The sequence below is a fragment of the Argonema antarcticum A004/B2 genome (assembly GCF_023333585.1).
Taxonomy (GTDB): Bacteria; Cyanobacteriota; Cyanobacteriia; order Cyanobacteriales; family Aerosakkonemataceae; genus Argonema; species Argonema antarcticum.
On sequence record NZ_JAIQZN010000055.1, the window covers coordinates 1 to 50,049 of the forward strand.

A 50,049-nucleotide genomic window follows, 5' to 3' on the forward strand; every position below is an offset into this window, starting at 1 on the left:
TCCCCCTTGTCCCCCTTGTCCCCCTTGTCCCCCTTGTCCCCCTTGTCCCCCTTGTCCCCCTTGTCCCCCTTGTCCCCAACTGTTTTTGACCACACCTCCCTTCTTCCCCTTCTTCCCCTAGCCCCTAGCCCATTTCGTTCGCGTGCTAAGGATAGAATAGCAACAAAACTTAAAGACTAAACCTAACAGTGCGTCACTGTCCGGTAGTACTCTGAAAAACAACTACTCAATCGGTAGAAAATCATCTCGAAAGGGAAAGCAATCATGGTTCAACGTGGTTCTACGGTCAGAATTCTCCGTAAAGAGTCCTACTGGTTCCAAGATCTAGGAACAGTTGCCTCTATCGATCAAAGCGGGATCAAATATTCAGTTATCGTTCGCTTTGATAAAGTCAACTACGCTGGCGTCAACACCAATAACTTCAGCCCGGATGAACTGGTAGAAGTTGCTGGCGCGAAAGCAGGAGCGAAAAAAGGCAAGACACCTTCCGGTGGCTACCAAACCCCCGTCGAAGCGGGTATCCGCAAGACTGGCCCTGCCAGCAAAACTACCACCAAGGCTACTGCCGAGCCCGAGTCTGGAAGTGGCGATCCGCTTGTCGAAGGTGGCCCCAACCAAGGAACCGAAAAGCGTTAACTTGTGCCAGAACTGCCAGAGGTTGAAACAGTTAGACGGGGCCTCGATCGAGTCACCCTCGATCGGCAAATAGAGGGTGGGGATGTGTTGCTACCGCGCACTGTTGCCCACCCTGTTTCTGTTGCCGATTTTCTAACTCCGCTGCAAGGTGTCAAAATTGCCCAGTGGCATCGACGCGGCAAATACCTGCTGGCAGAACTCGTAAAAGGGGAGCGGGGGAGCGGGGGAGTGGGAGAGTGGGAGAGCGGGGGAGCAGGGAAAGAACTTCCCAATCTCCAGTTCCCAGTTCCCAATCCCCAGTCCCCAGTCCCCAGTCTCCAATCCAAGGCTGGCTGGCTGGGAGTTCACCTGCGGATGACAGGTCAGCTGCTGTGGCTGCATCGGGATGAGCCATTGCAAAAACACACGCGGGTGCGACTGTTTTTTGAAGAAAGCCGCGAGTTGCGCTTTGTTGACCAACGGACTTTCGGTCAGATGTGGTGGGTCGCCCCGACAGATAAACCCGAAAATGTGATTTCGGGACTAAAAAAATTGGGGCCAGAACCGTTTTCACCTGAGTTTTCCGTCGAGTACTTGGCTGGACAATTGCAAAACAGCCGCCGCCCCATCAAAACGGCACTCCTGGATCAGAAGTTGGTAGCTGGACTGGGCAATATTTATGCAGATGAAGTTCTTTTTGTGAGCAAAGTACGACCGACGACGCTGTGTTCGGCTTTGAGCAGAGAGCAAATCGAGGGCTTGCACAGTGCCATTATTCAGGTGTTGCAAGCGGCAATTGAGGCCGGAGGAACGACTTTTAGTAATTTTCTGAATGTCCAGGGCGTTAACGGTAACTATGGCGGTGTCGCCTGGGTTTATAAACGCGCCGGGGAACCTTGTCGCGTCTGCGGGACGGCAGTTGGACGATTTAAGTTGGCGGGCCGATCGTCTCATTTTTGCCCCCAGTGTCAGAGGTAGAGAAGTCAAAAGTCAAAAGAAAAAAAGAAAAAAAGAGGCTACGGGAGGGGGTCAGGTGCGATCGCAATGTTGTAACAACTTCTACCAGTAGCTGATAATTGTGAATAAAGAAGTGAAAAAATTCTCAAAGGGCAGGCTATGGCAATAAAAAAAGGCGATCTAGTTCACGCTGTTCGGGAAAAATTGGAAAATAGTCTAGAAGCTAAAGCCAGCGATCCGCGTTGGCCACCCTATCTGTTTGATAGTAAAGGCGAAGTTGTAGACTTGCGGGGTGAGTATGCCCTGGTGAAGTTTGGTAAAGTTCCAACTCCGAATATGTGGCTGCGCGTCGATCAGTTAGAAGCAGCAAAATGACCTTCTTACAGACGCCGAATCTGCTGCCCTTCATATCTGCGCTGAATCGGTACTCCAGAAGATCGAAGTTGCGAATCAAATGTTAGCAGCCACATCTAACAACTTTAATTGTGGGCATATCTGATTTCTAGTCGATCTGGCTATATTTCTTTTGAGCGATGTTAACATCGCTCTTTTTTTAACTTATACCAGTTCTAAAAAAGAATGCTAGAATACACAGCGTTTGGTTTAGCTCATACAATCAACCTACTGTTGCGTAATTTTAGAGAAATGGTATTAGTTAATGAACCAGACGGGAATTACAACTTTTGCAGTCAAAATCCTTCTGGAGAAGGATTGCAAACGAGTCCATGTTTTTGGTTCAGTTAAAAAAGGCGATCGCATCAGGTGAGTGAGTTACAGAAAACCGAGTTTCACAGACGTTGCCAGGTTTCTTGTACTTCATGCAACTGAAAACCGCTATAAAGAATCAGGGAGCGTTATGGATGTTTTACCAGATGATCTGCAAACTGAACTACCTGTTGAGTTAAATACGCAAGCTCGCTGTATTGTTTATGACTCCCAGAAAACTATTTACACTTTGTTGTTAGATCTTGTAAAGAGAAAAGACCCAACCTTTGTTTTGTCTTTATTTAAAGACTTATTTATTAATTTTGTGGAAAATGTAAATTCTGCACCTTCACAAGCGATTCATGAAATTGTTTTTGCCAATAATGAGGATGAATTTAAAAATACACTCAAGCGTTCTTGTTATATTTTAGTTAACAATTGGGAAGCCGCCAGAGAGCATCAAGCCATTCGTGAATTAATCGCAATACTTTCAGAGCCGTTAATTAGTCAAAATCCTACTTCTAAGAAGTTGCGTATAATTAGAAAATGGCTAAAAAATTTCATAAATAGTAAAGACTACCAAGATCTTAAAATGTTTGCTTTAAAACATGAAGACCGGGAAAAAGGTCACTGGAGTTACCGTTATACTTCTTATTTGTTAGTTCCTCAATACATCGATCGCACCAACCCAATTGAACAACGCAAAGCCGCTAGAACGCTATCTAAACAACTGAAAGATAAGTTCAAATTCGATCTTGCTATGTACACATCTCGTGCCGCGTCTGCTGGAACAATAGACAATACGCTAAAGAATCCAACTGGTTTGGGAGATGAAGTAATTAATCTAATTAAAATGATTGTAGCGAGACGAGGACAGTTCAATTATGTCAGCTTAGCTAATATTTTTATTCAACAAACTCAACATCTTACCTACAAAGATTTCAAGCGTAGCCTCCAGAAATATCTAATGTTTTGTTTGGCTAATAAACAGTTGGAAACAACTCTCAATATCAAGCTTACTGAAAAATTCAACGTTCTTTATGAGAGTTATGATGCGGAACCAATAAACAAGCTACTTTTACTAAAAACTTGCGAACGAGTCATTGAGTTTTTAACAACTGAAAATTCTCAGTCACCATCGGAAATGTTTATTTTATTAATTTTTCAAAAAACTCCGCTGATTTTAGTCATTTTACTTCTCAAGATAGTTTTGATATGCCAGCCGTCTCGCCTACGTCTAGAAGGGTGTATCGCCGATTTGATTCGATACTATGAAAATTTTTCCGAGTCAGACTGTCAGTTGATAATTAATTTTGTGGAAATTTTTAATGTTACGTTTACTATTTATGCTGAAGACGTAGAATATAATTTAGTTAAGATAAATAATTATAATTCAGATGAGCATTCGATTCCTGAGTGGGAGGATTATCGGGTTTTCTCCCAATTAAAGGGGAATGCCAAACCAGGTGCTGACTCTTTAGAGGAAAAAAACTCATGATAATTTATGATCTTACTTACATTCGCTGCTGAAAAACTGTATGATTGATCTAACCATTGGATAAAGGCCAGAACTTATTATGGGAATCAAGAAAATAATTTCTTACGTCCTTTTAATCTTCATCCCCATTTCCATTGCCGCTGAATACTTACACTGGGGTTCGCTGACAGTCTTCATCACATCGGCTTTAGCCATTGTACCCCTAGCCGTGTGGTTAAGCACTGCCACTGAAGAAGTGGCGATCGTTGTTGGCCCATCTATTGGCGGTTTGTTAAATGCAGTCTTCGGCAATGCTACCGAACTGATTATTGCCTTAGTTGCGCTTAAAGCGGGATTGGTTGATATTGTGAAAGCAAGCATTACTGGAACCATTATCAGCAACTTACTCCTAGTCATGGGACTTTCCATGTTTTTGGGAGGATTGCGCTATAAAGAACAGGTATTTCAGCCGGTGGTGGCGCGGGTGAATGGTTCAAGCATGACTCTAGCAGTGATTGCAATTGTTTTGCCGACAATGGTAGTTTATACCTCAAATGGAGTTGCGGAAACTGCCATTCGCAATCTTTCGCTGACAGCAGCGGTAGTGTTAATCGTAGTTTATGCTTTAACGCTGGTTTTTTCATTGAAAACTCACAGTTATCTTTACGATGTGGGAATAGTAGATTTGGAGTCAGAAAATCCCAAAGATGCTGAAGGTGAGTCAACTCACAAACCTAATTTGTGGTTGTGGGTAGGTGTGTTGTTGGTATCTACTATAGCAGTTGCTTTTGAGTCAGAGATTTTCGTGGGAGTTGTAGAGGAAACGACAAAAGCGTTGGGGTTGACTCCACTTTTTACGGGGGTTGTACTTTTACCTTTAGTTGGCGGTGCAGCAGAATATGTAACAGCGGTTAGCGTAGCAATTAAGAATAATATGGACTTATCGGTTTCAGTTGCTATGGGGTCTAGCTTGCTAGTTGCGCTGCTAGTGGCTCCCATGTTAGTTTTGGTAGGGGTGGCGATCGGTCAACCGATGGATTTAAATTTCAATCCTTTTGAGGTGGTGGCTGTAATAATTGCTGTTTTAGTCGCTAATCTCATCAGTTTGGACGGACGTTCTAACTGGTTGGAGGGAGGATTGTTGTTGGCAACTTACATAATTTTAGGTGCGGCTTTTTATTTTCATCCGCCTGTTTAATCATCCAACTTTGCTAGAGCGCCAGTCTAGTAAAAGAGGTTGACAAAAGCAACATGGTGCGATCGCTTATACAGACCACGGCGCAGGCGTTGCATTCGAGCAGAAAAATTATTGCCGATTGCGTTCGCTCTCGCCCCTACCCACACATCGGATTGTTTTTTTGTGAATTTATTCTACTGGACTGGCCCTCTTGCCCCTTTTTCAAAACTCAAAACGTCCCCTAGCCCCTAGTCCCTAGCTATACCGCCCTCTACATCTGCCTATAGGTAGGTGTAATTTGTCAGAATAATTTGACTTTTAGCCCAGTTCATAAGAAACGGTAACATAAGCTACAGAAGTTTACAAAAATTTGCTATTTTTGTGTCGGGGATCACACCAAAATGAGCGTTCAGAGCGCTACTCTAATAAACAGTGATGCCTTCGGGATCGCTTGACTTAACTTTTAACCCTGATTTAGATAACTCCATAGGAGGCCAAATTTATGCAATTCAGTTATCGCGGTGCTACCTACGAAAACGACATACCTACCGGCGAATTTACTGAAAGCGAGATTGGCGGTAAATACCGGGGTCAAGATTGGAGATATAGCTATCCCAGACATATTCCTGTGCCGCAACCAACGCCTCACTTAAGATATCGCGGTGTTAACTACTGCGCCAATCCTCGTGCAACCGCAGAAGCTTGTTTTACAGCACCGGCAGCAGAAGAGAGTCCTGTTAGAGTTATGTCAACGTCTGGCAGCTGTCGCCAAATTTTGGATGAGGTGGAAAAAACTCACTTAGCTAATATCCGTCGCCGTCTGGAGTACCGCCTGCAAGTTGCTAGAGATAGAGGCGATCGCGATTTGCTGAGGATGTTGGAAACAGAATCAAAGCAGCTAGTTAGACAATACTGCTAGTTTTCTAGGCAGATGAAATATAGCTAGGGACTAGGGGCTAGGGGAAGAGGGGAAGAAGGCTTGTGTTTCAAGGGTTTGATGGAATTAAGAACATCCTAACTGCCTTGAATACTGCTATACCATTGCCCATAAAAGTTATAGGGTCTGAGGGATAAAAGCGATCGCCAAATGCGATCGCTTCTTTTTTTTCTTAGATCGATAACTTCTTCCTCTTAGCCCCCTCCCCGTCTACGGGGAGGGGGTTTGGGGGCAGGGGCAAGGGTTTCAGGAATACGCCTCCATCGGTAAACAAGAACAGACAAAATTGCGATCGCCAAACGCATTGTCAATTCGCCCCACCGCAGGCCAGAATTTATGTTCGCGAGTCCAAGGCGCGGGATAAGCAGCTTGTTCGCGAGAATAAGGATGATTCCATTGGGAAGTAATCAGACTTTCTGCCGTGTGGGGTGCATTTTTGAGCAAATTATCGTGAATATCTGCCTTCCCTTGTTCAATTTCCGCAATTTCCTGGCGAATAGCAATCATCGCATCGCAAAAACGGTCTAACTCTTCCTTAGATTCGCTTTCCGTCGGTTCCACCATCACCGTACCCGCCACAGGCCAAGATACAGTAGGGGCATGAAAACCGTAATCCATCAGACGCTTAGCAACATCCTCCACTTCAATAGAGGCAGATTTTTTGAGCGATCGCAAATCCAAAATACACTCATGCGCCACAAAACCAGCCTTTCCTTGATAAAGAACTGGATAATAAGACTCTAAGCGACGAGCAATATAGTTAGCATTGAGAATTGCCACCTTAGTTGCTTGAGTCAAACCCGCGCCACCCATCATCGCGATGTACATCCAAGAAATTACCAGGATACTGGCGCTACCCCAAGGCGCAGCGGAAACAGCACCAATTCGAGAGTGCTGAGTGCTGAGTGCTGAGTGCTGAGTAGAGTTGTTTAGAATTCCCACAACAGAATGACCGGGTAAAAATGGCACCAAATGCTGTGCAACCCCGATCGGCCCCATTCCTGGCCCACCGCCACCGTGAGGAATACAGAAAGTTTTGTGCAAATTCAAATGACAAACATCTGCGCCAATATCACCAGGACTGCACAATCCCACTTGGGCGTTCATATTCGCCCCATCCATATAAACTTGTCCGCCATTCTCGTGAACAATAGCGCAGATTTCCTTAATTTCTGACTCAAAAACACCATGAGTAGATGGATAAGTCACCATCAAAGCAGCAAGTTCATTGCTATGTTTTTCCGCCTTATTTTTGAGGTCATTTAAGTCAATATTCCCCTGGGTGTCACAAACAACAGGAACAACTTTGAAACCGCACATCACCGCACTTGCAGGATTAGTTCCGTGGGCAGATTCAGGAATCAAACAAATGTTGCGATGACTTTCACCCCGACTTTCGTGATACTGACGAATTACCAACAGTCCTGCGTATTCGCCTTGAGATCCGGCATTTGGTTGTAGAGAAACTCCTGCAAATCCCGTAATTTCAGCCAACCATTCTTCCAACTGCTGAAACAAAACTTGATAACCCCGCGTTTGCGATTGAGGTGCAAACGGATGAATCTTGCCAAATTCCGGCCAAGTTACAGGCACCATCTCTGCCGTTGCATTCAACTTCATCGTACATGAACCCAACGGAATCATTGATGAAGTCAACGACAAATCTTTACTTTCCAACCGATGCAGATAGCGCAAAAGTTCTGTTTCGGAATGATAGCAGTTAAAGACTGGATGGGTGAGATAGCTACTTTGGCGAACAAATGATTCCGGTAACGATGAATCGGCGACGATTTCAGCTACAGTAAATGGAACATCCCCACCTGCAAAAATCTCCCAGATATCCAACAAATCTTTAACTGTGGTGGTTTCATCTAGAGAAAGTCCTACAGTAGTTGTATCCAATTTCCGCAGATTAATCCGACGAGTTTGGGCAGTTTCGATAATTTCTTCTAGACTGCGACTTCCCAGTTCCACTCGCAAAGTATCAAAGTAATTCTCAGAACCGATACTATACCCTAAACGCTGCAATCCTGCTGCCAGAGTTACTGTCAGTTTGTGGATATTTTCAGCAATTTTCTTAAGTCCTTTTGGCCCGTGATAAACTGCATACATAGAAGCAATTACAGCCAGCAAAACTTGTGCAGTGCAGATATTGCTAGTGGCTTTTTCGCGGCGGATATGCTGTTCGCGAGTTTGAAGTGCTAGACGCAATGCTGTTTTGCCGTTTGCATCTTTGGATACACCTACAATGCGGCCTGGAACTTGTCGCTTATAGTCTTCTTTGGTGGCGAAATAAGCTGCGTGAGGCCCCCCATATCCCAAGGGAACTCCAAGGCGCTGGGTGCTTCCTACCGCAATATCCGCTCCAAATTCGCCAGGGGGTGTAAGCAGAGTCAGGCTCAAAATGTCTGCGGCTACTGTGACTAAGGCACCGGCGGTATGAGCTTTTTCGATAAAATTTCGGTAATCGTAAATTGTGCCATCGCTGGCAGGATATTGCAAGATTGCCCCGAAAATTGGTCGATCGAATGGTGAAGTTGTTTGATGATCTCCAACAATGATATCAATGTCTAGGGGTTTGGCACGGGTTTGCAATACTTCAATGGTTTGGGGATGACAGTCTTTGGAGACAAAAAAGGCTTTTGCCTTATTTTTGCACAGACCGTAACTCATGGTCATGGCTTCTGCGGCTGCTGTTGCTTCATCTAATAAGGAAGCATTGGCAATTTCTAAGCCTGTCAGATCGATTACCATTGTCTGGAAGTTAAGCAGCGCTTCGAGTCGCCCTTGGGCTATTTCTGCTTGATAGGGCGTGTAGGCGGTGTACCAACCAGGATTTTCTAGGATATTGCGACAAATAACGGGTGGGGTGATGCAGTCATGATAGCCCATGCCGATGAGCGATCGAAACACTTCATTTTTAGACGCAATCTCTTTTAATTGAGTAAGGGCTGCATATTCACTCTGGGATGAAGGCAGTTGTAGGGAATTCTTCAGCCGAATTGCTTGCGGTACTGTTGCCTCAATCAGGGCGTCAAGGGTCGAAATACCCAGTATTTCCAGCATTTGCTGGATTTTCTCCGGCGTTGGGCCTATGTGCCGCCAAAGGAAGGAATTTGAATCTAGTTCTATTTCTCCTAATTGCTGCTGACTGCTTGACTGCATATCAGTGGTGTAATTGACCACAATATCTTCTCCAGAATTGACTCCTTATTACTTTGTAACAATAATTCCGAAGTCAGTCGAATCAGCACTTACGCATTTTATCGCCTCATCCACTACAGATGTAGAGTCAATTCATGAATTGACTCTACATCTGTATTCTTAGTCGCCTTCCACCTCTGCGCGATACTCATCAGCGGACATAGCATCATCAAGTTCGCCAGGGTCGTCGATGCGAACCTTGATTAACCAGCCTTCGCCGTAGGGGTCTTCCGTCACTAGGTCTGGTGATTGTACCATAGGCTCGTTGCGTTCTACAACGGTGCCAGTGACCGCAGAGTTAAGGTCTTCGACGGCTTTAACGGACTCAACGGTTCCGAAGGCTTCTCCCTTTGTCAGCTTTTCGCCGATATCTGGCAATTCGAGAAACACAATATCGCCTAGTTGGTCTATGGCAAAGGCACTAATGCCGATCGTAGCAATCTCGCCATCGAGTCGTACATACTCGTGGCTGTCAAGGTATTTCAGGTCATCGGGATATTCTAAGGACATTTCACTTCCTCACTCTTTCAAGTAAAAGATTATAGTTTAGGTAGCTTTGCAAGCAGATGGCGCGATCGCACGCAGGCGGAAACTGGCAGATGCTGATTATTAATACAGATTATCGAGGTCTTTTCTACTGAAAGCGGACTCTAACAGCTTTTTAGTGTACAACTTTTCTTTAAGCGATCGCTCTGGCTTTCGCTCAATCTTTACTTGGACGATCGATCCGATGGACAAGAAAACCCTCAAACGGCTGCTAATCGGCGATTTTTCTCTTAAACGACTGGTGCGTTCCGTCCTCTTTGTTTACGCTTCTTTGTGCATATACGGCTACTTTTTTACGGACTGGATGATCTTTAAGCCTCAACCCTCCACTTATCAAGACACCAAGGATATTCTCAAGCTGACTGCTGCTGATGGCGTGCAGATCTCGGCTGTTTACTTGCCCAATCCTAAAGCAACTTACACTATCCTGTACAGTCACGGCAATGCTGAAGATTTGGGAGATATGTTACCGATACTGCGCGAATTGCACGACTTGGGTTTTTCTGTATTTGCCTATGATTATCGGGGTTATGGTACGAGTGGGGGAACGCCTTCCGAAAGCAATGCTTATCAGGATATCGACACCGCCTACGATTATTTGACAACTAAGCTGAATGTTCCAACTCAGAAGATTATAATCTATGGGCGATCGGTTGGTGGAGGCCCGTCGGTAGATTTAGCTTCGCGTAAATCTGTTGGGGGTTTGATTGTGGAAAGTGCTTTCACCAAAGCTTTTCTCGTGGTGACGCACATTCCTATTGTACCTTTCGATAAGTTTGCCAATATCGATAAAATTAAAAGGGTACGCTGTCCGGTTTTAGTTATTCACGGAACGGCTGATAGCGTGATTCCTTTCTCCCACGGAGAACAACTTTTTGCTGCTGCAAATGAACCGAAGCGCTTTTTGTGGGTGGAGGGTGCAGATCATAATGACGATCTTACTTCGGTGGCTAGCTATTCTAAAATGCTCCGCGACTTCGGTCAACTGGTTAGTCAATCTCGAACATCGCCAAATCGCCAATAACGCTTTCTAACCCAGCTACTACCCGCGCCAAGCGATCGAAATTAATTTTATCGATCGTACCAAGGATGATGCTGAAAATTCCTAACCTGGTCAACGCGGCTCGACTTAATAACTTCATTTTAAACATTGTTTTGTAATTAGTTTATTATGTTGTTACGCAGCCAAGTTAGTTTTTATTTATTGTGTTATAGCAACCGCCTTGGCGGTTAGGACATTCTGAATTCCTGAAACGTTGGCGGATTATAAACCCTTCTGACCCTAGTCCCTAGCCCCTAGTGCAGGATGGCGGAAATAACTCACTACTAAAAATTGCCAATGATTGCTCTGGAAATGTTGATTTTTACCACTGACAACTGACCACTGACAACTGACCACTTGCACTAGCTATACCAGGTTAAACTAAGAAGCTCGATACGAAGCGCGATAAAAAGGTTTTTTGACCACAACAGCGGGATAAGCCTTACCGCGAATTTCGACTTCTAGTTGCTGACCCAGTTTAGATAGCTGAGTGGGAAGATATGCAAGTGCGATCGCTTTTTCCATTGTCGGCGACCAACTGCCACTTGTCACCTCTCCCACCTTTTCCCCATTGTGCAACACCGGGTAGCCGTGACGCGCAATATTCCGTCCTTGCATTTCCAAACCTACTAAGCGACGCTGCACCCCAGCAGCTTTCTGTTCCTCCAACACAGAACGACCGATAAAGTCGCCTTTAGTATCGAGGTGAACAAGCCAACCTAAACCAGCTTCCAGAGGTGTGGTACGATCGTCAATATCCTGTCCGTAAAGTGCCATTGCCGCTTCCAGGCGCAACGTATCTCTGGCACCCAAACCGCAGGGAACCACACCCGCCGCAATCAGACTGCGCCACAATTGCATCCCCACCGCTGGGTCTACCATCACCTCAAACCCATCTTCGCCAGTGTAACCAGTCCGAGCAATGAAAGCCGGTTTATCTAATACCGTGGCTTCCAAATGACCGAAAGCTTTAATCGGCGTAAGATCTTCCTTGACAAATTGCTGAAGATGTGAGACAGCTTGCGGCCCTTGAACCGCAATCAAAACTTGGTCTTTGGAGACATCTTGTAAAGTAACATTAGCTGATTCCAAGTTTGCCAACAACCAAGCTTTATCTCTTGTTCTAGTGGAAGCATTTACAATCATCACTCCCCACTGCTCCCCAGACTCATCCTGTCCTTGGTAATAAAAAATTATATCATCCAAAATCCCGGCGTCGGTATTCAGCAGAACGGTATACTGAGCTTGACCTGGTTGCAAGCGACTTAAATCCGACGGCACCAAGTATTGAAGTTTGGAAATTAACTCTTGACCCCGCAAGGTAAATTTGCCCATATGGGAGATATCGAACATCCCCGCATTGGTTCGGATTGCCTGATGTTCTTGCCCAATACCAGTGTACTGCACAGCCATTTCCCATCCGGCAAAGGGAGTTAGTCGCGCTTTCAATTCTACCGCTAGTTCAAATAGGGGAGTGCGTAACAGGGGTAAAGGTGTTTCGGTTTGATTGCTCATCGTTTTTGGGGAACTCATTAAGGGTGAGATTGTATTGAGATTATCTTGATGAATTTATTAATAGACTTTTTGGAAAAATGTTTAGAACCCCACCCTAACCCTCCCCGTCCACGGGGAGAGGACAAGAAATTTCCCCCCTCCCCATCCACAGGAAGGGAACAAGAAATTTCCCCCCTCCCCGTGGACGGGGAGGGGGTTAGGGGGAGGGGTTTCCAAGACTTTTGCAACAGGTCTAATCACTTCTTTTCAGCAACCTGACTGGCAATTTCATCGGTTTTCGCCGCCATAATGAAGTCGTTCTTGTGCAGTCCGCCGATCGAATGAGTCCACCAGCTTACTGTTACTTTACCCCATTCGGTGAGCAAAGCTGGGTGATGACCTGCTTTTTCGGCTATCTCGCCCACTTTATTGGTAAAGTCTAGGGCCTTCAGAAAATCGGGAAACTTGTAGATACGTTTCAGCCGAGATTCGCCCTCTTCTTCCACAATATTCCAGTCGGGAATCTGCGGCGAAAGTTGTACAATTTCTGCGGCGGTGACGCGGGGCGAATCTGCCGTGCAGGCGGTGCATTCTTGTTGTGCTAGTTGTGCCATAGTTGTCCGTCCTCACTTAGATTAATAATTTTAGATTTGGGATTAGGGATTAGGGTTTTTGCTCGACGCTTCGACCCTGGTAGTCGGATGAAACATATCTTTTTGATAGTTTACCACAATTTGCGATCGCACGGTTCAAACCTCTGGCATTTATACTTTATTAACTCAAGTTGCTAATTCGTTCAATTTGCTCTTGTTCGGAATCGATATTAGGTACGTTGTTGCGCTTTAGCGCTAAAAGAGCGCTAAAGCGCAACAACGTACCTATTGAATTTGAGTTATTAGGGCGATCGCTTTTTCGACACATCGTGACTAAGAATCATCAATTGTTCGCCTAATTGACTTTCTTGAATGGCGATAACTGGAGGACGATCATTAGGATTTGCATTTGGAGGTAAGGCGGGAAACAGATAAATCCAACCGCCACGTTCCATCAGTAAACGCCAAACGATCGGATCTTTTGAATCAGCCGTATTTGTTCGTAGCCGTGGCGCTAGATCATTAAATAAACCTTTATCTCCAATGAAATGGTAGCCTTTTCCTGTAGGAGATTTGAACTCCTGATCGAATTTACGTCCCAAGGCTAAACGGTTTTCAGGCGCAACTAGAGTAACGACGGGTAAAGTAGAATTTGAGCCAGCATCTCGTCTTGCATCGGCAGTTCCTTGCCAACGTGCTAACCAATATAAAATGATTAATATCCAAAATACTATGACTATTTCATCTAAGAGCGATCGCAAAAATTTAATCGAGTTAAATTCGGTATAACTAAATTCCGTTAATGATTTAAGCTGTCGAGATATCCAAGATTGTTGACGCTTTTTCATAGGTACAATAATGGGCGATCGGAACCTCTCTATTTTTTCAGCAATTGCATTACCTATCGACTGAATCAACCAAAGAGTAATGTGAATGGCCACAGCACTGAAAACGAGAGCAACCACTGTTTTCAAAATCGCCCAACCATCACCCAAAAATACCTGTAACGGCACAATAAAAAACGACTGCGCTGGTAAATCTAGCGTGGTTATTTCCAACTGAAAAAAATAGAAATACGACCAGCGATAAATCCAACCAGTAAAGAAAAGTGCAGCACCCAATAAACCAACAACGCTGGCAATTTTGCCTAAAATATTCGGTTCCTGGGTAGGTTCGGGAGTTGGGGACACAAAATCACTCAAAAGCTAGATGAACTATAATAAGTGTAGCTCAGTAAAAAAGATTGCCGACGCTATGAAAGCTTTTTTCAAGATATTGGTTGTGGCACTTGTAGCGACAGCGCCCCAGTTAGGAGGATGCACCCGCGCCCCAAGTGGTAACGATGTAGGGAGGGGAAATTTACCTGCTGCACAAGCACAAGTCAAGGCGGATGAGGCATTAGTACCTGTCGCTTTACCTAAATTGGCAGTAGTTTCCCTCAAAAACGGTGACAAAATAGACGGTGAGGTAACGGAAATCGATACCAAACAGCAAAAGTTGTCCCTTCAGGGAGAGAAAACTACCTCTTTTCCCCTCAGCCAAGTTGACAAGATAGAATTCAGCAAGAATGCTTTAGTTTACAAAACTGATGGGCGTCAGGTTATTCGAGGTGAGGGTGTTGCAGCCGCAGGGGTTCAAGAAAATTGGAAATCTCTTCAGTTAGATGATTTTCGTTTGCAACAAGGTAAAGGTGAAGTGAAGCTAAAGCCACCTGTAGTTTCTGAATTGAAATTGCAAGGGATTTTGTCTGTGTCAAAAAATAGGTCTTTTGTAGTAGATGAAATTCAGTTTGATTGGCAAAATAGGACGATGACTATTATGGCAACGCCGTATTAGTTTAATTATGTAAGCTATTAGATAGTAACAGGGAGGATAATATGAAAATCAAAGGCATCAAACGTGGGAGAACGATCGAACTGTCAGAGGACGTTAATATTCCTGATGGGCAAGAAGTGTGTATCGAGATTGAGGTTATTCAGCAAATGAGTAACGAGGAAAGGGTGAAAAAAATGAAGGAATTACTTGCTAATTGGGAAGAGAAAGAAGATTTCATAAATACAATGAAAATGCTAGAGGAAGAGAAAAATGCTAAATGGGAAAAACTTTACGGAAACCAATCATAAATTAAGGCAAGAAAATTGTGTATTTGCTAGACACAAACATTTGTAGTGCAATCATCAACGAGCATCCTCAAGCAGAGGCTAGATTTTACCCAATATTCAGCCAGTGTTGCCTTTCAACAATTGTGATGGCAGAACTGTATAAGTCTGCGTACAGCTCTCAAAAAGTTGAAGCAAATCTCAGAAAGATCCACAGCTTTATTAATTTGATCTCAACTATTGTTCAATTTGATGAAAATGCTGCGATCGAATTTGCTAAAATCCAGGGTGAGTTAAAAGTAATAGGCAGACCTACAGAGGATATAGATGCGCTCATTGCGGCGGTGGCTCGTTGTCATGGATATATTCTAGTGACTCACAATACTAGGCATTTTATAAATATTCCTCGCTTGCAATTAGAAGACTGGTTAGAGTAATAGGAGGAAATAAGATGATAAAAATCAAAGGCATAAAACGAGGTAAAACAATCGAACTCTCAGAGGAAATTAATATTCCTGATGGTCAAGAAGTGGATATCCAGATTGAAGTAATCCAGCAAATGAGTATGGAGGAAAAATTGGAAAAGATGAAGGAATTTTTAGATAGCCTTACTGATGAAGATAGAGAAGAATGGAGAAAAATGAATGATTTTTTGGAAAAGGAGCGCCGCCTTCACCGGGAAATAGCGCAAAAAGTATTTGAATTGATGTGACGTTATCGCGTGTTTTTACTTAAAAGCCCGGTTTTCATTCGCGCTAAAGAAGACAAAAGGAAGAAAAACTATGAATCTCACTGTAGAAGATTTAGAAAACTTACAGCTAATTTTACAAGAAAAACAACTTGATTATAAACTCGAACTTGTAGATGGAAAAATCCAAGTTATGGGTTTATCAGATTATATATCTGAAGTTATTATCGCTCGATTGGTATTTTTGCTGCAAAGCTGGGTGCTACCGCGCCAACTCGGTTATGTTACTGGGTCAAGTGCGGGATTTAGATTGCCAAATGGCAATTTACGAGGGCCAGATGTATCTTTTGTTTCTGCTGCACGACTCAATCCATTACCGCGTTCATTTGCCGAAATTGTCCCCGATTTGATGGTAGAAGTAAAATCGGCTTCGGATAGTATTCCGCCTCTAGAAAAGAAGATTCTAATGTTTTTAGAACTGGGTACGCAGGTGGGGATATTAATTGACCCCGATAAACTAACTGTGACGGTTTATCGCTCTACGGGTGAGCCAATTGTGTTAACTGGTAATGATACGCTGATTATCCCAGAGTTATTTCCTGGCTGGGAATTGCCGATTTCGGAAATTTGGCCGCAAGTGTTTTAGTTAAAGGCTGTTGGAGTACAATTTTAAGTAAAGTTTATTGCGAGGTAAATTATGGAAGCCGTCAATATCAAACAAGAAGCCCGACGATTAATCGATAGCTTACCTGAAAACTCTACCTGGGATGACCTGATGTATGCAATTTATGTTAGGCAAACAGTAGAAGCGGGACTGGCTGATAGCAGAGATGGTAAAATAATTCCTGTTGAGGAAGTACGCAAGAAATTTGGATTACCAGAGTGAAAGTTTATTGGACAGAGCCAGCAGTAGAACATCTTCTTGCTTATTAGGGTTGCTAATTCCAGGGAAGTGGGGCGATGAAACGCATTATTAGTGGTGTTTTAGCTTTGGGTGTTTGTTTGACTCCTCTGACTGTTCCGCTGATGGTTCGACCTAGTTGGGGGCAAAGTGAAAATTTACAGGAAGACGTAGGACAACTTTTGCAGCAAGCAACGCAACAAAATAAGCAAGGCAAATCATTAGAGGCTATAGCAACTTTACAGCGGGTTCTAGCCATTGGACGAAAATTTAAAGATAGACCAGTTGAAGCAGCAGCACTGCTGGGAATTGGCTTGAACTATGACGAAATTGGGCGAGAAAAGGAAGCCTTAAATTTCTACAAACAAGCTCTCCCAATTTGGCAAAAAATCAATAATCGTAATGCGGAAGCTATTACTTTGAATAGTATCGGTGGAGCTTATCGAGACCTCGGACAACTGCAAGAGGCATTGAAATACTATAACCTAGCTTTACCGATTAGGCGGGAAATAAATGACCGTCTTGGTGAGGTTACTACTCTAAGTAATATTGGCTTAGCTTACCGAAACATCGGACAACCCCAAGAGGCATTGAAATACTATAACCTAGCTTTACCGATTAGACAGGAAGTGAATGACCGCTTTGGGGAAGCTGCTACTTTGAATGGTATTGGTTTAGTTTACCGAGACCTCGGACAGCCACAAGAAGCTTTAAAATACTATAAGCTGGCTTTACCAATTATGCGGCAAGTGAACGATCGCTCTGGGGAAGCCACTATTCTAAATAGTATCGGTATAGTTTATAAAGAGATGGAACAGCCACAAGAAGCTTTGAAATACTATAAGCTGGCTTTACCAATCATGCGGGAAGTAAATGACCGCCCTGAAGAAGCTACTACTCTGAATAATATTGGTAAAGTTTACGGAGACATTGGACAATCACAAGAAGCTTTGAAATACTATAAGCTGGCTTTACCAATTATGCGGGAAGTAAAAAACCGTTCTGGGGAAGCCACGACTTTGACTAATATTGGTACAGTTTACCATCACATCGGACAACCGCAAGAGGGATTAAAATATCATAACCTGGCTTTATCAATTATGCGGGAAGTGAATAACCGTTCTGGGGAAGCTACGACTCTCAATAATATAGGCTTAGTTTACGCCACCATCGGACAACCGCAAGAGGCATTGAAATACTATAAGCTGGCTTTACCAATTATGCGGGAAGTAAAAAACCGTTCTGGGGAAGCTACGGCTCTGAATAATATCGGTGGAGTTTACCAAGACATTGGAAAACCACGAGAGGCATTGAAATACTTTAACCAGGCTTTACCGATAAGGCGGGAAGTGAATGACCGCTCTGGAGAAGCTACAACTCTGAATAATATCGGTGGAGTTTACCAAGACATTGGACAACCGCAAGAGGCATTGAAATACTTTAACCAGGCTTTACCGATAATGCGGGAAGTAAAAAACCGTTCTGGGGAAGCTGCTACTCTAAATAATATTGGTACAGTTTCCCAAGCAATTGCAAAACCACAAGAGGCATTGAAATACTATAATCTGGCTTTACCAATAATGCGAACAGTGAATGATCGCTCTGGAGAAGCTACAACTCTGAGCAATATCGGCTTAGTTTACCAATTATTCGGAAAATTGCCAGAGGCATTGAAATATTTCGGCCTTGCTTTACGCATTCGGAGAGAGGTACATGACCGTGCTGGGGAAGCTATGAGTCTGAATGGCGTTGGATTAGTTTACCGAGACCTCGGACAACCGCAAGAGGCATTGAAATACTTTAACCAGGCTTTACCGATAATGCGGGAAGTGAATGATCGTTCTGGGGAAGCTACTACTCTGAATAATATTGTCTTAGTTTACGCCAGCATCGGACAACTTCAAGAGGCATTAAAATATTACAATCAGGCTTTACCGATAATGCGGGAAGGGAATAACCGTTTCGGTGAAGGCGCTATTCTGAATAACATTGGCTTACTTTACGCCAATATAGAGCAACCCCAACAGGCATTAAAATACTATAATCTGGCTTTACCAATAACGCGGGACATCACAAAGCGTGATTTGGAAGCTTCTATTCTGCATAATATTGGTTTCGCTTACCAAGACATGGAACAACCAACACAGGCTATTTCTAACTGGGAACAATCAATGACAATTACCTTAGAAATGCGTGGAGGTTTACAGAAGGAAAATCGGCAAATGTTTTTGGAGGCTTATAGAGAAACTCCGATCGCACTCATCTCCCTCCTCATCGACCAAAACCAACCCGATCGCGCCTTTCAATACGCCAACCTCGCCACCACAGCCGACCTCGCCGACTACACCCGCCTAATAAACGCCAAAGTTTCTAACCCACAAGCACAGCAAAAAATTGACGAATGGAATCAAAAAAATCAACAATTGCAATTCCTCCAACGACGATTGCAAGAGAAGTTTTCCGAACAACTATCCCGACAAATGCGGGAATTAGAATCACAAGTATTTGCAGACGCAGACAAAATTTCCAAAGAATTTCCCGAAGCAGCCGAACTATTTGAAACCACCCGCACAGATATTAAACAGCTAAGAGATAGCATCCCCGCCGGAACCGTTGTAGTTCAACCCATCTTGCTGGCAAATGTAAAAAACGTACCGAATACGGTAGCCATATTTGTTATCACCAAAGACCAACTAAGCGTAATAAAAAATGCGATCGACCCGAAAGAATTCGATCGACTCCTCACGGAATACCGCGAACAACTGCAAAACGACGGCGACACTCGCTACACAGAAACCGGAAGTAAAATTTACGACATTCTGATTCGCCCAGTAGAAGACAAAATCCAGGCATTCTCCCCCAAAGAATTGAGCATCATCGCCACAGGCAAACTGCGCTACATACCCTTTGAAACCCTTTACGATAAACAAACCCGCCAATACCTAATCCAAAAATATCCCATCAACTATCTTACTCGCCTTTCTCCTCGTTCATTGTTAGTAACTCGCAATTTCCCGCTTATAAAAAATATTCCCACACTCCCAGGTATTGCCGCAATAATCATCATTAGTAGCATTGCAATCTGGATGTGGCGCAAATTTGGCATCGTACCAACTGGAGTTTTGATAATTATCTTAGGTAGCGGCACATACTACTTCATAGTTCAGCCCAACGCTCATGTTTTAGCATTAGGAAATCCCATCCCCCGCGACCCGCAAAATCTACCCGGAACGGAAGAAGAAGTGAGAAATATCGCCCAATTCTTCCCCGGTAGCGAATCATTTCTCCACGACAACGCCACCCTCGACAAATTCAAAACCTTTGCACCCCGCTTTCCCTTCCTGCACCTAGCAACACACGGCTGTTTTCAACCCCAAGGCTGTCAAAAATTAGGCATGAAAGCGAATACTATCCTTTTTGCAGATCGACAATTAAATATTGCCGACGCCGCCTTATTGGGATTGCAAAACACCGAACTCCTCACCCTCAGCGCTTGTCAAACCGCCCTGCAAGCTAACTCGAACGGCGAAGAAATAGCCGGACTTGCCTATATATTTGAACGTGCGGGTGCAAAAGCGGTGATGGCGAGTCTCTGGAATGCTGAGGATAATACAACTAAGGATATTATGGTTCAGTTTTATCAGAATATCAAAAATGGGATGAGTAAAGGGGAAGCGCTGCAAAAAGCGAAGTTAAGTCAAATTGGACACCATCCTTTTTATTGGTCGCCTTTTATTTTGATTGGCGATGCGCGGTAGATTTAGGGGGGAAGTATTCGGGTGAGTCGCACACACCCGCCCGGAAATCAATTTCCGGGCTAATAGCGAAAGTCCACTGAAGTGGACTGGAAGATTAATATTCAGTCCACTTCAGTGGACTTCAGCTATTAGCCTGGGGTTTGAACCCCAGGCGGGCTGGTATCAAAACCAAAATTGCGATCGCCAAATGCTTCGCCCCTACAATTATGCGCCGCGATCTTGCTACCACAACAGAAACCCGGTTTCTCCAAGAAACCGGGTTTCTAGGCCCTGGCTGAGGCCCTACAATCATGCGCCGCGATCGATCTCTCTACCAAAACAGAAACCCGGTTTCTCCAAGAAACCGGGTTTCTAGGCCCACAGCTGCGATCGCCCCTACAATTATACGCCGCGATCGATCTCTCTACCACAACAGAAACCCGGTTTCTAGGCCCACAGGTGCGATCGCAACAGCGATGCGTAGCACGATCGCACTCACCACAAAATCACGCTAAACTCTTAGTGTGCAAGACTTTCTTCAATCTAAAATCTAAAATCTAAAGTCGATATGAGTTATTGCCTCAACCCTAATTGCCCAAACCCCGAAAACCCAGATGTCACGCTATTTTGCGTCACCTGTGGCACTAAATTAATTCTAAAAGACCGTTACCGCGCCATCAAACCGATCGGACAAGGCGGTTTTGGTATAACTTACTTAGCAGTGGATGAAGATAAACCATCCAAACCACCCTGCGTAATTAAACAATTTTTCCCTTTAGTTCAAGGTGCGAGTAACCTTCAAAAAGCATCGGAATTATTTACCCAAGAAGCGGTACAACTGGATGAATTGGGCAAACATCCCCAAATTCCAGACTTGTTAGCCTATTTTATCATAGATAATCAGCAATATCTAGTCCAGGAATTCATCGACGGACAAACTTTATCTCAAGAATTAGCACAAAAGGGTATTTTCAATGAAATTCAGATTCGACAATTGCTGAATGATTTATTGCCAGTCTTGCAATTTGTCCACAGCAAGCTGGTAATTCACCGGGATATCAAACCTGATAATATTATTAGGAGAAAGATCGATCGCAAACTCTTCCTCGTCGATTTCGGTGCTGCCAAAACCACTACTGGCAAAGCTTTGCAGCAAACTGGAACGAGTATCGGCAGTCCCGAATATGTCGCACCGGAACAATCTAGAGGTAGGGCTGTTTTTTCTAGCGATATTTATAGTTTAGCAGTTACCTGCATTCACCTATTAACTGGAATGTCGCCTTTTGATTTATTTGATATGAACCAAGATGTTTGGGTGTGGCGGCAATTTCTGAAAAATCCCGTCAGTAACCAGATGGGTAAGATTCTTGATAAGATGTTGGATAATGCGATCGATCGACGCTATCAATCAGTTGCTGATATTCTCAAAGATTTGAATATTCAAACACCACCAGCCGCGACACCAAAACCTCAAACCCCTACAAAGCAGACTGTAAAACCATCTCCCGTTACACCAGCTATTCCAGTGAAAAGTAAAATTGATGATGAATTAGCACAATTAAAATCTGAATTCATTAATCCTGCTGCACCTAAAAAAAATCAGCCATCGCCATCTCAGCAAACGCCGTCACCTAATTCTACCACAGCCAAAAGCCAGATTGATAAGGATTTGGAAGAGTTGCGATCGCAATTTGGTCAAAACCTAAATAATTAATTAAAATTGTCCGGTTATTGGCTCTTGGGAAGTATCCTAGTTTTTAAGTAATTTAACGAGGTAAAGATATGGCAAATAAATTTAGCAAAGAACGATACTCTCCTTCATTTTTTGACCTTGCACAAGATATTACTGGTGGTTTACCGATCAAGCTGGTTAACCAGTGGCTAGAAAGTGAACAAACGGAAGAAGATGCTTTGAAGCTGCTCGCTCAGTATAAAATCAAAGGCTATAGTGTCTCTTCTGATTCCGCTGGTTTAACGAAACTGACCAAGCAAAAAGGCTTGATGGAAATTCTCGCCATTATCAATCAGCCAAAAGAAATTGTGCATGGTTACGGTACTGCGATTGGCGGACAAGGGATTGGCATTTGGGCTGCTGATAATACTCAAATGTTTTATCCAGAAGCAGTTACTGCTGAAACTCTCTTGTCTGCATTGCTAACTATGCAGGATGAGATTAAGAAAACCTGCCAAATTAAAATTGGGCTGGGGGCGCACTTGGGTGAGTTTTATTACATTAATGGTGGCTTGTATGGATTAGAAGCAGATGCGATCGAAGAAGTTGCTGAAAATGAAACTGAAGGTGGCGAAATTGCTATCAGTGAAGGTATTTACAATCTCTTACCAGAAAACCACCAGTTTGTAATTGAGAAAAAAATCGCCCATCCTATAATAGGCAAGATATTTCGCCTCATAGATGGCCCGCGTTTAGCTAATGTCCAACCTGGAAATACTAAATATCCTATTCCCTACTCTGAGGATTTTTATCGAGACTTAGTTACTTATGAAAACCGACTGCATGATACTGCGTTTGGTCAGCAATTGGCAGATAAGTACATGATTAAAAAAGTGGTCGTACTGATCGAACGGGAGACAAAAGAAATTGAATTACATCAAGTTTCTATGTTAACTAATATCTCCCTTTCCACAATTTTAAAAGATGTGGGTATGCGGCTGCTTTCTCAAAACAATGGTGTTGAAATCAAGGTAGTTAGCAACTTAGGAATTTACATTTTTGACGATGGAGTAGCGGCGATTAACTTTGCGAAATTGATTCGTGAAGAATTAGTTAAACAAGACCTTAGCTGTCGAATTGGCATTGATGTAGGCCCAGTTTTAATATTCGATCTACCTGTCGGTGGTAAGGATATTGCTGGTATGCCCGTAAACATTGCTTCAAAAATGGCGCAAGATAAAGGAAAGTTAGGCAAATTGTACTTGAGTGCAGCAATGAAAGAGTTGGTAAATTTAAATGGATTTACAGAAATTAAATACACCGTTTCAGGGGTAGAAATGGCCGCATACGAAGGTTAACATAACTCAGAAACCCGGTTTCTTGAAGAAACCGGGTTTCTTTACATCAGCGATCATCAACCTGTATTCCGCATCCCAGCAGCAATACCGTTAATCGTCAACAACGCACCACGCAACAATTCACCGCGACTGTGACGAGAATCGATCACTCCAGAAGCAGCTTGAGTCTTACTTTGGCGGAGGCGTTTCAGCAGAGACACTTGCAAGAAACCTAGCGGCACAATGTTACCATTGCGTAACTGGACCGATCGCTGCAAATCCGGATCGCCATCCAACAAACGTTTGTGATCGGTGATGCTTAACACGAGATCGCGAGTCAGATGATATTCATTCGCAATCTGTTCAAACAACCGTTCAAAACGGGGCATATCTTCGGTTAAAGATAATTCCTTTACGTAATGATGAGCGAGTTGTAGGTCAACTTTTGATAAAGTCATCTCCACTTTGGAGATGACCATTTTAAAGAACGGCCACTTGTAATAAAAGTAGCGCATTAACTTCAGGTTTTCCTGGGAATCTTCATTTAAAAAATCCTGAAGTGCCGTACCAACACCATACCAAGCTGGTAGCAGGAAACGGCTTTGCGTCCAGCTAAACACCCACGGAATAGCGCGGAGAGTAGTTAAATCTTTCTTCCCGCTGCGGCGACGCGCCGGACGAGAACTAATTTGCAATTGGCTGATTTCATCAATTGGGGTAACGCTATGGAAGAAATCGATAAAATCAGGTTGTTCGTAAATCAAGGCGCGATAGTGCGTGCGTGATTTAGCTGACAACTCTTCCATTATTTCGTTCCAGGGTTGAATATCATCAAACCCAGTTCTCAATAAGCTGGCTTGAATTACCGCCGAAGTGACGGTTTCCAGGTTGTAGATGGCTAATTCCGGCCAAGAATATTTAGAGGCTAACACTTCGCCTTGTTCGGTAATCTTGATCCGCCCGTTGATGCTGTGACCGGGTTGTGCCAAAATAGCTTCGTAGGATGGGCCACCGCCGCGTCCTACGGAACCGCCGCGTCCGTGGAAGATGCGTAAATTGACATCGTATTTTTCTGCGATCGCTTGCAGTGCTTTCTGCGCCTTGTGAATTTCCCAGTTACTGCTCAAGAAACCAGAATCTTTATTGCTATCAGAATACCCCAACATCACCTCTTGCAGGCTTTGCCGCTGTCTGTTAGCAGTCTCTGGCGTTTCGTCTAAACTTTTTACTGAGATCGCAGACTTACCACCGGCCAGCAAAGACCGATAACAAGGCAATTCAAACAGCGTCTGCATCACGTATGGAGCCTGTTTGAGGTCTTCTACGGTTTCAAAGAGGGGCACCACGTACAGCGTACCTTCCCCTGTGGATGGGTCATAGAGTCCGGCTTCTTTCGCCAGCAGCAACACTTCCAGCAAGTCGCTCACGTCGTGGCTCATGCTGATGATATAAGTTTGGCAGATTTCAGGGCCAAATTCTTGCTGAAGCTGGCGCACTACGCGAAAGGTTTCAATAATTTCGCTGGTTTGGGGGCCAAACGGCAGTTCTGTTGGAATTAAAGGTCGTCTGGTTTGCAGTTCCGCCACCAACCATTCGATTCGTTCTTGCTCTGTTAGTTCGTTGTAAGGCCGGGGTAAAATTTGCAGGTATTGGGCAATTTCATTAACGGCGTCAGAGTGATGGGTACTTTCCTGGCGGATATCCAGGTGCGCCAGCTTGAAGCCGTAGATTTCTACCTGACAGATCAGATTTTCCAGATCTCGGCAAACTAACCCGGTTTCCTTGAGGTTGCGCTGAATTAGCCGCAATTGAGCTAGGAATTCTGAGGCAAACTGGTAGTAGCTACCAGGCTGGGGTTGCTTGAGCTTGTCCAGTTGTACGTCATCGCTGTTGTAGAGTCGCCAATTGCGATCGAGGGTATTTTCCAACCGCTTTTTCACAAAAGATAGCTTTAAGCGATAAGGCTCTTGCCGATATTTAATTGATAGTTGTTCGTATACCTCTGGCATTTGCATTCTATTTTGCTCCAGAGATTCCAGCAGTTCCGGTAATACATCGCACCAGTGCAATGACAGACTCAATCGCTCGATCAGCTGTCCTACCGATTTGATATATTTTTCCAAAACCAGATTCCGCTGGTAGCAAGCTGTTTGCCAAGTGATCGCCGGTGTCACCGAAGGGTTACCATCCCGATCCGATCCTACCCAGGAACCGAACTTGCAGAAGTTGTGGTTGGGAGGACGCAGATTACCAAAGGAGCTGTTTAAACTTCTCTCTAAGCGTTGATAAAGTTGAGGAATAGCATCAAACAACACTTCTTTGAAGTAGTGGAGGGTATAGTCTACTTCATCTAACACGGAGGGTTTGAACTGGTGCAATTCGTCAGTTCGCCACCACAGGCGAATTTCTTCTGTCAATTCCTCTTGGAGTGCTGATGCTTCCCAAGGTGCTTCTGCGCTGTTCCACAGGGACGCTTCTGTGATTCCGGGACTCCGTGCGGTTTCCCCAAGGTTAGAGTAGCTGAGGTTACAGTATGAAGTTTGCGCGTTTTGCTCCACTTCGTCGAGTTGTTGTAAAATCTTGGCAATGCGCCGCTGTTTGTCTCTGATGGTGTGGCGGACAATTTCTGTCGGGTGAGCTGTGAACACCAACCGGACATCCAGGTTGTCAATCAGTCGCTGGATAACTTGCGGTGGCATATTTAATTGCCGCAATTTGGGAAATAACGACTGGAAGGTGCCTTTTTCCCGCTTTTGACCGTTTGTTTCTTGCCAATTTTTTTCTAGGGAGTCTCCTCCGGGTACGGCACTTTTGGCTTCTGCATCTAGTTTGGCAAACGCTTGCAGGGCTGGATCGGCTGGTTCTTTAGCGGGTACCATCCTTAAGGAAAGCTGTTGGGCTCGTTGCTCGTAGTGCTGTTCGACAATGTTGATTAGCTGGAAATATAGCGCAAAGGCTCTCGCAGCGCGAATGGCGGCGTTAATATCCAGGTTTTCAATTAGCTTAGAGACTTCTGCGTCTTTTTCGTTGGTCGCTTGTCCTTCTGGAGAACAAAGCGATCGCAGTTGTTTTAGTAAATCTACCAGTTCCTGACCGCACTCCGAGCGGAGAACAGATTCCCACAACTCTTCCACCACTTTGAGGCGATGGCGCAGATACAATTCTGATGGCGAATCGGATGGCGATGCAAGATGAACTGCCTGATGGTCAGAGTGGAGTATGGAACTCATAGGGTCTGCTTTAGCTGTTCTTGGATATTCCATAATTTTAGGCTCTTAAGTTCGATGAATTTAGTCTCATAGAAGACCAATTGACCGCTAAAGAGCGGTCTTTTTTTATTCAGTTTGCTTTTGGGCCCGATCGGGGAATTCGATCGCCGGTAACCGATCGCCCCGAAATACTTCCTCGCTGGCTTCACCTAGCGCTTGTAAAAGCTCTATTGATGCTTTACCACATAGTATTCCCAAAAGCAATGGCCCTGTGGCTAGACTCACCAGCATTTCTGTGGGAATTATAGCCTGAGAAACGTTAAAAGTTTCTTTTTGGGGTATATTTGTGCTATCGCTCTGCATAACGTTCCTTGATATCGAAAAGTGCTGTGTGCTGTGTGCTGAGTGCATCGGGTATGATATCGATCGCACCGAGGCGCTCTTGTTTCTTATTATTGCCAGTTTTCAGAAAAATGGTTGTCTTAGGTACTGGTTACGCTTTAGCGCTCAAAGAGCGCTAAAGCTGAACAACATACCCATTATCCATTCCGAACAATAGTCAATGTAACTAACTAATAACTTGAGTTAATAAGCTGCTACGCATCTAAAATGACCGTCAGTTTTTCTCTTGCTTCTTGTGGGATGGGCAGGAAAGCCCGTCTTTGTATGCGATTTAGATGCGTAATATCTTAGTCAATATCTTCACCATAAATAACAGATGAATTATTGTCTAATTAGGTAGTTAGCGTAGTTGAAAATATTCTTATAAATGTTGCAGAAATTATCTAGCTGTTTACATAGCCAGTGGTTTCGATCGATAATTTGTCTTTCAACTACCTGCATTTGTTGAAATAACTGTTGAATTGGCAAAATTAGATCGGATTTGGCTATACTTGGCTAGAACGTCAGGAAAATTAGTTCGTCCTGTGTCCAAACTATGTTGTTAGCCTGAAATAGTAAATAAAAAGAAGTAGAAAAGGGAATGGTGCAGTACTTGCTTGTCCCCCTTGTCCCCCTTGTCCCCCCTGTCCCCCCTGTCCCTTATTTCTTTTGACTTTTGAATGAGTGACTTTTGAGTTTCTTGGTAAACTCATCAGAACAGGCTATAATTCCAGTCGTCTTTAATTAAGCGGATCTGGCCAATCAGCCACCGAAAGGTCAAAATGACGATTCCCAAACAAACTCAGGTAATATTGCCCTGATGGTAAAAGTCAATGAACGCAAACTGGCGAACAACGCCTCAACCCTAGAGCAATGGGCCGATCGGGCCATAAAAATTGCCGGAGTGCAAGTCAGAGTCCGATTACGAGGTAACAAGCTGCATATTCTGTGCGAGGGTCAAGAGTGTCCCCACAGACAAACAGCGGTGGATCGATTCGTCCAAGCGCTCAGGGCCACAAACATCAATGACCTGCTTGGTGTTGAAGAGTCTTCGATCGAGCGAGTGTTTCTTTACGGTCGCCCTTTGGGTGAAAAGCGTCCAGATTGGACAGAGCGGATCGACCTCAACCAGCTATACAATCATCACGAAGAGCATTTAAGGGAAGTAAAATTTCCAAAAGCGGGTTTAACCAGCAGCCACCGGAAAATGTCAGAAATATCATTAAAACCGCCTTTAAGCAGTCAGGAAATTCTACCGGGTCAAATGGCAGAAGTAGTGGAATCGACTGAATCTTCCCAAAACCGGGCTCGTCAAGGACATCCAGAAGCGATCGCCAGGTATCTCGGTAAAAATCTCCAGTCCTTGGGAGTGCGGGTCAAAGTTGTGGCAAAAAGCCTGCAAAGAAAGAATGACAGCGACTGGATGAAGAATGAAAATTCAGCACCAGATGCAAAAAAAGAGCGTCGCCTTTGGGTGTTCTGCGAGTCCGCCTACAGTCCAGATCCGTCATTGCTAGCTTCCCCAATTGCCCAGCAGCTGAGGGATCTGCGCGTTGAGGGGTTCAGAGATGCCGTCATTATCAGCCAAGTAAGCGGCGAAGAAACTCCAGATTGGATGCTGCGGGTGGATCTGACTTCGCCAGAGGAAATGCTATCTTCATGGGCAAGCTGGGGCGACGAGAAGGCTCTAGGGCGATTGATCGATCGCGCCACAGAGCATCTGGATATGGAAATATCGGCAGTGAAGAAGGAATCGACACTGCATATTTCCTGTACGGAAAAGAACAAATCTGCTAAAAAACAACAGTCCGATCGCGAGACACCAGATAAGGAAAAGGCCGTAGGAGCGATCGCACCCCTTTTAAACTCCCTTGCACCTAGAAATATTCAAGCTGCAATCATCTACGGTCACGAAGCAGAATCTTCATCACCAGTTTGGGTAGATTGGCTGAATTTACCAGCAGCAAGTCAACCGGAATTAGCAACCCCCGCACAAGAACTGGCATCTGCTGGAAACGAAACAGCAATAGAGTTTTTGCTAGGTCAGTTACTCAATCCAGACCTGGATTGGCGTCTGGCCACAGGTGGCATTCGCGTACAAGCCCGACGCAAAGAAGATTTACTGCATATCATGACCGATGCGCCGGTTTGTCCGAGTCAGCGACAGGTGGCCGTGCCTGTTGCTAACTTCGTGCGTAAGCTGGAAATCGCAGGAATTTCAGGCGTCAGGGTTTATGGTCGTCGCGCCGGACAAAAACAACCGTTGTGGAATTCTGGACTGGATTTTGTTGCCCGGAATCGCCAAGTAGAGGAAACTAGCCCAGATTTTGCCGCAAGCGACGAATACGTAGAAGAGGTGACAACCGATAGCCTCAACTTGGAAAATTCATACCCTCCTTCATGGAGTTACCCCAACGGGGAACGGTTAGCAGATGTAACCGTAGCAACAGAGGCAAGGGAAGTCTCAAAAGAGATCGATCCGCCACAAAATACGCCGCGCCTCAAGCTTGCTTGGCACAAGATGATGCAGGCACTCTCGCAGGCACTGATGCGATCGCAAATCTTCACTCCCGGTGTCGAAACCCACAACTTCCTGTCTTTACCAGGTCAAGTAAACAACTATCAAGGCGTTAAAGTGGCTTTGGTTTGGGGTGCGGTGGGAATTACTCTGACCTGGAGTCTGGATTTAGTTCTAGGCCAAATCCTCAGAAACGTAGAAAATCAGATCCAAGAGTCATTAGTCTTATCTCAAAAGTCATTAATTTCTGACGAAATGACCGATGAGCAAACACAAAAGCCAAAGAAAGATCGCGGCAATTCCTCTCAATTACCGCCAATCTCTCTTGGACAAACTTCTGCTAAAAATTCCCAAGTATTCAATTCGTCAGGATTTACTAAACCGGGCGGTAAGGAATTCAACCTCAACGCCACGGGTGCAAGTGCCACTTTAATTAAGCCCGCGTCCTTATACCCCAGTTTCAACAATCCTCAGTTAGACGAAAAACTGGCTCTTTACAAACAGCGCGTCGCCCAGTTAGGAGCCCCCGATATTCTGATTTTGGGCAGTTCCAGGGCACTGCGGGGGATCGATCCGCAAGCGTTGCAAAAAGCTCTGGCCGCTCAAGGTTATGGAAAAATGGAGGTGTTTAACTTTGGCGTAAACGGTGCTACAGCCCAAGTCGCAGATATGATGCTGCGCCGCTGTTTGACACCAGAACAATTGCCAAAAATGATTATTTGGGCAGACGGAGCCCGTGCCTTTAACAGCGGTCGTACAGATCTTACCTATAATGCGATCGCCGCATCCGCTGCCTATAAACAAATGGTTTCCGGTACTCTGCCAAGAGAAAATTCCCTAGACGATAAACCTGCGAAAAACCTCGAACCTTTCACCGCAACACCAAGCGTTCCAGGCGGAAGCGGTTTGTCGATCAACTCGCAAGCGATCGATCGATGGTTAAATCAGTCTTTTGCGATCGCTTCCTCCACCTACGAAGAACGCGATCGTTTGCAAACCCTCCTGCGTAATGGATTTGCCAGCACATTCAGTTTTTCTTCATCTCAGCGTCAAAAAAACCAACAGCCCTTTCTCCAAGACAGATTGGTTGACTGGGATGGCTTTTTGCCAGTGACTATCCGCTTCAATCCCACCAGCTACTATGAAAAGCACTCCAAAGTCACAGGCGAATACGATAACGACTATAAAAGCTTCCAGCTAGTAGGCACCCAAGTAACTGCCCTCGAATCCTTCGTTCAGTTCACCCAAGCTAACCAAATTCCCGTCATTTTTGTCAACCTCCCCTTGACAAAAGAGTACCTAGACCCTTCACGGAGTCGGTACGAACAGGAATTTCAGATGTATATGCTGCGCCTATCCCTCAGTCGCGGATTTATTTTCCGCAATTGGAGTCAGTTATGGCCTACCCGCAATGACTACTTCTCTGACCCCAGCCACCTCAACCGCTACGGTGCGATCGCCGTCTCCGAACGTCTCGCTCAAGACCCGCTCATTCCTTGGCCTAAGAAATAGGGGAGTAGGAAGTCAAAAGTCAAAAAGGGAGTGGGGGAGTGGGGGAGTGGGGGAGTGGGGGAGAATGACAACTGACCACTGACCACTGACAACTGACCACTGACCACTGACCACTGACCACTGACCACTGACTAATTTTGACTTATGAATTTTATCTCAATCTTTTATGGCATATTCTTGTTGTGCATTCTCTTAATCTACTGGACTGTGCAACACCAGAAATTACGATTGTGGATACTTCTAATTGCCAGTCTAGTCTTCTATGCCACATTGCAAATCCAGTATATTCCCCTGCTTTTTGTCGTTATCCTAATTAACTTTCGGCTGGGACTTGCGCTGGGACAACGTACCGTACCGAAGTTGCTTCCTTCAAACTGGCAGTTGACGAACGAAGATTGGCAATCTCTACAAATCGACTGGGATAAACGACGCCAAAAAATATTATGGCTGGGTATCGCCCTGAATGTTTTGTTATTGTTGGGCTTTAAATATGTACCCTTTTTCTTAAATTCGATCGGCGCATTACTGCACCTGCCACAAGCACAAACACAAGCTAGCTGGGTTAGCCTTCACCTGATAGCGCCTTTGGGAATCTCATTTTTCTGTTTTGAGTGCATCGCCTACTTAATTGATGTATATCGCGGTGCTACTGCAACTGGGGAGTTTCTCAAATTTGCGACTTACAAATTTTTCTTTCCCAAACTGATTTCAGGGCCGATCGCTCGCTATCATCACCTGTCAGCCCAGTTTAATACGCTGCGGTTTCCGAGTAGCGATCGGGTCGTAGAAGGATTGTGGCTGATTGCCTGCGGAGCCTTTAAAAAAGCCCTCATAGCCGATAATCTGGGAATTTTCGTCAAACTCTGCTTTGACAACTTACAGCGCACCGGCAGCGGTGACTTGTGGCTGGCTATCCTCGCCTACGGACTTCAGCTATATCTCGATTTCAGCGGTTATGTCGATATTGCTATTGGTAGCGCCATCCTATTGGGGTTGAATCTACCCCAAAACTTTGATTTCCCTTACTTCACTACCAGCATTGGCGACTTCTGGCGGCGCTGGCATATAACTTTGGGAGATTGGCTGCGTAATTATTTATACTTTCCCTTGGGTGGATCGCGGCAAGGTCTGGCACGCACCTGCCTCAACTTGTCGATCGTGATGCTAATCGCCGGGATTTGGCACGGTGCAGCTTGGGGATTTATCGTCTGGGGGGGATTGCACGGTTTGGCTTTGGTCGCTCACCGACTCACAGAAGCTTTATCCCATCGTTTTTCTGGGTTGAAGGAGTGGTGGCAAAGTATACCAGGTACAGTGGTGGCATGGCTGCTCACGCAATCGATGGTCTTCACGTCCTGGATCTTTTTCCGGTTACCTAATCTGCAAGATGCTGGCTGGGTAATTCAGCACCTGTGGGGACATAAAGGTGATGTTCAATTTGCACAAAAGGTTTACGTGGAAGCACTGGGACTGGAGCGTTTCCAACTAGCTTTGTTAGTTTGGGCAATAGTTGCAGTAATGGCGATCGTATTTGCCCTACATCGCAGTCTGAAGTTACAGTTGAATTGGCCGATCAAAATACTATTAGTGCCCGTAAGTCTCTACGCAGTTTGGCTGTTGGCTCCCAAAGAAGGTTTACCTTATATCTACTTCGATTTTTAGAACACCTGCATAGAGGGGAAAGAGTGCGATCGCATCCCCGCAAAAATCGGCAAAAATAGAAGCATCGCTCAATGGTGAACTGGATTATGGGTAGAGAAGAACTGTTACTTGAACGCTGGCGAGAACTCACACCCGATCTTCAACAAAAAGTTTTCGAGTTTGTTGAAGCGCTTAAATCTGAATCAGACGCAACAGCACCAGAATCTGACTACATTCCACAAACGCCCTTAGCTAAGAAACTGTGGGAAATTCGTCAACGAGCGATCGCCTCTGGAATGCAATTACTCAACGAAGCAGAAATTGAACAAGAGCTTGCTGAACGTCGGGGTGGACACCGTGAGTCGTAAGAAAACATACATCGACGCTGGCGTTTTGATCGCTGCTTTTCAGGGTGTTCACTCAACCAGCATTCGATCCAAAAGGAATTATTCCTATAGATTTAGTGAGGTTTTCTCCATGATTAAAAATGAAAAAGAATATCAATATTCCCAAGAGTGCGTCAGGGGATTTCAACAATCTATCGCCGATTGGGAAGCAGCAGAAACTGAGAAAAAAGATGACCCGATAGGTTGGCAACTTCAGCGTGCTACTTTACAAAGACATTTGGATGCTTTGAACGCAGAAATTGCCGAATATGAAACTCTTACCAATCACGATTCTCACACGCCGATCGTATTAAAACTAGATGATATCGACTACGTAGCTCAAATCCTAATAAAAGCTAGAATGGCAGCGAAACTCAGCCAACAAGAATTGGCAAATTTAGCTGGATTGACTCTCGAACAAATTCAGCTATACGAAGACAGAGACTATGAAAATGCTAGTTTTCTTGATGTGACAGCAGTGATTGACGCGCTGGATATAAAAATTCGATCGGCTGAGTTTTTGGTTCCTTTAGACACTCTTAGAAGAACACCAATTACTAAGGAAGAATTGCTACTTAGGATTTGTCGGTAGAGGCTGACAAGCTTGAGGGTTATACTGTTCCTTTGAATTTTCTGTTTTCGCATGAATTGCCACCACCCGACCGCCTGCATCAAACAAAGGACTAAGCTGCTACGCATCTAATTTGATAGTCAGTTTTTCTGAACTTCTTGTGGGAAAGAGTCATCGCGGATCATAAGGGACAAGATTTGTGCCAGTCCATTGCTAACCTGTGCTTTCTCCCGCCAGATGACTTCACCTAAGCGACTATCTTTTGGTAAATCTTGTGGATCTAATCCTGTTAGTGCTTGAATAGCTGTCATTCCCAGCGCATAGATATCGCTGTTAGGTTTTGGTTCGCCTTGAAGTTGCTCTTTAGGAGTATAGCCTTTTATATAAATTACAGTTGGTCTTGTTTGCGTACTTTTTCCTAATTTTAAAGTATAGCAACCGCCAGGGCGATTAAGCCAACTCCAACTGTTACATGAAGTCCATAATCCCTTACGGAGTAACCTCTTCCCTCTTCCCTCTTCCCTAGCCCCTAGCCCCTAGCCCCTAGTCCCTAGCTATAAGATTATCCGAGTAGTCTTATAAATATTGCTCCCCGACCTCTTAGAGATCGGGGATTGCCAGCTCGCCCTAATCATTTACCGTCTGTATCGATCGTTCTGGTTATATCGATCATTACGGTTATATCGATCGTTGCTGTTATATCGATCGTTCCGGCGATTCCCAACCGCGAACTCGGCTCGGCAACCATTCCTCACCCAAATACGATTCCTGTCATAGCCCCAATTCCCGTTGCATCTGCTGTTAGAGAGCTGTCTGACGAGTCTTACACCGCCATTTGTATTCACCCGACAAAAAGTCCGCTCGCGATTATTACTTTGACAAGTTATAATTCGCTGCGCCTCGGCTGGGATGCCAGCAGCGAAAACCGTGCCTATACTAATCGCCAAAGCGGTAGCAATGGCTGAAAAACGGTTAACCATATTAAATTCCTCCATTTTGGATTGGTGTTCGATGCAGAGCAAATGAAATAAAATTGGCCTCAAAGCCTTGTAATAGACTGAATTGCTTATTAAGGAACTTTCACTTGCTACTAGCTATATCGACGAGTATATCGAACCAAAGTTTCCATAGCACGTAGTTTCCTTCATGTCAATTGGAGTGACACTAATCCCTATATCATTCTTCGGCATAAGAATTACACCCCTAAAGGTTGATTTTGAATAACCACAAACGCCCTCCAGATGGCGATCGCTTTCTTTATGATTGAAAAAGATAGATTCGGAGGCAATCCCACGGTTTACACACGCCCTTTAGCTCGTTTGATCGAGCAATTACAACGCCTGCCCGGTGTTGGCCCTAAAACGGCTCAGCGCTTGGCTCTACATATCCTCAAGCGATCGGAAGATGAAGTACAGGCACTCGCCCAAGCTTTGATTGAGGCTAAGCAACAAGTCGGTTTGTGTCAAGAGTGTTTTCACTTATCTGCCGAGCCTGTTTGCGAGATTTGTCGCAATCCAAACCGCGACAATACCACTATTTGTGTGGTCGCTGATTCGCGGGATCTGATTGCATTGGAAAAAACGCGGGAATTTAGCGGTAAGTATCACATCCTGGGCGGTGTAATTTCTCCAATGGATGGCATTGGCCCAGAACAGCTGAATGTTTCGCCCTTAGTGCGGCGGGTGAGTCAGCAGAAAACTAAAGAAGTTATTTTGGCAATTACTCCCAGTGTGGAAGGCGAGACGACGACGCTTTATGTGGGTCAATTATTAAAGCCTTTTACAAAGGTGACGCGCATTGCGTTTGGTTTACCTGTGGGTGGCGAGTTGGAGTATGCAGATGAGGTGACTTTGGCGCGTGCTTTGGAAGGGAGAAGAGAGTTGTGATCGATTCAGAACCGATCCGAAAAGTCAGTTTTGGAGATTTTTTACCGCAGATGGAAGCAGATAAACGCATATAAACACAGATGAATGACAGCGGCTAAATGATTTTTCGGAGCGGCTCTAAAAATGGAGAATTTGGAGGTAAGATATGACTCTTAAAGAGTTGGAAACACAACTCGTTTCTTTAACTCCTGATGAAAAAGTTCAGGCAATACAAATATTAACTTCAAGTTTAGCCAACAACTGGCCTGAAATTAATAAGACTCCCGGCGTAATGGGTGGTGACGCCTGTATCAGACTGACTCGGATTCCTGTTTGGTTGCTAGTCAGTTATCGTCGGGATGGTGCGAATGATGCAAAAATTCTTGAGGGTCATCCCGATCTTAGTGCCGCCGACTTGGTGAATGCTTTCGCTTATGCTGATGCACACCCTGATGAAATTGAAAGAGCAATCCGAGACCAGGAGGAAGCCTAAACCTTGGCGCGTTTCTATACAGATGAACAATTCCCTTTCCCAGTTGTGGAATTCTTACGCTCTTTAGGTCATGATGTCTTGACGGTACAGTCAGCGGGAAATGCTAATCAAGGTATTCCCGATGAAGATGTACTGGCTTTTGCTATCAGCAACAATCGAGCAGTTTTGACGCTAAATAGAGATGATTTTATCCGGCTGCATCGGTTACAACCAATGCACGCTGGTATCATTGTCTGTACAAAAGACGATAATTGGGAGAGGTTGGCTAGACGGATTGATGAGGCTATTTCTACGGTAGAAACATTAAGTGGTCAGCTAATTCGAGTTACCCGTCCTTCATCATAAAATTGATTATCTAGGGTGCGATCGGATTTCCGGCATCTAAACAACAACTATTTTTGGTGACTTTTTTCCAAAGTTTATCTTTGCAACAAGAAGCTGAGATTATGAAGGCTATTGGTTGTATGGAAGCGATGAATTTAGATGGGGGTGCTTCTGTTGCTTTAGCTCGGAAAGGAAGGATTTTGTTGGCACCGGGACGGAACTTGACGAATGTAATAGTGGTTTACGATACTGAATATCGAGCGCCACAAGATCTGAAAATGTCTTGGCAACGGTTTCAAAATGGCGATCGGCCCTTAGATCCGTAACTTGTAAGAACACAGGAGGCAGAGCCCCATGCCCCATGCCCCAATAAAACTTTGCTTTCTTCCGAATGGCTAGGTCACTTGCTGCCCATAAAATATTATCTTTTGTAAAGGTGAAGATTAATATAGGTGAGGACAAAGGATGTACATCGTACAAATTGCCTCTGAATGCGCTCCTGTCATCAAAGCTGGAGGCTTGGGCGATGTTGTTTACGGGCTCAGTAGAGAGTTAGGAATTCGGGGTCATGGGGTAGAAATTATTCTGCCAAAGTACGATTGTATGCGCTATGACCACATTTGGGGGCTCCATAATGCCTATCGGGACTTGGAGGTGCCTTGGGATGGCGGCGCGATTACCTGTTCTGTGGATTGCGGCTGGGTACACGGACAGCTGTGTTTCTTTATTGAACCCCACTCTAGCGATAACTTTTTTAACCGGGGTTGTTATTATGGTTGCCTAGACGATCATCTGCGCTTTGCATTCTTCAGCAAAGCGGCTTTAGAGTTTCTGTACAGAACTAACAAGCGTCCTGATATTATCCATTGCCATGACTGGCAAACAGGCTTAGTTCCAGTCATGCTTTACGAGATTTATAAACATCACGGGATGGAGAATCAGCGGGTATGCTATACGATTCACAACTTTAAACATCAAGGGATAGCCGGTGCGAACGTGCTTACGGCAACAGGTTTGTATCGGGAGGAGTATTATTACGATCGCGATCGCTTGCGCGATGATGGCAACGAAACGGCGTTGAACTTCATGAAAGGAGGCATCGTCTACTCGAATTTTGTCAACACGGTTTCGCCCCATCATGCTTGGGAAGCGCGTTTCACAGACGTTGGTTGTGGTTTGGGTTACACCCTGCACAAACAGCAGCACAAGTTTGGCGGGATTCTTAACGGCATTGACTACAATGTGTGGAATCCAGAAGTCGATCCCTACATTCCCTATCACTACAGCAAAGACGATCTAGAAGAAAAAGCCAAGAACAAAAAAGCCCTACGCGAACGCCTCTGGCTGAATCATGTCAATAAACCGATTATTTGCTTCATCGGTCGGTTGGACGATCAAAAAGGCGTTCATCTCGTTCATCACGCCATTTATTACACGCTAAATCGAGTCGCCCAATTTGTGCTGTTGGGTTCAGCTACAGAACCAGGGATTAACACCCATTTCTCGCACGAAAAACAGCACCTGAACGATAACGCAGATTGTCACTTAGAAATTGGCTTTAACGAAGAATTAGCCCACTTAATCTATGCAGGTGCCGATATGATTATCGTCCCCAGCAACTACGAACCTTGTGGGCTAACGCAGATGATTGGTTTGAAATATGGAACTGTGCCGATCGTGCGGGGAGTAGGCGGTCTTGTCAATACTGTGTTCGATCGAGATTACGACCAAAACAAACCGCCTGAAGAACGCAATGGCTATGTGTTTTACCAGACAGATTATCAAGCTATGGAATCTGCGATCGATCGGGCAATTGATTTGTGGTACAAATCTCCCAAAGAGTTTCGCAAACTCGTACTTCAGGGTATGAAGTATGACTACTCCTGGAAGCATCCCGGCGATCAGTATGTAGGGATTTACGACCACATTCGGCATAAGTAAAGCTAGTAGTAGGGTGCGTTAGCGATCGCGTAACGCACCGTCTCCGCAACTTGAGTTAATTAGTAGCGTTCTCTACCCCGACTGTTGCCGCCCCAGCCACCGCCAGCAGGTTTTCTGTCTTCGCGGGGCTTAGCCTTATTAACTTTTAGATCCCGACCCATCCACTCAGCACCGTCAAGAGCTTCAATGGCAGCTGCTTCTTCAGCATCCGATCCCATTTCCACAAAACCAAAACCGCGAGAGCGACCAGTTTCTCGGTCAACGGGTATTTGAACCCGCTTGACAGTTCCGTAGTCGCCGAAAACTTTGGTCAGTTCTTCTTGCGAAACTTGGTAGGATAAGTTACCTACATAAATTGACATGGAAAATCTCCGAAATCAGATAGAAGTAACGATTGAGATTCGGAGAGAAGCCTGTCAATATCATTACCAATACCAACCACAAACACTACACCGAATTCAACAGTCGTATAATACCTTAGCACAAAAGTTAAAACCAAAAGCTTTTCTCCCTCCAAATTCCCTATTTAGGGTGAAGTGGGACGCGAGTGGGTGCTGTACAGATTGGCGCTAAGCCTGTCTATAACCGCACTACCAAACTGGGATCGATGTCCTGTAATTTAGCACAGCCGCTCAAGGCCATTGCGACATCCAATTCATCTTGCAACAGTTCGAGTACGTGCCCAACACCAGCTGCTCCGCCAACAGCTAATCCCCACAATACGGGGCGTCCCAACAATACTGCGTTGGCTCCTAAAGCCAAGGCTTTAAGGATATCTGTGCCGCGACGAATGCCACCATCAACGAGAATTTCTGCTTTGTCCCCTACAGAGGCAACCACTTCACTTAGGGCATCGATAGATGCTCTAGCTCCATCCAATTGTCTCCCCCCATGATTGGAAACTATTATTGCTCTAGCTCCATGTTCCACCGCCCTCACCGCATCATCTCCCCGCAAAATACCTTTTACTACTAAAGGTAGATGCGAAATAGATTGCAACCATTCTATATCTTTCCAAGTTAATGCAGGATTCAGCTGCTCTAAAAAATAGGTAAACAAACCCGATTCCCCAGGTTTGTAGGGAATTTCCAAATCTGTTATACTCATCAAATTAGCAAGTTCCATACCTGCTGGCAGCGCAAATTGATTGCGCCGATCTCTCTCCCGCCGCCCCAAAACTGGAGCATCGACCGTCAGACAAAGCGCCTGATAACCAGCATAATATGCGCGTTCTACCAGTGCCTTGGTCAGACCTCTGTCCCGATGTACATATAATTGAAACCAGAATCGATTTTGAATTTGGCGCGAAGTGGGCGTCTTGGCGGTTCCCGTCACGATGCCCACCGACGCACCAGAGGATTTTGGATTTTCGATTGAAGAAGCTTGTTCCGTCTCTTGCTGGGCTAACGCCACTTCCTCTAAACTCTTTGTCGCCAGGGTACTAAGCACCATCACCGTTCCCAACTTGGCAGCAGCTTTCGCAGTGGCAATTTCTCCTTCTGGATGCGCCAGACACTGGAAAGCCATCGGCGCGATCAGAATTGGCATCTGGAGAGATTGACCCAGTATAGTCGTACTTAAATCGCGCCGACTTACATCTACCAACATTCGGGGACAGAGTTTGTACCGCTCAAATGCGGCACGGTTGTCTCGCAGGGTGATTTCGTCCCACGCACCGCTGGCGTAGTAGTCTAGCGCCATCTGAGATAGATGCTTGGCGGCTAGGGTTTCGTACTCAAATAGATTGATGGGTTCAACAGCAGCAGTCATCTGCTAAAACTACTCAATGGTGAATTAGTATTATCGCTGAAAGAGAAGTGCGATCGCACCACTACATTTTTATATTATTCTAATGGCTATACAGCATTAAATATTTGACAATGAGTAAATTTCAATTCTTTATATGCAAGAAACAACCCTGACTACTAGGGACAGGGTTGCCAAATACTAAATTTTTAACTACCAATTTGAATCGCCAACAGCATCCCCATTTAAAGAATAGGGATCTACACGCCATTGCAGTTCGCGGTTAATCATTTTCAAATTATCGTTTTCTGCTTTCATCTCATCTAGTTGAGCTTGAAGCTCTTGAATCTGATTATAGTAACTTTGATTCAGTCGGATAACTGTGTCAATCTCCTCTTTTGTAAGCACTAATATCTGAATCATCGAAAAGTCCACCTCTGTATCGCTTGGGGTTTACATTCCCAACATAGGTTTGCTTTCCCAGCAGTGGACGAATTGCGATCCAGATGTAAAGTTTTGTTAACTGGCGCGATAGACTCCACCAATTTTAGAGGCGTAAACCTTTTTCCCGTTTATCCAGGCGAATGAACGTTGTTTTCGCCATGTTTTTGATTCCGGTTTTCGGCAGGCAGTAGCACCTAAACGACACATTTCAATTGTAGATTCGTTAAACTCTATCAATTTATGCCTCAGTGCTGGATTGACTTGCGCCGCAAATTGAGCTGCCACGAGTGTCATTGGCATCCATGAAACATGGAAGTTTTCCCACGAAAAATTATTTTTAAGCTTTCGCATTTCGCTCTGATTTAATCTTGGATAAAACCCATCTGGCATTCCTTTATCAACAAATCCTCTTACTTGCTTAAATCCCTTTTGGCCTTTATCCATTGAAATTTCTTTATAAGGGCGTAAGCAGACGGAAAACCTATCATTTTCAGTTTCTTTTAAAATCTCTGCAAACAGCTCGTAAGCAGACTTAAAATAATACTCATTATCCAGTATTTTCCCAAAAAGCTTAACGAACTGTTCGGGTAGCTGCACAGAAAAACACTTAGGCAAGAACAAAGCCGAGCGCAAATCAGAATGTACTATTTTGACATAGGATTCTGCTAGTTGAACTATTTCCCACAAACTCTTGTAGTGTCTAACCAGCAGCCAAATACCATCGTACTTCAGTTTGTCAATCTCTTTGTTGTCTAAAGCTTGAGCAATTGGATCGCCCTGTCCAACAATAAACTCTGCTCTCCAGCATTCAGCAATAATACCATTCCCTTTTCTCATGGTATGCCATTCATCAATTTTGTCCTGTGTATTAGCCTGATGTAGCAGGTGTTCGCTAGGTAGATTTTCTATAATTTGAGCGATTTCTTCCAAAAATTCAACATCTTTTTTGCTCATTTTTACCTCCCAGATAGTTTAGAAACTTAATTGATATATATTAAAGCATTAGAGTCAGTTGGGGCGATTGTCCTGCCTTATATAACTTTATCTGCTCAGATCTGCGATCGCACTCCTCCATCCCTATATTCCCTGGTGTACCATTAAGGTGTATCATTAGGAATGCTGAGATGTCTAAGATTACCGTTGAAGAAGCCAGTCAAAATCTGCAAGCAATCTTGGAACAAGTAGCAAAAGGACAAGAAGTGAGCCTCTGGCAGGAAGGAAGGGTCGTAGCCAGAGTAGTTCCACCGCTCACAAACGAGGAATGGTTAGCTAAACGTGACAAATCACGAGCGTCTATAAAGTTGAAAGGTGAGCCAATCAGTCAAACAGTGATTAGACTGCGGCAGGAGGAGCGCTATTGATCTACTTAGACACCAGTGTTATCGTTCCGTTCTACTTGCCAGAAGCTGCCAGTCAAGCCATTAGGGAACTGTTGAGTAATGAAGCACAACCCGCATTGAGTCAGTTGGTGGAAGTAGAACTGTTTTCAGCAGTATCCCGCCGAGTACGGATGGGGGAAATCTCTCAACAGGAGGCAAGACAAATAGCGATCGATTTTCAGACAGATCTGAACGACGGTTTTTATACCCGTATCCCACTGGAATCAGTTCACTATCAGCAGGCGCGTGAGTGGCTCGCTCGTTTTGATACACCTTTACGCACTCTAGATGCCTTACACTTAGCTGTAGCTGCCGACAACGATTTGCGTCTGGTAACAGCTGACGAAACACTCGCAGACGCAGCTAATATTTTATGAGTATCAGTTCAGTTATTAACACCATAAAGTTATTCTAGTTCTGCGATCGCGATCGCCCTCCTCAACTAAATCTATCTCCTTAGTAAAAGCGATCGCACTATCCTCAGAAGTATTCCTCCTAACTACTACAGTTCTATCCCTAAATCTCGCAACCGCTGAGCTAAATATTCAGCGCGTTGTTCGGCTTCTTGAGCGCGTTGTTCGGCTTCTTGGGTTCGTTGTCGCTCGATATCTGCTTGTTGCTGTGCTGCTTCAGCATCAGTTGGAATCCAGTTTCCTTCAACATCATACCAGCGCAACCACAAGCGATTAATTCCTTGATACTCTCCTTGCCACAATCCCAAACCCAATTTCAGGGTCGGCATCCAAACTCTTGGTTCAATCAAAATTAACTCTTGATAACGACCAGATGAGAGAGTAAATGCTCGTAGCTGGTTAGTATAACGATTAAATACAACATAGTAAGGCGCTCGCAAAATCCGCTCATAAACTTCCCACTTAGTTGGGGGTTTATTCACCTCACTGGTTGTTTCTCCCAAATCTTCCTTCTCTGTACCGGGAGACAGTAATTCCACCACAGCCAAAGGACTAATTCCTTCTTGCCAAACTACATAACTCAAGCGTAAATCTCGATCGTCATAAAGCCTCGGCACTCCTACAACTCCAAACCAATCCGGTCGTTTATACCAGTTTTGGTGACGAACATCGTAATATAGGTTCATGTCACTACCGCAAAATACCCGATCGGGGAAATAGTTCTGCGGACGGAAAGTGAAACTCAGCAGTTGAGGTTGCAAATCGTGAAATTCGTCAGGCAAACCGGGTGACTCCGGGTCTTCGCTAGGTAGATCGTACATCGTGGGCAGAGTTTCCCTGGGAGAGAGAGGCGGATCGGTTTGCTCAACAGGATACTTCAACAGAAACATAACTATTCTCACTTGCTGTAATTTCTAATATAGAAGTCCCACGCTGCGGTAGCCTAGATAAAGTGACTTTACACACTCCTTTGAAAACACAGCTTTATGTACTCTGCCGTTTCCGCTCGTCCCCGCACCATTCGCATCGCTTCTCGCAAAAGCCAACTTGCCTTAGTGCAAACCCATTGGGTGCAAGAACAACTCCAGAAACACTTCCCCGAAATAACCTTTGAAGTCCACACCATGAGTACCCAAGGCGACAAAATACTTGATGTCGCTTTAGCTAAGATTGGGGATAAGGGACTATTCACCAAAGAACTCGAAGTGGGAATGCTCAATAACGAGACAGACTTTGCCGTCCATTCCCTCAAAGACTTACCTACCAAATTGCCAGAAGGCTTAATTTTAGGGTGCGTCACCGAACGGGAAAACCCAGCAGACGCCCTCGTAGTGCATGAAAAGCACAAAGATAAGCAAATTGACACTTTGCCAGAGGGTGCAGTAGTGGGAACATCCTCCCTGCGGCGACTGGCGCAACTGCGTTACCACTTCCCCCACCTAGCTTTTAAAGATATTCGGGGTAACTTAAACACGCGACTGGCGAAGCTGGATGCGGGTGAGTTCGACGCGATTATTTTGGCGGTGGCGGGGTTGCAAAGATTGGGAATGGGCTCACGCATCCACCAAATCATCCCACCAGAAATATCCCTCCACGCAGTCGGACAAGGAGCCTTGGGGATCGAATGTCGTAGCGACGACACTGAAGTGCTATCTTTAATCAAAGTATTAGAACACGCTCCCACCGCCCAACGCTGTTATGCAGAGAGAGCGTTTTTACGAGAACTAGAAGGCGGTTGTCAAGTGCCGATCGGCATTAACACCCAAATTGAAGGCGACACCCTCACCTTAACCGGAATGGTTGCCAGTCTCGATGGCAAGCAGTTAATCAAAGATATCATTAGCGGTAATGTTAGCGAAGCTGAAAAACTAGGCATAGAACTAGCACAACACTTACGCCAACAGGGAGCCCAAGAAATATTGGATCGAATCTTTGCCGAAGTCAGACAGCAATAAACTGACTCTTAACTGGGGGAAGCGTATATTTTCCCCCCTCCCCACTCCCCAATGCCTACTGACCCCTACTCCCCTTTTGAACTGACATTGTTGATTTACAAAGCGATCGAACATGGTGTAAATATTGTTTTTGTTAATCCTAGATATACTAGCCAAACTTGCCACAATTGCCACCATATTCACCCAATCGTTGGAGAATCCTATCGGCATGGTAAAAAGTTTGCTTGTGGACATTGTGGTTGGATTGGTGATGCCGACTATAACGGAGCGAAGAATATTTTTGCTCTAGGGGTGTCTGTAAATACACCTAAAGGTTCGGGGTTATCTTGCTTATTGGAAGATCATCTCAGGGCTATTGAAAGCCCCCACCATAACTGTACTCAGCTTGGTGGCGGGTAGTTGTACACTATCATGTAACAAACCATTGCAGGGAACGCGAAAAACTAAGATGCGGATTCTATTTGTTGCAGCTGAAGCAGCACCCCTGGCTAAAGTAGGCGGCATGGGGGATGTCGTCGGGGCCTTACCCAAAGTCCTAAAAAAAATGGGGCATGATGTCAGGATCTTCATGCCGTACTATGGCTTTATGCCCGACAAAATAGACATACCAAAATCGCCTATCTGGTATGGCACAGCGATGATGCAAAACTTCGCTGTCTACGAGACGGTCTTTCCAAATAGCGATGTACCCCTGTACCTATTTGGTCATCCCTCCTTCTGGCCGCGCCGCATCTACTACGGAGATGATGAAGATTGGCGGTTCACCTTGTTTGCCAATGGGGCAGCTGAATTTGCCTGGAACTATTGGAAGCCACATATTATCCACTGCCATGACTGGCACACCGGCATGATTCCAGTGTGGATGCAGGAAGACACGGACATCAAAACCATTTTCACCATTCACAACTTGGCTTATCAAGGGCCGTGGCGCTGGCGCTTAGAGCAGATTACTTGGTGTCCCTGGTATATGCAGGGCCATAATACAATGTCCGCCGCCGTTCAGTCTGCCGATTGGGTGAACACTGTTTCTCCCACTTATGCAGACCAGATCAAAACCCCTGCTTACGGCGAACAGATGGAAGGCTTGTTATCCTACGTCAGCGGGAAGTTAAACGGTATCCTCAACGGGATCGACACCAATAGTTACGACCCCGCTACGGACAAACACTTAACCAAAAATTACACTGCTGATACGATCGACGATCGCCGTTTCAACAAGATTGCTCTCCAGGAAGAACTGGGCTTAGAGGTGAACGGTAGCGTCTTTTTGTTTGGTTTGGTATCACGTTTGGTAGAACAAAAGGGCATCGACTTAATCATTCAGGTGCTAGACCGCTTCATGGCCTACACTGACGCACAATTTGTTGTTTTGGGCTTGGGCGATCCTTATTACGAAAACCAAATGTGGCAGATTGCCACCCGTTACCGTGGTCGGATGTCAGCTTACATCCTTCAGAGCGATGCTTTAGCCAGACGGATTTACGCGGGTACTGATGCTTTCTTGATGCCCAGTCGCTTCGAGCCTTGCGGGATTAGCCAAATGCTGGCGATGCGCTACGGTTGTGTACCAATTGTGCGTCGTACCGGCGGTTTAGTTGATACCGTCTCCCACCACGAACCGATGGATCATGAAGGTACGGGTTTCTGTTTCGATCGCTATGAACCGCTAGACCTATACACCTCTATGGTGCGGACATGGGAGAGCTTCCGGTATAAAAAAGAATGGCGCGAACTGCAACAGCGGGGTATGCGGATGGACTTCAGCTGGGATAAATCTGCCCAGGAGTACGATCGATTGTACCGCTCCCTAGTTGGCTCGCTCCCGCCGTCACCGACACCAGAGCCAAAGCCGACGAATCTAATCAAAAAATAACGCAGTCAACAGATTCGGAAAACTTTCAGATTTCAGATTTCAGATTTCAGATGGGTCTTTGGGAATTATGATGCTGATGTTCCACTGCGAACATTTTTGTAGAGACACGGCATAATAAAAATTTTGGACGATCGACATTATGCGATAATGCCTTGTCCAAAGCAGCATAATTGACTCCAAAGAACCAAGAAAGCTAAGCTGCACATTATTCACGGGCATCCGTCAAGGGTGCCCTGCTTTTGTTTTTTCTTGGCTTGAAAACATCGGATCGCCTTGGCTTTGAGTCGCCTGGATATAAGGTTTGGGGTCTTCTGCTACCCAACCTAAATCTGAGTTGTAGCGAACTTCAAAATGCAGATGCGGAACGTTGATGTCAGGCTTACCTGTGGAACCGACTGTTCCCAACTGCATACCTTGTTGAACTCTCTGTCCGGTGGAGACTGTAATAGTGTCCAAGTGGGCGTAGCGGGTTTGTTGTCCTTGCTGATGATTCACTACCACTAAATTGCCATAATCTTTTCGCTCTCCGGCAAACGCTACTGTACCATCGCCTGCTGCAAAAACAGGTGTTCCAGGTGTCGCTAGCAAGTCGATGCCGCTGTGAAAGACTACTTTGCGGGTAACTGGATGAAGATTCCAGCCGAAGCCAAAACCCACCGCAGCTTGTGAGGGCAAAGGATAGCCTTTCAAGGTGCTATCCTCAAATCCAATGTCAGAACCCTCTGGTGACCAATTTACTCCCGGCAAAAAGACTACTCTGGGATTTTCCTGACAGCCATTAATCTCGTATACGAGTGCTGGACGGATTTTGTAGGTTTCCGCTAGATCTCGCCAGGTTCGATCGGTTGGAACTTCTACGCGGATACCATTGTAGGGAGGAATGACAATTTCTGTGCCAGCGCGAGCCGAGCCTTGCCTTAAAGTTGGATTCATGCCCATCAGGGTGGCCGGGATGAGGTTGTATTGACTGGCTATACTTTCTAGAGTCTCGCCAGCGGCAACTAGATGTTTCTTCAGGCGATCCAAAGCTGGCTGAGGGCAATTTTCTCCCGTTACTGCTGGTTGAGCGAGATTGGCTTTGGCTCCTAGTAGGGAAATAGTCAGCCACAGAAGTGTTGATAGCAGTGGAAACCAACGATTAAGAGCCATGAACTCAAATATTTATGAGTGCGTCTGATGTCGCGTTTTGTTTAGTTATTGTGAACTACCCGCCGACAACCGCTTGAGGCGGTATGGCAGGGGCTTCAGGCTTCGCAGAGGAATGCCTCAGAACTGACTTACGCCCTTTCTTTGGTCTTACTTCCTCTCCACCTGCGGAAACGGCTGTTCCATCCGTCTGTAGCATTCTGATTCCTTCGGCTCTAATGTTCGCGGCGGCGTTCCCATCTCGATCGTGATGAGTACCACAGTGAGGACAAGTCCATTCACGGACATCTAGAGGCATCTCATCAACTTGATAGAAACAATTAGAACAAAGTTTAGAACTAGGGAACCATCGATTTATTTCTACCAACTTTCCGCCTTTGCGCTCTAGCTTATAGGCCAGAAAATTAGTGAACATTCCCCATCCACAATCAGATATTGCTTTGGCGAGATTATGATTTCGCACCATGCCTTTGACATGAAGATTCTCTACTACTACAACTTGGTTATCGTTGACTAGCTTATGACTCAGCTTGTGTAGAAAATCTTGGCGTGCGTTCGCTCCTCGCTCGTATACTTTAGCTGCTAACTTCTTAGCTCTTAGTCTGGAGTTACTCCCCTCCTTTTTTCGCGCTAATTTTTGCTGTTTTCGTTTGAGATTTTTCTCGTGTTTAGCTAAATGTTTAGGATTGCTATATTTAGAAGTCTTGATGCCATTGTGAGTTACAGCAAAATCTTTGACTCCTAAATCTATGCCTAGCACTAACCCTGACCTTGACAATGTTGGGTTATTCCCCTCAGTTTCAACTAGGATTGATGCGAAGTATTTACCTGTCGGAGTTTTGCTAATGGTAACTGTCTTTAAGAGTCCCTCAATTGGTCTGTGAATCTTAGCTTTTACTGACCCAATTCCGCCGGGGATTTTGATAGAGTCATTGGCTAATATCTTGACGTTCTGAGGATATTGGACAGATTGTTTACCCTTCTTTGACTTGAATTTGGGAAACCTAGATCTACCAGCAAAAAAGTTTTTATAGGCAGTTACTAAGTTGAGAGTAGTAGCTTGCAATACCTGACTGTAACAATCAACTAACCAAGAGGTTTCTGCTTGCTTTTTGAGGTGAGGCAACATGGCGTTTAGAGCGATTTGTCCTAAACTTTTGCCAGTCTCCTTGTATGTCTCAATCGACTTATTGAGTGCAAAATTGTACCACCACCGCGAACAACCGAACACCTGAGCCAATTGTTGTTCTTGGCTTGGGGTTGGGTAGATTCTGACTTTGATGGCTTGATGTTGCACTGCAATATTTTATAGTTATCTCTATTCATTATAAATGCTAATCGGATTGCTGTCAACCAAGGGATTTTGGCTCATCGACGATTGCCTGTCCACATCCTCGTTCCACGATTGTCGGTTTTGTCGGACAGGCAATCGTGGAACGAGGAGCGCGGCTTTCATCCCACCGCCATAGCGACTCAAAGAGAGCTTGGCGGGGGACTTTTCGCGATCGCCCGTTGACTTGGCTCAAATTATAGCTAAGCTCAAGGCAGTTAGGACGTTCTTAATTGCTGAAATCCTAGCCCCTAGCACTCTTAGTCCCTAGTTTCTAGCTATATATGAGTTCTGAGGCTAGAAAGTTTCTTCCCTTGGTAAGGTTATGCTTAGAACAGCTAGAGTAGATTTGTCACTTTTTACCCTGTCGTTGAGCCTGACGACCTATGAGTTTAACTTTTAAACAACTGATTCTTTATTTAACGTTGCTAAGTATTGGCGGCGGTGCAGGAGTCTTGGGCAGTCGCTATCTGCAAGCAGACGATCGCTTTCGGGAAACCTCCTTGACAATGCCTCCCCAAGAGCAACTACTTCCGCGCCAGGAAAATCCAGCCCCGATAATAGGTGGAATTCCCACCAACGATGGCAACTTCATTGCAGAGGCTGTTAAAAAGGTCGGCCCTGCGGTGGTACGCATTGATGCCGCTCGCAGGGTGGAAACTAGATTGCCGGATGTTTTTCAGAACCCCTTCTTTAGAGGGTTTTTTGGTAATGAGACGCCGCCCCCACCGGAAGAACGGGTAGAGCGCGGTACAGGTTCTGGTTTCATTCTCAGCTCAGACGGTCGCTTGATCACGAATGCCCATGTCGTGGCTGGGGCTGACACAGTTAAAATAACTCTTAAGGACGGTCGATCGTTGGATGGTCGGGTGCTTGGCGTCGATCCGCTCACAGATATAGCGGTAGTGAAAATTCAGGCCAACAATTTGCCGACTGTGAGGTTGGGGGATTCTGAAAATCTGGTTCCGGGTCAGTGGGCGATCGCGATCGGCAATCCCTTGGGTTTGGATAACACTGTTACTGTTGGTATTATCAGCGCTACTGGTCGCTCCAGTTCTCAGGTAGGCGTCCCAGATAAGCGCGTTAACTTCATTCAAACGGATGCCGCCATCAACCCCGGTAATTCTGGAGGGCCACTTTTAAACGATCGCGGCGAAGTTATTGGTATTAACACTGCCATTAGATCTGGTGCCCAAGGACTGGGATTTGCCATTCCCATTCAAACTGCACAGCGAATCGCCAACCAACTGTTTGCTAAAGGTCGTGCTGAACATCCTTATTTGGGAATTCAAATGACGGGTCTCAACCCATCTGTAAAAGAACAGCTCGGTCGGGATACCAATATGAAGATTACCCAGGATAAGGGAGTTCTAATTGTGCGCGTCGTGGAAAACTCACCAGCCTCTAAAGCAGGTTTGCTCCAGGGAGATATCATTCAAAAAATTGCTGGTATACCCGTTCAAGAGGCAGCCCAAGTGCAACAGATTGTAGAATCAAGCACTGTTGGCGCGTCTTTAGAACTGGAAGTGAACCGCAACGGTAAAATCCAAAAAATCCAAGTCCAACCGGGTGCTTTTCCCACTGAATGACATCCAATTTTGGATTTTAGATTTTGGATTTTGGATTTTAGATTTTGGTTCGTGCCTAGTATAGTGCAGGCCAAATATAGCTAGGGACTAGGGGCTAGGGGCTAGGGACTAGGGAAGAGGGAAAAGGTTACTCCGTAAGGGATTATGGACTT

Annotated in this window: 52 protein-coding genes; 32 read left to right on the forward strand and 20 right to left on the reverse strand. The window is 45.0% G+C overall.

Going from position 1 to position 50,049, the window contains the following annotated elements; translation table 11 throughout:
• Positions 1-264 precede the first annotated feature (264 nt).
• From LAY57_RS21615 to pirA, 6 genes are all read left to right on the forward strand, one after another.
• Positions 265-636: a photosystem I reaction center subunit IV gene (locus LAY57_RS21615; RefSeq protein ID WP_249068920.1), complete on the forward strand. Its 372-nt coding sequence runs from the start codon at positions 265-267 to the stop codon at positions 634-636.
• A 3-nt stretch (positions 637-639) separates the two neighbouring features.
• A complete protein-coding gene (locus LAY57_RS21620; protein ID WP_249068921.1) occupies positions 640-1,593 on the forward strand; it encodes a DNA-formamidopyrimidine glycosylase in 954 nt (317 codons plus the stop codon).
• Between the two features lie 138 nt (positions 1,594-1,731).
• Entirely contained in the window at positions 1,732-1,947 is a 216-nt protein-coding gene (locus LAY57_RS21625; protein WP_249068922.1) for an NAD(P)H-quinone oxidoreductase subunit O, read from the forward strand.
• 481 nt (positions 1,948-2,428) lie between these two features.
• Positions 2,429-3,775 (forward strand): Sll1247 family protein, encoded by a 1,347-nt coding sequence (locus tag LAY57_RS21630; RefSeq protein WP_249068923.1) that lies wholly within the window; start codon positions 2,429-2,431, stop codon positions 3,773-3,775.
• Between the two features lie 79 nt (positions 3,776-3,854).
• Positions 3,855-4,952, forward strand: a complete 1,098-nt coding sequence (gene cax, locus LAY57_RS21635; protein WP_249068924.1) for a calcium/proton exchanger — start codon at positions 3,855-3,857, stop codon at positions 4,950-4,952.
• Between the two features lie 481 nt (positions 4,953-5,433).
• A complete protein-coding gene (pirA, locus tag LAY57_RS21640) occupies positions 5,434-5,850 on the forward strand; it encodes an arginine synthesis PII-interacting regulator PirA (protein WP_249068925.1) in 417 nt (138 codons plus the stop codon).
• 264 nt (positions 5,851-6,114) lie between these two features.
• Here the strand turns inward: pirA and gcvP are convergent, their stop codons facing one another.
• Positions 6,115-9,033, reverse strand: a complete 2,919-nt coding sequence (gene gcvP, locus LAY57_RS21645; RefSeq protein ID WP_249068969.1) for an aminomethyl-transferring glycine dehydrogenase — start codon at positions 9,031-9,033, stop codon at positions 6,115-6,117.
• Between the two features lie 159 nt (positions 9,034-9,192).
• Positions 9,193-9,582 carry a glycine cleavage system protein GcvH gene (gene gcvH / locus LAY57_RS21650; protein ID WP_249068926.1) on the reverse strand — a complete coding sequence of 130 codons (390 nt, stop codon included), beginning with the start codon at positions 9,580-9,582 and terminating at the stop codon, positions 9,193-9,195.
• A gap of 220 nt (positions 9,583-9,802) precedes the next feature.
• Here gcvH and LAY57_RS21655 point away from each other — a divergent pair, with 220 nt between their 5' ends.
• The gene (locus tag LAY57_RS21655; protein ID WP_249068970.1) at positions 9,803-10,642 is read left to right on the forward strand and encodes an alpha/beta hydrolase; all 840 of its coding nucleotides are present in this window, start codon (positions 9,803-9,805) and stop codon (positions 10,640-10,642) included.
• Here the strand turns inward: LAY57_RS21655 and LAY57_RS21660 are convergent.
• From LAY57_RS21660 to LAY57_RS21675, 5 genes are all read right to left on the reverse strand, one after another.
• The gene (locus LAY57_RS21660) at positions 10,608-10,760 is read right to left on the reverse strand and encodes a hypothetical protein (RefSeq protein ID WP_249068927.1); all 153 of its coding nucleotides are present in this window, start codon (positions 10,758-10,760) and stop codon (positions 10,608-10,610) included. The genes LAY57_RS21655 and LAY57_RS21660 overlap by 35 nt on opposite strands.
• A gap of 140 nt (positions 10,761-10,900) precedes the next feature.
• Positions 10,901-11,023, reverse strand: coding sequence for a hypothetical protein (locus tag LAY57_RS35915; protein WP_275994273.1), 123 nt, complete (start codon positions 11,021-11,023; stop codon positions 10,901-10,903).
• An 18-nt stretch (positions 11,024-11,041) separates the two neighbouring features.
• Positions 11,042-12,193, reverse strand: coding sequence for a glycine cleavage system aminomethyltransferase GcvT (gene gcvT, locus LAY57_RS21665; RefSeq protein ID WP_249068928.1), 1,152 nt, complete (start codon positions 12,191-12,193; stop codon positions 11,042-11,044).
• 218 nt (positions 12,194-12,411) lie between these two features.
• Complete coding sequence (locus tag LAY57_RS21670) at positions 12,412-12,768, reverse strand: 4a-hydroxytetrahydrobiopterin dehydratase (protein ID WP_249068929.1); 357 nt, start codon at positions 12,766-12,768, stop codon at positions 12,412-12,414.
• A gap of 281 nt (positions 12,769-13,049) precedes the next feature.
• A complete protein-coding gene (locus LAY57_RS21675) occupies positions 13,050-13,937 on the reverse strand; it encodes a hypothetical protein (protein ID WP_249068930.1) in 888 nt (295 codons plus the stop codon).
• Positions 13,938-13,956: 19 nt separating this feature from the next.
• Here LAY57_RS21675 and LAY57_RS21680 point away from each other — a divergent pair, with 19 nt between their 5' ends.
• From LAY57_RS21680 to LAY57_RS21725, 10 genes are all read left to right on the forward strand, one after another.
• Positions 13,957-14,583 carry a hypothetical protein gene (locus LAY57_RS21680; protein ID WP_249068931.1) on the forward strand — a complete coding sequence of 209 codons (627 nt, stop codon included), beginning with the start codon at positions 13,957-13,959 and terminating at the stop codon, positions 14,581-14,583.
• A 41-nt stretch (positions 14,584-14,624) separates the two neighbouring features.
• Complete coding sequence (locus LAY57_RS21685; protein WP_249068932.1) at positions 14,625-14,870, forward strand: hypothetical protein; 246 nt, start codon at positions 14,625-14,627, stop codon at positions 14,868-14,870.
• A 17-nt stretch (positions 14,871-14,887) separates the two neighbouring features.
• Positions 14,888-15,283 (forward strand): type II toxin-antitoxin system VapC family toxin, encoded by a 396-nt coding sequence (locus LAY57_RS21690; protein WP_249068933.1) that lies wholly within the window; start codon positions 14,888-14,890, stop codon positions 15,281-15,283.
• Positions 15,284-15,297: 14 nt separating this feature from the next.
• Positions 15,298-15,558, forward strand: a complete 261-nt coding sequence (locus tag LAY57_RS21695) for a hypothetical protein (RefSeq protein WP_249068934.1) — start codon at positions 15,298-15,300, stop codon at positions 15,556-15,558.
• Between the two features lie 70 nt (positions 15,559-15,628).
• On the forward strand, positions 15,629-16,180 hold the full coding sequence (locus tag LAY57_RS21700; RefSeq protein ID WP_249068935.1) for a Uma2 family endonuclease: 552 nt from the start codon (positions 15,629-15,631) through the stop codon (positions 16,178-16,180).
• A 51-nt stretch (positions 16,181-16,231) separates the two neighbouring features.
• Positions 16,232-16,420, forward strand: a complete 189-nt coding sequence (locus LAY57_RS21705; protein ID WP_249068936.1) for a hypothetical protein — start codon at positions 16,232-16,234, stop codon at positions 16,418-16,420.
• A 74-nt stretch (positions 16,421-16,494) separates the two neighbouring features.
• Positions 16,495-20,193, forward strand: a complete 3,699-nt coding sequence (locus LAY57_RS21710; protein ID WP_249068937.1) for a CHAT domain-containing protein — start codon at positions 16,495-16,497, stop codon at positions 20,191-20,193.
• A gap of 290 nt (positions 20,194-20,483) precedes the next feature.
• Positions 20,484-20,687: a hypothetical protein gene (locus LAY57_RS21715; protein ID WP_249068938.1), complete on the forward strand. Its 204-nt coding sequence runs from the start codon at positions 20,484-20,486 to the stop codon at positions 20,685-20,687.
• A gap of 53 nt (positions 20,688-20,740) precedes the next feature.
• Entirely contained in the window at positions 20,741-21,886 is a 1,146-nt protein-coding gene (locus tag LAY57_RS21720; protein ID WP_249068939.1) for a protein kinase domain-containing protein, read from the forward strand.
• A gap of 68 nt (positions 21,887-21,954) precedes the next feature.
• Positions 21,955-23,202 carry a nucleotidyl cyclase domain-containing protein gene (locus tag LAY57_RS21725; RefSeq protein WP_249068940.1) on the forward strand — a complete coding sequence of 416 codons (1,248 nt, stop codon included), beginning with the start codon at positions 21,955-21,957 and terminating at the stop codon, positions 23,200-23,202.
• Between the two features lie 56 nt (positions 23,203-23,258).
• Here the strand turns inward: LAY57_RS21725 and ppc are convergent, their stop codons facing one another.
• Positions 23,259-26,411, reverse strand: a complete 3,153-nt coding sequence (gene ppc / locus LAY57_RS21730) for a phosphoenolpyruvate carboxylase (RefSeq protein WP_249068941.1) — start codon at positions 26,409-26,411, stop codon at positions 23,259-23,261.
• Positions 26,412-26,516: 105 nt separating this feature from the next.
• Positions 26,517-26,753, reverse strand: coding sequence for a hypothetical protein (locus tag LAY57_RS21735; RefSeq protein ID WP_249068942.1), 237 nt, complete (start codon positions 26,751-26,753; stop codon positions 26,517-26,519).
• 838 nt (positions 26,754-27,591) lie between these two features.
• On the opposite strand from LAY57_RS21735, the gene LAY57_RS21740 reads away from it, so the two are divergent.
• The 4 genes from LAY57_RS21740 (at position 27,592) to LAY57_RS21755 (ending at position 33,420) form a co-directional block, all read left to right on the forward strand.
• Positions 27,592-30,801 carry a DUF1574 domain-containing protein gene (locus LAY57_RS21740; protein WP_249068943.1) on the forward strand — a complete coding sequence of 1,070 codons (3,210 nt, stop codon included), beginning with the start codon at positions 27,592-27,594 and terminating at the stop codon, positions 30,799-30,801.
• Between the two features lie 144 nt (positions 30,802-30,945).
• The gene (locus LAY57_RS21745; protein ID WP_249068944.1) at positions 30,946-32,463 is read left to right on the forward strand and encodes an MBOAT family O-acyltransferase; all 1,518 of its coding nucleotides are present in this window, start codon (positions 30,946-30,948) and stop codon (positions 32,461-32,463) included.
• Positions 32,464-32,534: 71 nt separating this feature from the next.
• Positions 32,535-32,810, forward strand: a complete 276-nt coding sequence (locus LAY57_RS21750; protein WP_249068945.1) for a hypothetical protein — start codon at positions 32,535-32,537, stop codon at positions 32,808-32,810.
• 109 nt (positions 32,811-32,919) lie between these two features.
• Positions 32,920-33,420, forward strand: a complete 501-nt coding sequence (locus LAY57_RS21755; RefSeq protein WP_249068946.1) for a helix-turn-helix domain-containing protein — start codon at positions 32,920-32,922, stop codon at positions 33,418-33,420.
• Between the two features lie 119 nt (positions 33,421-33,539).
• On the opposite strand, the gene LAY57_RS21760 is transcribed toward LAY57_RS21755, so the two are convergent.
• Both LAY57_RS21760 and LAY57_RS36580 read right to left on the reverse strand, forming a co-directional pair.
• A complete protein-coding gene (locus tag LAY57_RS21760) occupies positions 33,540-33,710 on the reverse strand; it encodes a hypothetical protein (RefSeq protein ID WP_249068947.1) in 171 nt (56 codons plus the stop codon).
• Positions 33,711-34,034: 324 nt separating this feature from the next.
• On the reverse strand, positions 34,035-34,394 hold the full coding sequence (locus LAY57_RS36580) for a DUF3011 domain-containing protein (protein WP_420839110.1): 360 nt from the start codon (positions 34,392-34,394) through the stop codon (positions 34,035-34,037).
• 264 nt (positions 34,395-34,658) lie between these two features.
• Between LAY57_RS36580 and recR the strand changes: the two genes are divergently transcribed.
• The 5 genes from recR to glgA (LAY57_RS21790) all read left to right on the forward strand — a co-directional run bounded on the left by recR (position 34,659) and on the right by glgA (LAY57_RS21790) (position 38,022).
• Entirely contained in the window at positions 34,659-35,285 is a 627-nt protein-coding gene (gene recR, locus LAY57_RS21770; protein WP_249068949.1) for a recombination mediator RecR, read from the forward strand.
• 145 nt (positions 35,286-35,430) lie between these two features.
• Positions 35,431-35,757, forward strand: coding sequence for a DUF433 domain-containing protein (locus LAY57_RS21775; protein ID WP_249068950.1), 327 nt, complete (start codon positions 35,431-35,433; stop codon positions 35,755-35,757).
• 3 nt (positions 35,758-35,760) lie between these two features.
• Positions 35,761-36,102, forward strand: a complete 342-nt coding sequence (locus tag LAY57_RS21780; RefSeq protein ID WP_249068951.1) for a DUF5615 family PIN-like protein — start codon at positions 35,761-35,763, stop codon at positions 36,100-36,102.
• A gap of 20 nt (positions 36,103-36,122) precedes the next feature.
• Positions 36,123-36,407 (forward strand): phosphodiester glycosidase family protein, encoded by a 285-nt coding sequence (locus LAY57_RS21785; RefSeq protein ID WP_338022462.1) that lies wholly within the window; start codon positions 36,123-36,125, stop codon positions 36,405-36,407.
• A gap of 139 nt (positions 36,408-36,546) precedes the next feature.
• Positions 36,547-38,022 (forward strand): glycogen synthase GlgA, encoded by a 1,476-nt coding sequence (gene glgA, locus LAY57_RS21790; protein WP_249068953.1) that lies wholly within the window; start codon positions 36,547-36,549, stop codon positions 38,020-38,022.
• 59 nt (positions 38,023-38,081) lie between these two features.
• Here glgA (LAY57_RS21790) and rbp read toward each other — a convergent pair whose 3' ends face one another.
• The 4 genes from rbp to LAY57_RS21810 all read right to left on the reverse strand — a co-directional run bounded on the left by rbp (position 38,082) and on the right by LAY57_RS21810 (position 41,166).
• Complete coding sequence (rbp, locus tag LAY57_RS21795; protein WP_249068954.1) at positions 38,082-38,384, reverse strand: RNA-binding regulator; 303 nt, start codon at positions 38,382-38,384, stop codon at positions 38,082-38,084.
• Between the two features lie 217 nt (positions 38,385-38,601).
• Positions 38,602-39,792 carry an alpha-hydroxy acid oxidase gene (locus LAY57_RS21800; RefSeq protein WP_249068955.1) on the reverse strand — a complete coding sequence of 397 codons (1,191 nt, stop codon included), beginning with the start codon at positions 39,790-39,792 and terminating at the stop codon, positions 38,602-38,604.
• 189 nt (positions 39,793-39,981) lie between these two features.
• Positions 39,982-40,191, reverse strand: a complete 210-nt coding sequence (locus tag LAY57_RS21805; RefSeq protein WP_249068956.1) for a hypothetical protein — start codon at positions 40,189-40,191, stop codon at positions 39,982-39,984.
• Between the two features lie 96 nt (positions 40,192-40,287).
• A complete protein-coding gene (locus LAY57_RS21810) occupies positions 40,288-41,166 on the reverse strand; it encodes a hypothetical protein (protein ID WP_249068957.1) in 879 nt (292 codons plus the stop codon).
• Between the two features lie 170 nt (positions 41,167-41,336).
• On the opposite strand from LAY57_RS21810, the gene LAY57_RS21815 reads away from it, so the two are divergent.
• Together LAY57_RS21815 and LAY57_RS21820 are read left to right on the forward strand one after the other, a co-directional pair.
• Positions 41,337-41,573, forward strand: coding sequence for a type II toxin-antitoxin system Phd/YefM family antitoxin (locus LAY57_RS21815; RefSeq protein ID WP_249068958.1), 237 nt, complete (start codon positions 41,337-41,339; stop codon positions 41,571-41,573).
• Positions 41,570-41,968, forward strand: coding sequence for a type II toxin-antitoxin system VapC family toxin (locus tag LAY57_RS21820; protein ID WP_249068959.1), 399 nt, complete (start codon positions 41,570-41,572; stop codon positions 41,966-41,968). Before LAY57_RS21815 ends, LAY57_RS21820 begins: the two co-directional genes overlap by 4 nt.
• Positions 41,969-42,093: 125 nt before the next feature.
• On the opposite strand, the gene LAY57_RS21825 is transcribed toward LAY57_RS21820, so the two are convergent.
• Entirely contained in the window at positions 42,094-42,894 is an 801-nt protein-coding gene (locus tag LAY57_RS21825) for a Uma2 family endonuclease (RefSeq protein ID WP_249068960.1), read from the reverse strand.
• Positions 42,895-42,990: 96 nt separating this feature from the next.
• Between LAY57_RS21825 and hemC the strand changes: the two genes are divergently transcribed.
• From hemC to glgA (LAY57_RS21840), 3 genes are read left to right on the forward strand one after another with little or no spacing between them, the layout of a single operon-like run.
• Positions 42,991-43,959, forward strand: a complete 969-nt coding sequence (gene hemC, locus LAY57_RS21830; RefSeq protein ID WP_249068961.1) for a hydroxymethylbilane synthase — start codon at positions 42,991-42,993, stop codon at positions 43,957-43,959.
• A gap of 51 nt (positions 43,960-44,010) precedes the next feature.
• Positions 44,011-44,358, forward strand: a complete 348-nt coding sequence (locus LAY57_RS21835; protein ID WP_249068962.1) for a zinc ribbon domain-containing protein — start codon at positions 44,011-44,013, stop codon at positions 44,356-44,358.
• Positions 44,359-44,407: 49 nt separating this feature from the next.
• Positions 44,408-45,832 (forward strand): glycogen synthase GlgA, encoded by a 1,425-nt coding sequence (gene glgA / locus LAY57_RS21840; RefSeq protein WP_249068963.1) that lies wholly within the window; start codon positions 44,408-44,410, stop codon positions 45,830-45,832.
• Between the two features lie 39 nt (positions 45,833-45,871).
• Here the strand turns inward: glgA (LAY57_RS21840) and LAY57_RS21845 are convergent, their stop codons facing one another.
• Genes LAY57_RS21845 through LAY57_RS21860 form a run of 4 tightly spaced genes read right to left on the reverse strand, consistent with a single transcriptional unit; the run spans position 45,872 to position 48,504 of the window.
• Positions 45,872-46,051: a hypothetical protein gene (locus tag LAY57_RS21845; protein ID WP_249068964.1), complete on the reverse strand. Its 180-nt coding sequence runs from the start codon at positions 46,049-46,051 to the stop codon at positions 45,872-45,874.
• 3 nt (positions 46,052-46,054) lie between these two features.
• Positions 46,055-46,981, reverse strand: coding sequence for a LysM peptidoglycan-binding domain-containing M23 family metallopeptidase (locus LAY57_RS21850; protein WP_249068965.1), 927 nt, complete (start codon positions 46,979-46,981; stop codon positions 46,055-46,057).
• A 55-nt stretch (positions 46,982-47,036) separates the two neighbouring features.
• Positions 47,037-48,275, reverse strand: a complete 1,239-nt coding sequence (locus tag LAY57_RS21855) for an RNA-guided endonuclease InsQ/TnpB family protein (RefSeq protein ID WP_249068966.1) — start codon at positions 48,273-48,275, stop codon at positions 47,037-47,039.
• 52 nt (positions 48,276-48,327) lie between these two features.
• Positions 48,328-48,504, reverse strand: a complete 177-nt coding sequence (locus LAY57_RS21860; RefSeq protein WP_249068967.1) for a hypothetical protein — start codon at positions 48,502-48,504, stop codon at positions 48,328-48,330.
• A gap of 190 nt (positions 48,505-48,694) precedes the next feature.
• Here LAY57_RS21860 and LAY57_RS21865 point away from each other — a divergent pair, with 190 nt between their 5' ends.
• Entirely contained in the window at positions 48,695-49,897 is a 1,203-nt protein-coding gene (locus LAY57_RS21865; protein WP_249068968.1) for an HhoA/HhoB/HtrA family serine endopeptidase, read from the forward strand.
• The last annotated feature ends 152 nt before the right edge of the window (positions 49,898-50,049 follow it).

What these genes read in the sequence shown, in the direction of transcription:
- LAY57_RS21615 (WP_249068920.1), top strand. Translation starts at nt 265, where the DNA reads ATGGTTCAACGTGGTTCTACGGTCAGAATTCTCCGTAAAGAGTCCTAC.
- LAY57_RS21625 (WP_249068922.1), top strand. Translation starts at nt 1,732, where the DNA reads ATGGCAATAAAAAAAGGCGATCTAGTTCACGCTGTTCGGGAAAAATTG.
- LAY57_RS21630 (WP_249068923.1), top strand. Translation starts at nt 2,429, where the DNA reads ATGGATGTTTTACCAGATGATCTGCAAACTGAACTACCTGTTGAGTTA.
- cax (WP_249068924.1), top strand. Translation starts at nt 3,855, where the DNA reads ATGGGAATCAAGAAAATAATTTCTTACGTCCTTTTAATCTTCATCCCC.
- pirA (WP_249068925.1), top strand. Translation starts at nt 5,434, where the DNA reads ATGCAATTCAGTTATCGCGGTGCTACCTACGAAAACGACATACCTACC.
- gcvP (WP_249068969.1), bottom strand. Translation starts at nt 9,033, where the DNA reads ATGCAGTCAAGCAGTCAGCAGCAATTAGGAGAAATAGAACTAGATTCA.
- gcvH (WP_249068926.1), bottom strand. Translation starts at nt 9,582, where the DNA reads ATGTCCTTAGAATATCCCGATGACCTGAAATACCTTGACAGCCACGAG.
- LAY57_RS21655 (WP_249068970.1), top strand. Translation starts at nt 9,803, where the DNA reads ATGGACAAGAAAACCCTCAAACGGCTGCTAATCGGCGATTTTTCTCTT.
- LAY57_RS21660 (WP_249068927.1), bottom strand. Translation starts at nt 10,760, where the DNA reads ATGAAGTTATTAAGTCGAGCCGCGTTGACCAGGTTAGGAATTTTCAGC.
- gcvT (WP_249068928.1), bottom strand. Translation starts at nt 12,193, where the DNA reads ATGAGTTCCCCAAAAACGATGAGCAATCAAACCGAAACACCTTTACCC.
- LAY57_RS21670 (WP_249068929.1), bottom strand. Translation starts at nt 12,768, where the DNA reads ATGGCACAACTAGCACAACAAGAATGCACCGCCTGCACGGCAGATTCG.
- LAY57_RS21680 (WP_249068931.1), top strand. Translation starts at nt 13,957, where the DNA reads ATGAACTATAATAAGTGTAGCTCAGTAAAAAAGATTGCCGACGCTATG.
- LAY57_RS21685 (WP_249068932.1), top strand. Translation starts at nt 14,625, where the DNA reads ATGAAAATCAAAGGCATCAAACGTGGGAGAACGATCGAACTGTCAGAG.
- LAY57_RS21695 (WP_249068934.1), top strand. Translation starts at nt 15,298, where the DNA reads ATGATAAAAATCAAAGGCATAAAACGAGGTAAAACAATCGAACTCTCA.
- LAY57_RS21700 (WP_249068935.1), top strand. Translation starts at nt 15,629, where the DNA reads ATGAATCTCACTGTAGAAGATTTAGAAAACTTACAGCTAATTTTACAA.
- LAY57_RS21705 (WP_249068936.1), top strand. Translation starts at nt 16,232, where the DNA reads ATGGAAGCCGTCAATATCAAACAAGAAGCCCGACGATTAATCGATAGC.
- LAY57_RS21710 (WP_249068937.1), top strand. Translation starts at nt 16,495, where the DNA reads ATGAAACGCATTATTAGTGGTGTTTTAGCTTTGGGTGTTTGTTTGACT.
- LAY57_RS21715 (WP_249068938.1), top strand. Translation starts at nt 20,484, where the DNA reads ATGCGCCGCGATCGATCTCTCTACCAAAACAGAAACCCGGTTTCTCCA.
- LAY57_RS21720 (WP_249068939.1), top strand. Translation starts at nt 20,741, where the DNA reads ATGAGTTATTGCCTCAACCCTAATTGCCCAAACCCCGAAAACCCAGAT.
- LAY57_RS21725 (WP_249068940.1), top strand. Translation starts at nt 21,955, where the DNA reads ATGGCAAATAAATTTAGCAAAGAACGATACTCTCCTTCATTTTTTGAC.
- ppc (WP_249068941.1), bottom strand. Translation starts at nt 26,411, where the DNA reads ATGAGTTCCATACTCCACTCTGACCATCAGGCAGTTCATCTTGCATCG.
- LAY57_RS21735 (WP_249068942.1), bottom strand. Translation starts at nt 26,753, where the DNA reads ATGCAGAGCGATAGCACAAATATACCCCAAAAAGAAACTTTTAACGTT.
- LAY57_RS21740 (WP_249068943.1), top strand. Translation starts at nt 27,592, where the DNA reads ATGGTAAAAGTCAATGAACGCAAACTGGCGAACAACGCCTCAACCCTA.
- LAY57_RS21745 (WP_249068944.1), top strand. Translation starts at nt 30,946, where the DNA reads ATGAATTTTATCTCAATCTTTTATGGCATATTCTTGTTGTGCATTCTC.
- LAY57_RS21750 (WP_249068945.1), top strand. Translation starts at nt 32,535, where the DNA reads ATGGTGAACTGGATTATGGGTAGAGAAGAACTGTTACTTGAACGCTGG.
- LAY57_RS21755 (WP_249068946.1), top strand. Translation starts at nt 32,920, where the DNA reads ATGATTAAAAATGAAAAAGAATATCAATATTCCCAAGAGTGCGTCAGG.
- LAY57_RS21760 (WP_249068947.1), bottom strand. Translation starts at nt 33,710, where the DNA reads ATGACAGCTATTCAAGCACTAACAGGATTAGATCCACAAGATTTACCA.
- LAY57_RS36580 (WP_420839110.1), bottom strand. Translation starts at nt 34,394, where the DNA reads ATGGAGGAATTTAATATGGTTAACCGTTTTTCAGCCATTGCTACCGCT.
- recR (WP_249068949.1), top strand. Translation starts at nt 34,659, where the DNA reads ATGATTGAAAAAGATAGATTCGGAGGCAATCCCACGGTTTACACACGC.
- LAY57_RS21775 (WP_249068950.1), top strand. Translation starts at nt 35,431, where the DNA reads ATGACTCTTAAAGAGTTGGAAACACAACTCGTTTCTTTAACTCCTGAT.
- glgA (WP_249068953.1), top strand. Translation starts at nt 36,547, where the DNA reads ATGTACATCGTACAAATTGCCTCTGAATGCGCTCCTGTCATCAAAGCT.
- rbp (WP_249068954.1), bottom strand. Translation starts at nt 38,384, where the DNA reads ATGTCAATTTATGTAGGTAACTTATCCTACCAAGTTTCGCAAGAAGAA.
- LAY57_RS21800 (WP_249068955.1), bottom strand. Translation starts at nt 39,792, where the DNA reads ATGACTGCTGCTGTTGAACCCATCAATCTATTTGAGTACGAAACCCTA.
- LAY57_RS21805 (WP_249068956.1), bottom strand. Translation starts at nt 40,191, where the DNA reads ATGATTCAGATATTAGTGCTTACAAAAGAGGAGATTGACACAGTTATC.
- LAY57_RS21810 (WP_249068957.1), bottom strand. Translation starts at nt 41,166, where the DNA reads ATGAGCAAAAAAGATGTTGAATTTTTGGAAGAAATCGCTCAAATTATA.
- LAY57_RS21815 (WP_249068958.1), top strand. Translation starts at nt 41,337, where the DNA reads ATGTCTAAGATTACCGTTGAAGAAGCCAGTCAAAATCTGCAAGCAATC.
- LAY57_RS21825 (WP_249068960.1), bottom strand. Translation starts at nt 42,894, where the DNA reads ATGTTTCTGTTGAAGTATCCTGTTGAGCAAACCGATCCGCCTCTCTCT.
- hemC (WP_249068961.1), top strand. Translation starts at nt 42,991, where the DNA reads ATGTACTCTGCCGTTTCCGCTCGTCCCCGCACCATTCGCATCGCTTCT.
- LAY57_RS21835 (WP_249068962.1), top strand. Translation starts at nt 44,011, where the DNA reads ATGCCTACTGACCCCTACTCCCCTTTTGAACTGACATTGTTGATTTAC.
- glgA (WP_249068963.1), top strand. Translation starts at nt 44,408, where the DNA reads ATGCGGATTCTATTTGTTGCAGCTGAAGCAGCACCCCTGGCTAAAGTA.
- LAY57_RS21845 (WP_249068964.1), bottom strand. Translation starts at nt 46,051, where the DNA reads ATGCCCGTGAATAATGTGCAGCTTAGCTTTCTTGGTTCTTTGGAGTCA.
- LAY57_RS21850 (WP_249068965.1), bottom strand. Translation starts at nt 46,981, where the DNA reads ATGGCTCTTAATCGTTGGTTTCCACTGCTATCAACACTTCTGTGGCTG.
- LAY57_RS21865 (WP_249068968.1), top strand. Translation starts at nt 48,695, where the DNA reads ATGAGTTTAACTTTTAAACAACTGATTCTTTATTTAACGTTGCTAAGT.